Below are 56,610 nucleotides of genomic sequence, written 5' to 3'. Positions count from 1 at the left end.
CACGGTGTTGCACCATGAAATCCGCTTCTTCCGGGCTAAGCGTTTCAATGATCTGGTTGGTCTTGGCTGCCACATCCATGAGCAAGGCTTCTTCACGGGTGCACTGGTAGTTGCTGGGGTCGCTCAGCACGATCATCGAGCCGGCTTTGACGTCACGCAAGTTGGGATTGAGCAGCTTGAATTTGCCCATCACCGCCGGGTCACGCACGATGAACAAGGAGGCTTCAAGCTGTTCGCGGGTGGTGCTTTTAGGCACGATGTAGAAGCCCGGTTCCTGGGCCGCTGCACCGCCCGGGAACACTGGCTTGGGAGTGTTCGATGCAGACGCGAAACCGGCTGATCGTGGCGCTGCCGGATTGCCGGCGAGAGGTGCGGTCGGTTGGGATGCGGCCCTTGTGGTCTGGGGCGCAGCACTGTGGCTCGATTCATACGTGGCGTTGAACACCGAAGGGATCAACCTGGCTCTGCACGGGCAAGTGCTGTAGCTGTCCAGCGAGCCCGCCACGATCCTGCCATGACTGTTGATGTAAGAGACGCCTCCCACGATTTTGTAGGTTTCGTCGTTTTTCCCGCAGGAAACGCGGTCGCCTTCACGAGCATGGGCGATACCAAACATCATGACGCGTGTGTCGGCTTCCAACACCTTGCCGCCGCAAGTGGTCTCGTCACCCAGGCGAATGAAATGTCCTTTGGCCATTGCTGATCTCCCTCTCTGCTGGCGCCCCAGTCATGGAAAGCGCACCACTGTTAACCATCGATAAGCCGACTCGGGATGAGTGGCTTAACGCAAAGTACGTGGACAGAGAGGTAATTCAAGATGGTCTAGAAAATCAGGAAAGATCCCACAAGCCATGCAGAAAAAGCCGACGAAAATGGAGATAGGACAAATACGAATTCATGCTTGGTTCGTAAAAAAATCAAAAAATAAACATCTAAGGCCTGTTGGGTGTGCGTGGCTTGCGAGGGTGGTAGCGATTCAGCATTGATGTTGGCTGGGCTGGTGCTATCGCCAGCAGGCTGGCTCCCACAGGGGGGGCTGGGATTTGAGATTGGCCTCGAGTTTTTCGGGGCTTTTTAGTATTTGGGCCGGGGATGGCTTTCGGGTTACAGCCGCATGATCTCATCAGCCCATTCAATCTCATAGGGCTGGCGTACAGCGTCAGCAATCTCTTCCCGCGCCGCTTCACTGAGGACCGACAGCTCTGCATCGGTTAGCAAGTCGTGCTTGACCATCATTCTCAAAGCCATAGTTGCCTTTGAGCGACTGTAATGATCGAAAGTGCGGACGATGTCTTTATCCCGGTCGCGCATCAGCCGATAAAGCATCCCATACCTGGCTTGAGCCGAAAGCGCACCATGTTCAGTGATGGTCCTGGCATCGGCCAACACACCTTGGCAGAAACGATCGAGCGCAACCTTGCGCAGTTCCTTGAACTTCTTCCAGTCGCTTTCGAGGATGGACATGAGCATCACCCTTACGGGGGATCATTGACGAAGTAAAACTCATTCTTGCCAGAAAATCTGCCGCATTCAGGTCATCACCGTTCGTCAGGGCGACCGGGACAAAGTCGCACGAAAGAAATAAACACCATGGCCCCTCAAGCGATGAAAATCACGAGCGTATCGCCCATTACCACTTCACTCAGTAACATCATAACGGCGAGTAGCGCCAAAACACCGGTTGAGAGGCCAGGCTTTCTAGATGTTATTACCTAAGGCCAAAAATTTTTCCAATGCACCACACCAAGAATAATGCTCCCAAAAGGAATGTTAGGCTCCGCCACAAAATAACCAGCTTGCACTTGATTGGCGCTGGAAGATTCTCTATGTCTTCAGCACTGATGGTACCGTTTTCGATACCTCTACGTGGTGACGAGACGTAATGGGCAATATTGCCGATCATCCTCAACCGCCCCGATGGCCCTGCGTGTCGCCAGAAGGCCAGAACGGTAATTGCCGGGCTGTTTTTCAGGTGCCCAAGGAGTACATCCATCTTGGTATAGGCCATATGAAGTGCTACTACGAGCCAGACGAAGATCAGTAGGAGGATTACGCCACCGAGAGCACCGAATATCATCGATGCTTTACTCATCTAGTTGCTTCATAGATAAGGTCACCAATCCACTCGCCAATCCCACTGCCTATTGCTCCCCCAACCAAGGCCCCTGTTGCTACCGATACCGCGGAGCATATCCCGGTCGCCAAACCACCATTAGTTGTCCCGAGTGCAATACAGAGCCTGCCGGTTGTCTCAACTGACAACCTTGCACCTACGGCGGCACCGCCTATGATTCCGCCAGCAAAGCTACCCGCCTCGGTGAATCTAACACGCTCGCAAGCTTCGGTATTTCCCGCCGTACACACATCCTGCACCTTCATGGCAGATGCTCCTCCCCAATGGCAGTACCCAGCCAACCGCCGTATTTGACGTATTTAGAAGCCTTTGCCACACCTTCAAGATGGGTGGCATGACCCGGCATTTGCCCCGGCGCCCCAACTTTGTCCCAGTGATGCACCAGGCTACGACTGGAAATGCCAAGGGCCGTCTTCAGTTTTGGATGATCGACCAAGGTCTCCCGCCCCTTTTAATTGCACCTGTTTCAAATTGTTTTTTTACGTTTTGCCACAATTTTTTACAGCTAATTAGGACTCCTGACTTTAACAATGTGATTAGCAATTCCAACGATGCGAATGACCCGAAAGTACTCCATTGCAACGCTATGAGTTTCCTTTTGAGTGGGCGAGGGAAATTTTCAAAATCGTCAGCACTAAGGATGCCGTGCTTTATGTAAAAACTGGGCAATGTAAGAACTCCACAAGCGCTGCCCACCAACTGAAGCCTGCCCCAAGAACCTGTATGCATACGTACGATATTAGTAAAGCTTGAAGAGCTATTCTGGAAACACTCCAACAACAACTCACATTTCGTATAGCCAACGTACAGTATCCATACATCACCGATAATTAGACTGGTGAGTGGAATGCCGCACAAGCTGCCAACAACCATTTCTGCAGTAGTCATTACGTAATTTGGTACACGACTTCGCCCCCCAACCCCCCCAACATTCCACAGACAACACCACCTATTGCTGTAGAGACTGGCATATCCCTAAAGCTACTTATATTTTACCAGTAAGCATGCAATCACCAACCAAATTGCACCACCAACCAGTATCACCGCATCAAGCTGCAGAAGTCGTTTGAGATTTGGAGGGAAGTTTTCAATATCGACCGGGTCTAGTTCACCGATGCGGATTGACGTTTTTGGCATCAATACCACTCCAGTAATTTTTGTTACCAAGACAAAGCACCCAAACCAACCATGATTCCGCAGTCCTGCCCCCCAAATATTGATACAGCGACTGTTTTTCAACGCCGCCATCATGGCATCCAGGTGACGCCCCAAGTATAGGCCGTACGCAAAACTTATAAATCCCAGCAGTATTGGCCCGCCAGTGATAATCAGGACCGCCCAGGCAGGCCAACTGCTCATCATGGCTGCATGGTCTCATACAGTACTTCGCCGAATACTTCCCCAATTTCACCACCATCGGTTGTACCCGCCCAAGCCCCAACTCCTACCAATGTGGCGACGCAGACAACCCCTCCAATACCTGTAGTAGCTCCAAGTACCAAGCAGATCGGACCACTGCTAGCTAGGCCTATCCGTGCGCCAAGAATGCCACCACCGGTGGACCCGACAAATTTCCCCCCTTCAGTAAACTTAACCCTCTCGCATGCAGCTCCAGAATCCCCAACACAAACCTCCTGAATAGCCAGTAGCGAAGAAACCCCGCCAATACCAATGCCAATGTAACCACCGGTGCTCATGTACTTGGCAGCCCGACTGATCGCATTCACATGGGTGGCATAACCCGGTATCTGCCCCGGCGCCCCAGCTTTGTCCCAGTGATGCACCAGGCTACGACTGGAAATGCCAAGTGCAGTCTTCAATTTCGGATGATCGCCCAAGGTCGTCTGGCCGCGCAGGCGGGAGGAATTCAGCAGGTGGGCATCCAGCTGGGCGAGCAGGCGCTTACGCTCGGCAACAAACCGCTTCGATCTCAGGTTGCCATGCTGGCGATAGGTTTCCTGATGAAGGCGTTCTATGTCCTGGAGGGTGTCGCGTAGTCGAATCAGGTGCTTCTCCATTACCGCCGCGCTGACGCCGAGAACGATCGAAGTATCGCCGGTAAAACTGGCGATTTCGGCACCGTGGCGAAACATGAACTCCGCTTCTTCGGGCGTCAGGGGGTCGAGCGCTGCCTTGACCTGTTGTGCGGCCTGCATCAGCTGGGCTTCCTGATAGGTGCAGGAACTGTTGTTCGGATCGCTCAGCACGATCATCGAACCGGCTTTGAGATCGCTTCGACCAGGGTTGAGCGCCTGGAACTTGCTCAGGGTGTCGTGTTGGCGCGAGGGGAAAAGCGTGGCCTCCAGTTGTTCGCGGGTCATGCTGTTGGGGACAACGTAGAAGCCGGGGTCCGGCAGATCTGCTCTGTTGAATGCGGTTGGAGCCGGATGACTTGAAGGGGCGATCCGGATTGACGTGGCGCTGCCGGATTGCCGGCGAGAGGTGGGTTCGGTTGCGCCGCAGCCCTTGTGGTCTGGGGCGCAGCACTGCTACGCGACTCATAAGTGGCAGTAAAAACCGACGGGATCAACCTGGCTCTGCACGGGCAGGTGCTGTAGCTGTCCAGCGAGCCCGCCACGATCCTGCCATGACTGTTGATGTAGGAGACGCCTCCCACGATCTTGTAGGTTTCGTCGTTTTTCCCGCAGGAAACACGGTCGCCTTCACGCGCATGGGCGATGCCAAACATCATGACGCGTGTGTCGGCTTCCAACACCTTGCCGCCGCAAGTGGTGTCGTCACCCAGGCGAATGAAATGTCCTTTGGCCATTTTTGATCTCCCTCTCTGCTGGCGCCCCAGTCATGGAAAGCGCACCACTGTTAACCATCGATAAGCCGACTCGGGATGAGTGGCTTAACGCAAAGTACGTGGACAGAGAGGAAACTCAAGATGGTCGAGAAAATCAGGAAAGATCCCACAAGCCGTGCAGAAAAAGCCGACGAAAATGGAGAAAGGACAAACACCAATTCGTGCTTGGTTCGTAAAAAAAATCAATAAAATAGACATTAGTAACTTATCGCCCTTCCATCATCTTCTCGCCACCAACGCATTACTCATCGAAGTCAGATAATTGGATACGGTAAGGGGGCTTACTCGGGATCGGGCTTGTTCGCCGGTGTCCGAGCGGGCGGGGAGCGAGGGCTGAGGCTTAGTGTTTGAGGCCTGTGGGGTGTGGGTGGCTTGCGAGGGTGGTAGCTGATTCAGCATTGATGTTGGCTGGGCTGGCGTTTTCGCGAGCAGGCTCGCTTGTATGTTTAGACTTGAAGGGGTGGGTGGGTTTGGGGGCAGCTTCAGCATTTGCGGTGGTCGGGCTGGCGCTATCGCCAGCAGGCTGGCTCCCACAGGGGTTTTGTGTGGTGGCCGGGATTTGGGACTGGCCTCGAGTTTTTCGGGGCTTTTTAGTATTTGGACCTGGGAATGCCTTCGGTTTACAACGAAAAAAATGGACAGCTCGCTCAATCTGAACGACTCAGCGAAGTCCAAAGCAACTGCGCCGCATACCCCCGATATGGCCGCCACCCTTCAGCCCGCGCCAACAAATCCCGAGCCGTCACCGCCTCACCCTCCAATGCCGCCAGCGCATTGATCAACCCCACATCCCCATTCGGCAATCCATCCATCTCCCGCAACTGCCGCAGGGCAATGTACTGCGCCGTCCAGTCCCCAATGCCATACAACCCCAGCAACCGCTTCACACCACCCTGCCGACCAGGCTCAAACAATAAAGGATCATCAAGCAACGCCTGAGCCACGCCCGACAACGTGCGGCCACGGCTTTTCGGCATTCCCAACGTCGCAAGGTCCGCCGCCGCCAACACCGTCGCCTCGGGAAACACATGGGTCAAGCCACCGTGCGGCGAGGCCAGTGGCGCGCCGTACTGCGCCACCAGTTTGCCGGCCAGTTTGATGGCCGCGCTCACGGTAATCTGTTGCCCCAACACCGCACGAATCGCCAGTTCCAGGCCGTCCCACGTCCCCGGCACGCGCAGCCCCGGATGCTGTGCAATCAGGCCTGCCAGCAGTGGATCGAGCGCCAGGTGCCGTTGCATGGTGATGAGGTCAGCATCCAGATCAAACATCCGCCGCAGCCGGGCGACGATCTCGGGTATGGCACTCGCATCGGGAAAGTCGAGGGTCAGTTCCAGTGAGTCTGCGGTCGCAGGCTTGATCGAGAGTGTGCCGTGAACCCCGTTCAAGCCGATGCTGCGCGAGTAAGTGCCGTCGACCACCTGTTCCATTCCGGCAATCGCCCGCGCCGACAGAAACCCCAGCATGGCCGGCCAGTCATAGGGCGGCTCGAACGCCAGCAGCAACTTCACAGCCGCAGCACCCCGCTGTACAGCCCATATGCCGCCAACCCGGCACCGCAGACGACGCAGGTAAAGATGCCTTTCTCGATGGTGGTGAATAAAGGCTTGCCCTGTTCATGCCTGGCCTTGGCGAACAGGATCACACCCGGCGCATAGAGCAATGCGGAGAGCAGCAAGTACTTCAGGCCACCGGCGTAGAGCAACCACACCGCGTAGCTGAGGGCGACGCCGCCGATCAGCAGGTCTTTGGTCCGTTCGGCGGAGGCGTGTTCGTAGGTTTCGCCGCGCCCGCTCAACAGCACCGCGTAAGCCGCTGACCACAGGTAGGGCACCAGGATCATCGACGAGGCGAGGTAGATCAGGCTGGTGTAGGTGCCGGCGGAGAACAGGGTGATCAGCAAGAACAGCTGGATCATCACGTTGGTCATCCACAGCGCATTGACCGGCACATGGTTGGCGTTTTCCTTGGTCAGGAACGCCGGCATGGTCTTGTCCTTGGCCGTGGCGAAGAGGATTTCGGCACACAGCAGCGCCCAGGATAGCAAGGCGCCCAGCAGCGAAATCCCCAGGCCGATACTGATCAGCAACGCGCCCCAGGGGCCGACGATATGCTCCAGCACCGCGGCCAGCGACGGGTTCTGCAAGGTGGCCAGTTCCGGCTGGCTCAGGATGCCCAGCGACAGCACGTTGACCAGCACCAGCAGCGCCAGCACCCCGAGAAAGCCGATGACCGTGGCCCGGCCCACGTCCGCACGTTTCTCGGCGCGCGCCGAGTAGACGCTGGCGCCCTCGATGCCGATGAACACGAACACCGTGACCAGCATCATGTTGCGTACCTGGTCCATCACGCCGCCGAAACTCGGGTTGCTGCGTCCCCAGATGTCGCGGGTAAAGACGTCCGCTTGAAAAGCTACGGCGGCGATCACGATGAACATGATCAGCGGCACGATCTTCGCCACGGTCGTCAGCAGGTTAATGAAGGCTGCTTCCTTGATCCCGCGCATCACCACGAAGTGCACCGTCCACAGCAGCACCGAGGCACAGGCGATGGCGACCGGGGTGTTGCCTTCGCCGAACACCGGGAAGAAAAAACCCAGGGTGCTGAACAGCAAAACGAAGTAACCGACGTTACCCAGCCAGGCGCTGATCCAGTAGCCCCAGGCCGAAGAAAAGCCCATGTAGTCGCCGAAACCGGCCTTGGCGTAGGCGTACACCCCCGAATCCAGTTCCGGTTTGCGATTGGCCAGGGTCTGGAACACGAAGGCCAGGGTGAGCATGCCGACAGCAGTAATTCCCCAGCCGATCAATATCGCACCGGCGTCGGCCTTGGCCGCCATGTTCTGCGGCAGGGAAAAGATCCCGCCGCCAATCATCGACCCCACCACCAGCGCGATCAGTGCGCTAAGGCGTAGCTTTTGCGTCGATTGCGACATGCCTGTGTCTCCGTTTCCCAGGGGCGGCAGTCGCCGCGAAATCGTCACATATCCTGCGTTTACTGAATGGATGAAGCGTAATGACGTTTATTGGATAACGCCAACGAACATCCCTTCAACTGCGGAATATGACCGAAAAGGGTCCCATATAATTTTTCGCTTTATAAATACTTTTTAGTAAGGAAATTCAGTTCTAACAACCCATGACGAAAATTTGCGGATTGCAAAAAACGAACTAGCTTCATAAGTCGCAGGGAATGCGAAAAAGTTTCAACAAAAAATCAACGAGGCCTCTGGAACAAGCATTACAGGCTGTGGCCTTGTGCGAGCTAATCATTCAGTTATTAACAATGGAATGTAGACCTGTACTGATCTAAGTCAGCCCACCGTTCGGCTGGCGGACTTAGTCTGCTGTCTCACTTCTCCTGCAATGGAGTCACGGAATGTCTGAAGCTCCCGGAAAACTGAAACTCGGCGCACTGGTTGCATTGGTCGTCGGTTCGATGATTGGTGGCGGGATCTTTTCCCTGCCGCAGAACATGGCGGCCAGTGCCGATGTCGGCGCCATTCTGATTGGCTGGGCGATCACCGCTGTCGGCATGCTCACCCTCGCCTTTGTGTTCCAGACCCTGGCCAACCGCAAACCCGACCTGGACGGCGGGGTCTACGCCTACGCCAAGGCCGGTTTCGGCGACTACATGGGTTTCTCTTCGGCCTGGGGTTACTGGATCAGTGCCTGGCTGGGCAACGTCGGTTACTTCGTGCTGCTATTCAGCACCCTCGGTTACTTCTTCCCGGTATTTGGCGAGGGCAATACCGTCGCCGCCGTGATCGGCGCATCCGTGTTGCTGTGGGCCGTGCATTTGCTTGTGTTGCGGGGGATCAAGGAAGCGGCGTTCATCAACCTGGTGACCACGGTCGCCAAGATCGTACCGCTGATACTGTTTGTGTTGATCGCGATTTTCGCCTTCAAGCTGGACATCTTCACCGCCGACATCTGGGGCATGAAGAATCCGGACCTGGGCAGCGTGATGAACCAGGTGCGCAACATGATGCTGGTCACCGTGTGGGTGTTCATCGGCATTGAAGGCGCGAGCATTTTCTCGGCGCGCGCGGAAAAACGCAGCGATGTGGGTAAAGCCACGGTGATTGGCTTTATCACCGTGCTGCTGATCCTGGTGCTGGTGAACGTGCTGTCGCTGGGCATCCTGACCCAGCCGGAACTGGCCAAGCTGCAGAACCCGTCGATGGCCGCCGTGCTGGAACACGTGGTGGGCCAGTGGGGGGCGGTGCTGATCAGCGTCGGCCTGATCATCTCGTTGCTCGGTGCGTTGTTGTCCTGGGTGCTGCTGTGCGCGGAGATCATGTTCGCCGCCGCCAAGGACCACACCATGCCGGCGTTCCTGCGCAAGGAAAACGCCAACCAGGTACCGGTCAACGCCCTGTGGCTGACCAATGCCATGGTGCAGATCTTCCTGGTCATCACGCTGTTTTCCGCCAGTACCTACCTGTCGCTGATCTACCTCGCCACCTCGATGATCCTGGTGCCGTACCTGTGGTCGGCGGCGTACGCCCTGCTGTTGGCCGTGCGCGGCGAAACCTATGAAGGCGCGGCGGGTGAGCGCCAGAAAGACCTGATCATTGGTGCCGTGGCGCTGATCTACGCGGTCTGGCTGCTGTACGCCGGCGGCGTCAAATACCTGCTGCTCTCCGCCCTGCTCTATGCCCCCGGCGTGATCCTGTTCGCCAAGGCCAAGCTGGAACTGAAGAAACCGGTTTTCACCAATGTCGAGAAGCTGATTTTCGCCATGGTGGTCGTCGGCGCCCTGGTGGCGGCCTACGGTCTCTACGACGGCTTCCTGACCCTGTAACACGACTGTCTTGCCATCTGGAGGTTCACTGAAATGACCACGGAAAAAGTTAAGTACGGCGTCCATTCCGAAGCCGGCAAACTGCGCAAAGTCATGGTTTGCTCACCCGGCCTGGCCCATCAGCGGCTGACCCCGAACAACTGCGACGAACTGCTGTTCGATGACGTGCTGTGGGTGGCCCAGGCCAAGCGCGACCATTTCGATTTCGTTACCAAGATGCGCGAACGCGGTGTCGATGTGCTGGAAATGCACAACCTGCTGACCGACATCGTCGCCATCCCCGAAGCCCTGGACTGGATTCTTGAGCGCAAGATCACCGCCGACTCGGTGGGCCTGGGCCTGATCAATGAAACGAGTTCGTGGCTGCGCAGCCTGGAGCCGCGACATATCGCCGAGTTCTTGATTGGCGGTGTCTCTGCCGATGATCTGCCGGACAGTTTCGGCGGCAAGACCATCCAGATGTTCCGTGAATTCCTCGGCCACTCCAGCTTCATCCTGCCGCCACTGCCCAACACTCAATTCACCCGCGACACCACCTGCTGGATCTACGGTGGCGTCACGCTCAACCCGATGTACTGGCCGGCGCGTCGCCAGGAAACCCTGCTGACCACCGCCATCTACAAGTTCCATCCGCAGTTCACCAACGCCGAATTCGAAATCTGGTACGGCGACCCGGACAAGGACCACGGCAGCTCCACCCTGGAAGGCGGCGACGTGATGCCGATCGGCAACGGCGTGGTGTTGATCGGCATGGGCGAACGCTCATCGCGCCAGGCCATCGGCCAACTGGCGGTGGAGTTGTTCAAGAAAAAAGCCGTGGAGAAAGTCATAGTCGCCGGCCTGCCGAAATCCCGCGCGGCGATGCACCTGGACACCGTGTTCAGTTTCTGCGACCGCGATGTGGTGACCATCTTCCCGGAAGTGGTGAACCAGATCGTCGCCTTCACCCTGCGTCCCGATGAAAGCAAACCGGGTGGCATCGACATCCGCCGCGAAGAAACCAACTTCCTCGACACCGTGGCCCAGGCCCTCAACCTAAAGGCCCTGCGCGTCGTCGAAACCGGCGGCAACAGTTTCGCCGCCGAACGCGAGCAATGGGACGACGGCAACAACGTGGTGGCCGTGGAACCCGGCGTGGTCATCGGCTACGACCGCAACACCTACACCAACACCCTGCTGCGCAAGGCCGGGGTGGAGGTCATCACCATCAGCGCCGGCGAACTCGGTCGCGGTCGCGGCGGCGGTCACTGCATGACCTGCCCGATCATCCGCGATCCGATCGACTACTAACCCATCAGCCTTGGCCCGCACTGACCCAGTGCGGGCCAACGGGATACCCGACACCTTAGGAGATCCAAAATGGCGTTCAATATCCATAACCGCAATCTGCTGAGCCTGGAACACCACACCCCTCGCGAATTGCGCTACCTGCTCGACCTGTCCCGCGATCTCAAGCGCGCCAAGTACACCGGCACCGAACAGCAACACCTCAAGGGCAACAACATCGCGCTGATCTTCGAAAAAACCTCGACCCGCACCCGCTGTGCGTTCGAAGTCGCGGCCTATGACCAGGGTGCCAACGTTACCTACATCGACCCGAACTCCTCGCAGATCGGCCACAAGGAAAGCATGAAGGACACCGCCCGCGTGCTCGGGCGCATGTACGACGCCATCGAGTACCGTGGCTTCAAGCAGGAAATCGTCGAGGAGCTGGCCAAGTTTGCCGGCGTCCCGGTGTTCAACGGCCTGACCGACGAATATCACCCGACGCAAATGATCGCCGACGTGCTGACCATGCGTGAACACGCCGACAAGCCGATCCACGAGATCAGCTACGCCTACCTTGGCGATGCGCGTAACAACATGGGCAACTCGCTGCTGCTGATCGGCGCCAAGCTGGGCATGGACGTGCGCATCTGCGCGCCGAAAGCCCTGTGGCCTCTGGACGACCTGGTGGCCCGCTGCAAGAAGTACGGCGAAGAAAGCGGTGCGCGCATCACCCTGACCGAAGACCCGAAAGCGGCGGTCAAGGGCGTGGATTTCATCCACACCGACGTCTGGGTATCGATGGGCGAGCCGGTCGAAGCCTGGGCCGAACGCATCCAGCAACTGCTGCCGTATCAGGTGAATGCCGAACTGATGAAAGCCACCGGCAACCCGCGCACCAAGTTCATGCACTGCCTGCCGGCGTTCCACAACAGCGACACCAAGATCGGCAAGCAGATTGCCGAGCAGTACCCGAACCTGAAGAACGGCATCGAAGTGACCGATGACGTGTTCGAGTCGCCGGCCTGCATCGCCTTCGAGCAAGCGGAGAATCGCATGCATACGATCAAGGCGATTCTGGTGTCGACCCTGGCGGATCTCTAACAGCCCACTCGGCTCCCACTGAAGGAACAGGGTCAATGTGGGAGCTGGCCTGCCGGCGATGGCAGCGCCGCGGTGCATCTGACCGACCGCGGCGATCCCATCGCGAGCAGGCTCGCTCCCACAGGGATCAGGGTTCCATCGACAGACCGAGTCGCCCGCTTACTTCTCTTCTAGAAGGACATGCACCATGCGTATCGTCGTTGCTCTGGGCGGTAACGCCCTGCTCCGCCGGGGTGAACCCATGACCGCGGACAACCAGCGCGCCAATATCCGGATCGCCACCGAGCAGATCGCCAAGATCCATGCCGGCAACCAACTGGTCATCGCCCACGGCAATGGCCCGCAAGTCGGCCTGCTGTCGCTGCAGGCGGCGGCCTACACCTCGGTGTCGCCTTACCCGCTGGACGTGCTCGGCGCCGAAACCGAAGGCATGATCGGCTACATCATTGAACAGGAACTGGGCAACCTGCTGGACTTCGAAGTGCCCTTCGCCACCCTGCTGACCCAGGTCGAAGTCGATGCCAACGACCCGGCCTTCCAGAACCCGACCAAACCCATCGGCCCGGTCTACACCAAGGACGAAGCCGAAAAACTGGCCGCTGAAAAAGGCTGGGCCATTGCCCCCGATGGCGACAAATATCGCCGTGTGGTCGCCAGCCCCAAACCCAAGCGCATCTTCGAAATCCGCCCGATCAAGTGGCTGCTGGAAAAAAACAGCATCGTGATCTGCGCCGGCGGTGGCGGCATCCCCACCATGTACACCGCGCCCGGCAAGCTTGAAGGCGTCGAAGCGGTGATCGACAAGGACCTGTGCTCGGCGCTGCTGGCCGAACAGCTTGGAGCCGATCTGCTGGTGATCGCCACTGACGTCAACGCCGCGTTTGTCGACTTCGGCAAACCGACCCAGAAAAGCATCACCCAGGCGCACCCGGACGAAATGGAAAAACTCGGCTTCGCGGCCGGCTCCATGGGACCGAAAGTGCAGGCAGCCTGCGAATTCGCGCGCCATACTGGAAAGGTCGCGGTGATCGGCTCACTCGCGGATATCGAAGCGATCGTCCAGGGCACCGCCGGCACGCGCATCAGCACGGCAACACCTGGTATTACCTACTCGTAAGGAGAGACGCCCATGGCACAGTTTGAGCCAGGTCACTTGCACATTGAGCGTCATGCGCTGACACCGGACGATGTCAGCTACAACGTGCACCTCGACTATGAAGTCAGCAAGAATGACAAAGGTGAAAAAGGCATCCAGTTCACCATGCATGGCAGCCTTCAGGGCAAGGACATGACAGAGACCTTTTTCCTGCCCAAGGAGGAGGCCTACAACTTCGCGCGGGATGTGACGAGAATTGCCGAGAAGTACGGCATTCCGAAAGCTCACAGCCAGATCGGCTCGGTGCACAAGCATTACGATCTGATGTTTGAAGACATCCGGCAGCAGTTGAACATGAAATCCGGCGACCCGGTGAACCCCGAGCACTTCGAATAACCCACGTACCCTTGTGGGAGCGGGCTTGCTCGCGAAGGCGGTGTGTCAGTCACAATCAATGTCGAATGTCAGACCGCTTTCGCGAGCGAGCCCGCTCCCACAGGGATCATCGCTGACCTGAAGTCCTGCGCCGGATTTCACCTTACCCCCTGCTCCAAGGCATACTTGCCACCCTCCGCACGCCAGAACCCAAAACCGCCCCATGCGTATCCACGTCAGCTTCATCGATCGAGTCGGCATCACCCAGGAAGTCCTGGCCCTGCTCGGTGGACGCAATCTCAACCTGGATGCGGTGGAAATGGTCCCGCCCAACGTCTACATCGATGCACCGACCCTGAGCCCGCAAGTGCTCGAGGAACTGCGCGATGCGCTGCTGAGCGTGCGTGGCGTGCAAGCGATGACCGTGGTCGACATTCTTCCCGGACAGCGTCGGCACTTGCAGCTCGATGCACTGCTTGCGGCGATGACCGACCCGGTGCTGGCGCTGGACAGTGCCGGCAAGGTGTTGCTGGCCAACCCGGCGTTGATTGCCCTGTACGGCCGCGAGCCGGCCGGTGAAAGCGTCGCCGAGCTGTTTGCCGACCCGGCACTGCTCGATGCGTTGCTCGAACAGGGCTTTCGCCTGCCGCTGCGGGAAATCACCCTCAACGGCCAGACGTTGTTGCTGGACGCCACGCCCATCACTGACGCTGGCGCCCTGCTGACCCTGTATCAACCGAACCGCATCGGCGAACGCCTCTCGGCATTGCACCACGATCACGCCGAAGGTTTCGATGCGCTGCTGGGCGAGTCGCCGGTGATTCGCACGCTCAAGGTGCGCGCGCAACGGGTGGCGGCCCTCGATGCGCCCCTGTTGATCCAGGGCGAAACCGGCACCGGCAAGGAGCTGGTGGCCCGGGCTTGCCATGCTATCAGTGCACGGCACAGTTCACCGTTCCTGGCATTGAATTGCGCGGCATTGCCGGAAAACCTCGCCGAAAGCGAGCTGTTCGGCTACGCCCCCGGCGCTTTCACCGGCGCGCAACGGGGCGGCAAGCCGGGGCTGATGGAACTGGCCAACCAGGGCACGGTGTTTCTTGACGAGATCGGCGAGATGTCACCGTACTTGCAGGCCAAGTTGCTGCGTTTCCTCAACGATGGCAGCTTCCGTCGGGTCGGCGGCGATCGGGAGGTCAAGGTCAATGTGCGGATCCTCAGCGCGACCCACCGCGACCTGGAAAAAATGGTCAGCGAAGGTTTGTTCCGCGAAGACCTGTTTTACCGCCTCAACGTGCTCAATGTCGAAGTCCCGCCCCTGCGCGAACGGGGCCAGGACATTTTGCTGCTGGCCCGTTATTTCATGCAGCAGGCCTGTGCACAGATCCAGCGCCCGGTCTGCCGCCTGGCACCGGGCACTTACCCGGCGTTGCTCGGCAACCGCTGGCCGGGCAACGTGCGCCAACTGCAAAACGTGATCTTCCGTGCCGCGGCCATTTGCGAAAGCAGCCTGGTGGACATTGGCGACCTCGATATCGCCGGCACCTCGGTGGCGCGCCAGAGCGACCACGAAGTCGACAGCCTGGAACAGGCCATGGATGAGTTCGAGAAGACCCTGCTGGAAAAGCTTTACGTCAGCTATCCCTCGACGCGGCAGCTGGCCAACCGCCTGCAGACCTCGCATACCGCCATCGCCCACCGACTGCGCAAGTACGGCATTCCCAATAAGCCGTAATCCTCGGACCTGAAATAGCTCTCCCTGCCAATACAAACCTATGTGGGAGCCAGCCTGCTGGCGATAGCGGTCTTACAAACAACAGTGATGTTGAATGTGAGGGCCATATCGCCAGCAGGCTGGCTCCCACAGGTTTTGAGTCCGGCATGGAATCTTCTCTCCAAAAGCGACCTCCACCTGTACTGAAAGCGCTACAGCGGAACGATATCGCTACACCCCTCTGCGACCAGCCCTGCGCAAGGCTTTGATCCCCTTCAGCTTTTTTCTTCTGCCGCAGCTGTAGCGATTTCGCTACAACCCACGCATCTGGCCGCACCACAAAATAATATAACTTATTGATTTATAACAATAAAACAAGATTGGCCGCGTTCTTGCTTAGTAACCCTCCATAAATCAGGGCATTGCCCCAGCCTTCAATCGCGTCCACCAGACGAGTCTGGCCCCCTTAGGAGTTTCCATGAGCGAGTTGCGTTTTACTGAAGATCACGAATGGCTGCGCACCGAAGCTGACGGCAGCGTCACCGTCGGCATCACCGCTTTCGCGCAGAACGCACTGGGCGACGTGGTTTTCGTACAACTGCCGGAGCTGCAGTCCTACGACAAAGGCGCAGAAGCCGCCACCGTGGAATCGGTAAAAGCCGCCAGCGGCGTGTACATGCCACTGGACGGAGAAGTGCTGGAAGTGAACCCGGCGCTGGACGCCAGCCCTGAGCTGGTCAACGAAGACCCGCTGGGCGAAGGCTGGTTCTTCCGCTTCCAGCCTGCTGACGCTGCCGCTGTCGGCCAACTGCTGGATCAGGACGCCTACGACCGCCTGATCAAAGCCCAAGCCGAAGCCTGAGGAACCCGCCATGACTATCAATCTCAGCACTGCCAACGAATTCATCGCCCGCCACATCGGCCCCCGCGCCGGTGACGAGCAGGCCATGCTCAACACCCTCGGTTTCGATTCCCTCGAAGCCCTGAGCGCCAGCGTCATCCCCGACAGCATCAAGGGCACCAGCGTGCTCGGCCTGGAAGACGGCCTGAGCGAAGCCGACGCCCTGGCGATGATCAAAGGCATCGCCGGCCAGAACCAACTGTTCAAGACCTTCATCGGCCAGGGTTACTACGGCACCCACACGCCGTCGCCGATCCTGCGCAACCTCCTGGAAAACCCGGCCTGGTACACCGCCTACACCCCGTACCAGCCGGAAATTTCCCAGGGCCGCCTCGAAGCCCTGCTGAACTTCCAGACCCTGATCAGCGACCTCACCGGCCTGCCGATCGCCAACGCCTCGCTGCTGGATGAAGCCACCGCCGCCGCCGAAGCCATGACCTTCTGCAAGCGCCTGAGCAAGAACAAGGGCAGCCACCAGTTCTTCGCCTCCGTGCATTGCCACCCGCAGACCCTCGACGTGTTGCGCACCCGTGCCGAGCCGCTGGGCATCGACGTAGTCGTTGGCGACGAGCGCGAACTGACGGACGTGACGCCGTTCTTCGGCGCCCTGCTGCAGTACCCGGCGAGCAACGGTGACGTGTTCGACTACCGCGAACTGACCGAGCGCCTGCACGCCGCCAACGCCCTGGTGGCCGTGGCCGCCGACCTGCTGGCCCTGACCCTGCTGACCCCGCCGGGCGAATTCGGCGCCGACGTGGCCATCGGCAGCGCGCAACGCTTCGGCGTGCCGCTGGGCTTCGGTGGCCCGCACGCGGCCTACTTCTCCACCAAGGATGCGTTCAAGCGCGACATGCCGGGCCGCCTGGTCGGCGTCTCCGTCGACCGTTTCGGCAAGCCGGCCCTGCGCCTGGCCATGCAGACCCGCGAGCAGCACATCCGCCGCGAGAAGGCCACGTCGAACATCTGCACCGCGCAGGTGCTGCTGGCCAACATCGCCAGCATGTACGCCGTGTACCACGGTCCGAAAGGCCTGACGCAGATTGCCCAGCGTGTGCATCACCTGACTGCGATTCTGGCCCAAGGCCTGAAAGCGATCGGTCTGAACGTCGAGCAAGAAAACTTCTTCGACACCCTGACGGTGAACACCGGCGCGCAAACTGCCGCCCTGCACGACAAGGCCCATGCCCAGCAGATCAACCTGCGCGTGGTCGATGGCGATCGCCTGGGCCTGTCCCTGGATGAAACCAGCACCCAGGCCGATGTGGAAACCCTGTGGGCGCTATTCGCTGCTGGCAAGACCCTACCGGACTTCGCTGCGCTGGCTACTGCTGTTGAAAGCACCATTCCAGCCGCCCTGGTGCGCCAGTCGCCAATCCTCAGCCACCCGGTGTTCAACCGCTACCACTCGGAAACCGAGCTGATGCGCTACCTGCGCAAGCTCGCCGACAAGGACCTGGCCCTCGATCGCACCATGATCCCGCTGGGTTCGTGCACCATGAAACTCAACGCCGCCAGCGAAATGATCCCGGTGACCTGGGCTGAATTCGGTGCCCTGCACCCGTTCGCCCCGGCCGAACAAAGCGCCGGCTACCAGCAACTGACCGATGAACTGGAGGCGATGCTCTGCGCCGCCACCGGCTACGACTCGATCTCGCTGCAACCGAACGCCGGTTCCCAGGGTGAATACGCCGGCCTGCTGGCCATCCGTGCCTACCACCAGAGCCGTGGCGAAGACCGTCGCGACATCTGCCTGATCCCGTCGTCGGCCCACGGCACCAACCCGGCCACTGCGCAGATGGCTGGCATGCGTGTCGTGGTCACCGCTTGCGACGCCCGCGGCAACGTCGACATCGAAGACCTGCGCGCCAAGGCCATCGAGCACCGCGAACACCTCGCCGCGCTGATGATCACCTACCCGTCGACTCACGGCGTGTTCGAGGAAGGCATCCGCGAAATCTGCGGCATCATCCACGACCACGGCGGCCAGGTGTACATCGACGGCGCCAACATGAACGCCATGGTCGGCCTGTGCGCCCCGGGCAAGTTCGGCGGCGACGTGTCGCACCTGAACCTGCACAAGACCTTCTGCATTCCTCACGGCGGTGGCGGCCCGGGCGTCGGCCCGATCGGCGTCAAGTCGCACCTGACCCCGTTCCTGCCAGGCCATGCGCAAATGGCCCGCAAGGAAGGCGCGGTCTGCGCTGCACCGTTCGGCAGCGCGAGCATTCTGCCGATCACCTGGATGTACATCCGCATGATGGGCGGCGCGGGTCTCAAGCGTGCTTCGCAGCTGGCAATCCTCAACGCCAACTACATTTCCCGTCGCCTGGAAGAGCACTATCCAGTGCTGTACACCGGCAGCAACGGCCTGGTCGCGCATGAATGCATCCTCGACCTGCGCCCATTGAAAGACAGCAGCGGCATCAGCGTCGATGACGTCGCCAAGCGCCTGATCGATTTTGGCTTCCACGCCCCGACCATGTCCTTCCCGGTGGCCGGCACCCTGATGATCGAGCCGACCGAAAGCGAATCCAGGGAAGAACTGGACCGCTTCTGCGACGCCATGATCCGCATCCGCGAAGAAATCCGCGCAGTGGAAAACGGCACGCTGGACAAGGACGACAACCCGCTGAAGAACGCTCCGCACACCGCGGCGGAAATCGTCGGCGAGTGGTCGCACCCGTACAGCCGTGAGCAAGCGGTTTACCCGGTAGCGTCGCTGATCGAAGGCAAATACTGGCCGCCGGTCGGTCGTGTGGACAACGTCTTCGGTGATCGCAACCTGGTCTGCGCCTGCCCATCGATCGAAAGCTACGCTTAAACGAATAGGGGGCGGGTTTACCCGCCCCCACTTCCACGAACACCGCTCCCCCCTGTAGGAGCTGGCTTGCCAGCGAAGACGGAATATCAGCCGACACAACTGTTGCCTGACACACCGCCTTCGCTGCGATGCGGCGACCCGACAAGCCAGCTCCTACAGGATCTACACAAGATTTGCGCCAATTCCTATAACAAGAAACCGGAGAACAACCATGTCGTTAAGCGTGTTCGACCTGTTCAAGATTGGCATCGGCCCCTCCAGCTCCCACACCGTCGGCCCGATGCGCGCAGCTGCGCGTTTCGCCGAAGGTCTGCGCCGTGAAGGGCTGCTGCAAGCCACCGCCTGCGTCAAGGTCGAGCTGTACGGCTCGCTCGGCGCCACCGGCAAGGGCCACGGCAGTGACAAGGCTGTGCTGCTCGGCCTGGAAGGCGAACACCCGGACACCGTGGATACCGAAACCGTCGCCGCCCGCCTGCAAGCGATTCGCGGCAATGGTCGCTTGAACCTGCTCAGCGAACACAGCATTGCGTTCAACGAGAAAGAACACCTGGCGATGATCCGCAAGCCCTTGGCCTATCACCCCAACGGCATGATCTTTCGCGCGTTCGATGTCGCCGGCCTGCAAATCCGCAGCCGCGAGTACTATTCGGTCGGCGGTGGCTTTGTCGTCGATGAAGACGCCGCCGGCGCCGATCGCATCGTCGAAGACGCCACCCCCCTGACCTTCCCGTTCAAAAGCGCCAAGGACCTGCTCAGCCACTGCACCACCTACGGCCTGTCCATCAGCCAGGTGATGCTGACCAATGAAAGTGCCTGGCGCCCGGAAGCGGAAACCCGCGCCGGCCTGCTGAAAATCTGGCAAGTGATGCAGGACTGCGTCGCCGCCGGTTGCCGCAACGAAGGCATCCTGCCCGGCGGTCTCAAGGTCAAGCGCCGGGCGGCCGCGCTGCATCGGCAACTCTGTAAAAACCCCGAATCGTCACTGCGCGATCCCCTGTCGGTACTGGACTGGGTCAACCTGTACGCCCTGGCGGTCAACGAAGAAAACGCCAACGGCGGGCGCGTGGTGACAGCCCCGACCAACGGCGCGGCCGGGATCATCCCGGCAGTCCTGCATTACTACATGCGTTTCATCCCCGGCGCGAACGACGACGGGGTGGCGCGCTTCCTGCTGACCGCTGCGGCCATCGGCATCCTGTACAAGGAAAACGCCTCGATCTCCGGCGCCGAAGTCGGCTGCCAGGGCGAAGTCGGCGTGGCCTGCTCCATGGCGGCGGGCGCCCTGTGCGAAGTGCTGGGCGGCACCGTGCAGCAAGTGGAAAACGCTGCGGAAATCGGTATGGAACACAACCTCGGGCTGACCTGCGACCCGATCGGCGGGCTGGTGCAAGTCCCTTGCATCGAGCGCAACGCCATGGGATCGGTCAAGGCCATCAATGCCGTGCGCATGGCCCTGCGCGGCGACGGGCAGCACTTCGTGTCCCTCGACAAGGTCATCCGCACCATGCGCCAGACCGGCGCCGACATGAAAAGCAAATACAAGGAAACCGCCCGTGGCGGTTTGGCGGTCAACATTATCGAGTGCTGATGCGCGCTCATCTGCACACTTCTCCAGGAGTTGAATATGTCCACCGAACAACTGTTGAAAACACCGTTGCACGCCCTGCACATCGAACTGGGCGCGCGCATGGTGCCGTTTGCCGGCTATGACATGCCGGTGCAATACCCGCTGGGTGTGATGAAAGAACACCAGCACACCCGCGAGCAGGCCGGCCTGTTCGATGTCTCGCACATGGGCCAGATCCGCCTGACCGGCGCCAATGCCGCCAAGGCCCTGGAAACCCTGGTGCCCGTGGACATCATCGACCTGCCAGTGGGCATGCAGCGCTACGCGATGTTCACCAACGAGAGCGGTGGCATCCTCGACGACCTGATGGTCGCCAACCTGGGCAACGACGAACTGTTCCTGGTGGTCAATGCCGCGTGCAAGGACCAGGACCTGGCCCACCTGCGCAAGCACATCGGCGACCAGTGCACTATCGAGCCGCTGTTCGAAGAACGCGCCCTGCTCGCCCTGCAAGGTCCGGCCGCCGTGACCGTGCTGGCACGTCTGGCGCCAGAAGTGGCAAAGATGACCTTCATGCAGTTCGCCCGCGTGAACCTGCTGGGCGTGGACTGCTTTGTCAGCCGCTCGGGTTACACCGGTGAAGACGGTTTTGAAATCTCGGTACCGGCCGCCAGCGCCGAAGCTCTGGCCCGAGCCCTGTTGGCCGAACCTGAAGTGGCGGCCATCGGCCTCGGCGCGCGCGACTCGCTGCGCCTGGAAGCCGGCCTGTGCCTGTACGGCCACGACATGAATACCGAGACCACCCCGATCGAAGCCAGCCTGTTGTGGGCCATCTCCAAGCCACGTCGTGCCGACGGTGCGCGCGCCGGTGGCTTCCCTGGCGCTGAAATTGTATTCGCCCAGCAACAAGGCGGTGTTACCCGCAAGCGCGTTGGCCTGCTACCGCAGGAACGCACCCCGGTGCGCGAAGGCGCGGAAATCGTCAACGAAGCCGGCGAGATCATCGGCAGCGTGTGCAGCGGCGGCTTCGGACCGTCCCTGGGCGGCCCGTTGGCCATGGGTTACGTCGACAGCGCCTACATCGCCCTCGACACGCCGGTATGGGCAATCGTCCGTGGGAAAAAGGTGGCTTTGCTTGTAAGCAAAATGCCATTTGTTCCACAACGCTACTATCGCGGCTGATTGACTGTTCCTATAAGTAACGCGGTTGCGCTTACACTGCACTAATGGGTAACGCAACCGCCATAAAATAGTGCATCGTTTGGCTCTAAGCTTCGATTATGAACTTTGCTTATAACGATCGAAAACATTTGAACGCCGCCAGTGCATAAGCCCGGGCTAGTTGTCAGGGGTGGCAGGAACCTGAGCAAATCCGGGGCTTCCAGAGGGCTTGTTTTTTCTCCCGTAGTTGGCGTAGAGTTTGTTCACTGTGTTTGCATGGGTCGCTTGGAATCGTGACCTGGGCAGTAGCCTACAAGTTAGCTACATCCCGTTCGACGTCTTCTTACTCTCCTGCAACCAGCCCCAGTACTCTTTCATGAGAAAGAGACTGTCATTAATTTTTTGCGTCAAAGGAAATAAGAAATGTCCCAACGTCAGAGCGGTACCGTCAAGTGGTTTAACGACGAGAAAGGTTTTGGTTTTATCACTCCTGAAAGCGGTCCGGATCTGTTCGTGCATTTCCGCGCCATCCAGGGCAACGGCTTCAAGAGCCTGAAAGAAGGCCAGAAAGTGACTTTCGTCGCCGTGCAGGGCCAGAAAGGCATGCAGGCTGACGAAGTACAAGCAGAAGCCTAATCTTCTGTAACGAAAAAGCCCCTGATGGTGACATCAGGGGCTTTTTTGTGCGCGTAAATCCGTAAAATGGCTTCTTTTTGTGCCCAGAGGCTGCCATGTCGAAACACCTGCTCAAACCCCAGGGCAACTTCCCCGCCGTCGGTCTGGGTCGTCGCCTGGCAGCGATGTTCTATGACTTCCTGCTGTGCACCGCCCTGCTGATCGTCACCAGCGGTGTCTACAAGATGATCCAGATGGCGATCATCGGCGAAGAGAAAATGCGCACCCTCACCGAAGCGGGCGCGCTGGATGGCGATCCTCTGCTGTCGACGGTGCTGTTGTTCGTGCTGTTCGGCTTCTTCGCCAAGTTCTGGACTTACTCAGGCCAGACCCTGGGCATGCAGGTGTGGGGCGTGCGCGTACAGAATGCCGATGGCTCGTCCATCAGCCTGTGGCAGGCGCTGTTGCGCTTTGTGGTGTCGATCGCATCGTTGCTGTGCGTGGGCCTGGGGTTCTTCTGGTCGCTGTTCGACAAGCAGAAACGCAGCTGGCATGACATGTATTCCAATACCCAGCTGGTGCGGATCCCGAAGAAGACCAAATAATTTCCGGTAAGCACAAACCAGTGTGGGAGCGGGCTTGCTCGCGAAGAGCGCGTGTCAGGCAACATCTATGTCGACTGATACGCCCTCTTCGCGAGCAAGCCCGCTCCCACAGTTTTTATGCGACCTGCCTGATAGATCTCAGGCGTTCCCGGCCAGCTTCATCCGCGCCGCCTGGGTGAAGTCGAGCATCCGCTTCAACGGCCGAATCGCCTGCGGAATCAACGCCGGATCAACAAAGATCTCGTTCGTCCCCTCCTTCAAGCTCTTGAGCGTGCGCTTAAGGGTGTTCATCGCCATCCAGGGGCAATGCGCGCAACTGCGGCATGCCGCGCCGTTACCGGCCGTTGGCGCCTCGATAAACACCTTGTCCGGGCACAACTGCTGCATCTTGTAGAAGATACCGCGGTCGGTGGCGACAATCAGGGTCTTGTTCGGCAGGCTCTGTGCCGCTGCAATCAACTGACTGGTGGAGCCGACGGCATCCGCCAGCTCGATCACCGAGGTCGGCGACTCCGGGTGCACCAGGATCGCCGCATCTGGATACAGCGCCTTCATGTCTTCGAGCTGCTTGGACTTGAACTCTTCGTGAACGATGCAGGCACCGTCCCACAGCAGCATGTCGGCACCGGTCTGACGCTGAATGTAGGTGCCCAGGTGCTTGTCCGGCCCCCAGATGATGGTTTCGCCGTTATCCATCAGGCTTTCGACGATTTCCAGCGCACAGCTCGACGTCACCACCCAGTCCGCGCGGGCTTTGACCGCCGCCGAGGTATTGGCATAAACCACCACCGTACGCTCCGGATGCTGGTCGCAGAACGCGGAAAACTCATCGACCGGGCACCCGAGGTCCAGCGAGCACGTCGCTTCCAGGGTCGGCATCAGGATGCGTTTTTCGGGATTGAGGATCTTGGCCGTCTCACCCATGAACTTCACCCCGGCGACCACCACAGTCTTGGCCGGGTGGGCGTTGCCGAAGCGGGCCATCTCAAGCGAGTCGGAGACACAGCCACCGGTTTCTTCGGCCAGGGCCTGAATAACCGGATCGCAATAGAAGTGAGCCACCAGCACCGCGTCCTGAGCCTTGAGCTCGGCGGCGATGGCAGCACGGTAATAGGCCTCCTCTTCGGCGGTCAGCGGCTTGGGCTGCTTGGCGTCGAGGTGGGCCTGGACCAGAAGGCGTTCGGAAATCTGCGTCATGTTCGCAAGACCTGCAGGCGCTTAAGCGCGAAAGTCGAGTATACACCCCAGCTCTGGACCCTTGAGGGTACCGCCGGGAGAGTGAGTAATCATCAGAGCTTTGAAGAGGCGCAAGGCTACAGAATATCCGCGGGATGCAAAAGATGATTCTGACCTGAGCCACGTAGTGCTGGCCGGGATCGGCGAACGCACAAATTGCAGGCAAAAAAAAACCCGGAAATCCTCACTTGCGTGGGCCTTCCGGATTTTCTAAACCGCCAAAAATGGTGGGTCGTGTGGGATTCGAACCTACGACCAATTGGTTAAAAGCCAACTGCTCTACCAACTGAGCTAACGACCCGCTGTGTGGTGGCGCGTATAATACTGATTTTTAAGGACTATTCAACACCTATTTTAAAAAAAATCAAAAATAACGTGTTGGGTCGCTGATTCCGGCCGCCGCGAAGCCTTCCGCTCGCTGGCGGCAGCTGCTGCACTTGCCGCAGGCACGGCCGTCATCGTCGGCCTGATAGCAGGAAACGGTCAGGCCATAATTCACCCCAAGCCTGGTACCCGCCTGAACGATCTGTGCCTTGCTGAGATGTTGCAGCGGCGCCTGAATGCGAAAACCCATCCCTTCTACACCGGCCTTGGTCGCCAGATTGGCCATGCGCTCGAAAGCCTCGATGAACTCGGGACGGCAGTCCGGATAACCGGAGTAATCCACCGCGTTGACACCGCTGAAGATGTCCCGTGCACCAAGCACTTCCGCCCAGCCCAGCGCCAGGGACAAGAACACCGTGTTACGCGCAGGCACGTAAGTCACCGGAATACCTTCAGCCGCGACTTCCGGGACGTCAATGCTGGTATCGGTCAGTGCCGAGCCGCCCATGCCGTTCAGGTTCAGCCCGATCACCTTGTGTTCGACAACACCCAGGTCTTTGGCCACACGTTCGGCGGCGTGTAACTCAGCGTGAGACCGTTGGCCGTAGTCGAAGCTCATGGTGTAGCAGCTGTAGCCTTCGGCACGCGCCATGGCCACTACGGTTGCCGAGTCCAGGCCACCGGACAAGAGGATCACCGCGCGTTTTTCAGCAGTATTGAGTGGTTCAGTCATTTCAGCGCCCCGGCTCGTCATTCCAAAGATATTTATGCAGCTGCAATTGCAAACGTACTGGCAGGTTGTCCGCCACCACCCAGTCGGCCAGGTCTCGCGCATTGAGATCATGGTGGCTTGGCGAGAACAGGACTTCACCGGCGCGCTTGTCCAGACCGTACTGGATCAGCTTGGACACGGACCAGTCATAGTCTTCCCGCGAGCAGATGACAAACTTCACCTGATCGTTGGGCGTCAGCAGCTCGATGTTTTCGTAGCGGTTGCGATGCGCTTCCTTCGACCCCGGGGTCTTCAGGTCGACGACGCGACTGACCCGGGAATCTACCGCCGAGATATCGATCGAGCCACTGGTTTCCAGTGACACTTCGTAACCGGCATCGCACAGGCGCTTGAGCAATGGAATGGCATTGGGCTGGGCCAGGGGCTCACCGCCCGTGACACAGACGTAGCGCGGGCGAAAGCCGGCGACCTGCTCGAGGATATCGTCGAGGGTGCGAATGGTTCCGCCGGTGAAGGCGTAGGCGCTGTCGCAGTATTGGCAACGCAGCGGGCAACCGGTCAGGCGCACAAAAACAGTGGGCAGGCCAGCAGTCCGCGTTTCACCCTGCAACGAGTAGAAAACTTCGGTAATTCTCAATGTGTCTTGCATAGTCGCCACGGGCGTAACAGCTAAACAGGCTGTCCGCCTCCGTCAGGCACTTCAAGGAACCCCGGCAATGCGCAGGCCCCAAAAAGCGTGTTTCATAAAAAAGGGCGTGAATTCTAACGAAAAAACCCGCGACAAGCGCGGGTTTCTTCGAAAGGGGTCAAGCAGCCCTTACATTTTTTGCAGATCACGCTGGGCCAGCTGAGCGGCAGACGTGCCCGGATACTGGGACACAACCTGTTGCAGAATGCCTTTTACCTTGTCGGGATGACCCAGGCGGCGCTCTACGTCAGCGAGCTTGTACAGCGAGTCAGGCACTTTGGCGTGCTTGGGGTACAGCTGCGAAACCTTGGCAAAGGCCTGACCTGCACCTTGCAGATCGCCTTTGGCCAGGTTCACTTCGCCCAACCAGTACTGGGCATTGCCTGAGTACTGGCTGTTCGGGTACTTGCGCAGGAATGCGGCAAAAGCCTGGCTGGCCTTGTCGAAATCCTTGGCCTTGATCAGGTCGAAGGCAGCATCGTAATAGAGCTTTTCCTTCGCCGGATCCGCCGGCTCGCTACCCGCGGCGGGTGCTTGAGCGGCTGCCGCTCCTGCACCCGCAGCTGCGCCAGCCGCTGCTGCACCGGGGGCGTTCAAGTCGCCACCGGCAGGAGAATTCTCAGGAGTCGCGGCAGGTGCAACGCCGCTTCCTATGCGCCGATCAAGATCCTGGTATCGCTCCAGGCTTTCCTGCTTCATGCGCGCTACATCATTTTGCAGTTCTTCGATCACACCCTGTTGGCGCGAGATCTGATCCTGCATTTGTTGCAGTTGGTTGAACAACTGACCCTGTGCCGAGACAGGGGTCGAAACCCCTCCCCCGGCATAGGCGCCGTTCGTACCGTAACCTGCAGGCGGATTACTGCTCCCGCTATTGTTATAGCCGGAGTCGTTGTCGACCACAGGAACCGCAGCCCACGCCGCAAGCGGCGCGAGACTGAGAGCCAGGACAGTTACAGCACGACGGCACGTTCGCATGACGAATTACTTACGCAGTTCGACGCGACGGTTTTGAGCCCAGGACTGCTCGTCGTTGCCGGTAGCAACTGGACGCTCTTCGCCGTAGGAAACCAGTTCCAGCTGAGCTGGGGAAACACCCTGCAGTACCAGGTAGCGCTGAACGGCTTTCGCACGACGCTCGCCCAGTGCCATGTTGTACTCACGAGTACCACGTTCGTCGGTGTTGCCTTCCAGAACAACGCGAGCGCCGTTTGCTTTCAGGTCTTTGGCGTGAACGTCCAGAGCGCGCATGGCTTCTGGCTTCAGGTCCGAACTGTCGTATTCGAAGTAGAAAGTGGTGATAGCGCGCAGTGCAGCTTCTTCGCTCAGGGAGCCGTCAACTGCACCAGTGTTTGCGCCGTAACCAGCGTTTGGATCTACCGCGCCTTCACCGGCATTGTCGCCGCCTTTGGACGAGCAACCTACAGCTACAGCCATGGCCAGTGCCAGCGCAGCAAATTTACCAAACTTCAGCATTTCCATCGTGAAACTCCTAATGAACCCCAGTGTGTTAAGTACAACGTATAGCGCCGCGTCAGTTCAGGTAAGGGGACCAGGAAGGTTCTCTGACTTCGCCTTGAGCGGTAGGAAGCGGGAGCCTTACGCGTCCATTGATAGACACGAGCATCAAGACTCCCCGGCCCTGCTGGCGGGTGGCGTAGATTACCATGGTGCCGTTGGGCGCGACAGTAGGCGACTCGTCCAGAGTGCTATCAGTGAGGATTTTTACACTACCGCGCTGCAAATCCTGGGCCGCCACCTTGAAATTGGTGAAGCCATCCTGACGGTGAATCATGACAAGCGTCTTTTCATCGGCCGACAGTTTAGGGTTGGCGTTGTAGTTACCGACGAAAGTCACGCGCTCGGCACCGCCCCCACCCACACTGGTCTTGTAGATCTGCGGCTTGCCGCCACGATCGGACGTGAAGTAGATGGTCGAGCCATCCTTGCCCCAGAACGGTTCGGTGTTGATGCCAGGACCGTTGGTGACGCGGGTGATCTGACGCGAGCCCAGGTTCATCACATAGATGTCCGGGTTGCCGTCCTTGGACAGTACGAACGCCAGGCGATTGCCATCCGGCGACCAGGCTGGCGCGCCGTTCAGGCCTTCGAAGTTGGTGATCTGCTCACGGCGACCGGTGTCGATGTTCTGCATGAAAATGCGCGGACGCTTCTGCTCGAACGAGACGTAGGCGATACGCTTGCCATCGGGCGCGAAACGCGGCGACAGGATTGGCTCACGCGATTGCAGCAGGGTCACGGCACGGGCACCGTCATAGTCCGAACGCTGCAGCGTGTAACGGGTGTTCTTTTCGGAGAAGCGCTCGGCCGTCACGTACAGCAGGCGAGTCGAGAACGCACCCTTGATGCCGGTGAGTTTTTCGAACGACTGGTCGGCGATGTAGTGCGACATGTCGCGCAACTGATCGACGCTGCCCGACACGCTGCCGGTCAGCACTTGCTGCTCGGTGGCGACGTTGAACAGGGCGTATTGCACCTGCAGGCGACCGCCCGCCGGGGCAATGCTGCCGACCATCACGTACTGGGCGCCCAGCGCCTTGAAGTCACGGAAGATGATTTCGCTGGCCTGGCTAGGCTGGCTGATCATGTTCTGCTTTGGAATCGGCGAGTAGTAACCCGAGTTGCGCAGGTCGTTACCGATGATTTCCGCCATGTCGTCCGGCAGCACGCTGCCGCCCTGGTTGCCGAACGGCACGACCGCGATCGGGGTGGCCCGATCGCTGCCGCTGGTGACCAGAATGTTTTTCTCATCTGCCATCGCCATTCCTGCCATGCAGCAGATAGCGACAAGCATTCCTCGTAGAAGGTTTCTCACGGGGCTAAATCCTCAGGCGTGAATGTCATCTTGAATGAACGATACGGAGCAAAATCGCTCGGCTTCATTCCCTGCATTTCTGTCAAACGTCCAATATTCTTGACCGCCGCTACAGCAGACGCATCAAACGGACCGTCACCACTGGACTTGGCCACGCTGGCCGAAGTCACCGTACCGTCCGGCAACATGCCGATTTGCAGCACGACCGTCATGCCTTTGCGGGCCGAAGGTGGACGAGCCCAGCCTTCCGCTGCACGAAGACGAATCAAATCATCAAAACTGCCGGCGACTTCGTCACCGCGCTCATCGGCCAAGGCCTGCTGACGCTGCGGCGTATCGGAAAGCAAATCTGCCAGGGCCTGGGCCTTTTTGTCTTCGGCGGATTTACGCGCCGCGTCCTGCGATTTTTTCTTCGCAGCATCGGCAGCAGCTTTCTTCTTCGCTTCCTCGGCGACTTTCTTCTTCGCCTCTTCAGCTTCAGCTTTCTTCTTGGCGTCTTCGGCGGCTTTCTTCTTCGCGTCTTCGACGATCTTTTTCTTCGCTTCTTCAGCAGCCGCTTTCTTGGCCTCTTCTTCAGCAGCCTTCTTGGCTTCTTCTTCCGCTTTCTTCTTGGCTATATCAGCCAATTGTTTCTCTTCTGCCTTCTTGGCTTCGGCGGTCTTCTTCGCTTCGTCGGCTTTCTTGGCTTCATCGGCCTTCTTGGCCTCATCAGCCTTTTTCGCCTCTTCCGCTTTCTTCGACTCGTCGGCCTTCTTGGCTTCCTCGGCCTTTTGAGCCGCGTCTTCTTTCTTTTGTTCCGCAGCCTTTATCGCTTCCTGCTCGACCTTCTTCTGTTCCAACTGCTCGACTTCGGTCTGGCGTGCGGCGGATTTCTTCGCCTCACCCGCAATCTTCTGATTGGTCTGGGTGGTTGCCTGACTTTTCGATTTCAGCTGGTACAGGGTCGCCTGGACAATCGGCTTGGCCGGCGGCAACTCCGGAGTAAAGGCAAAACTGACAAACAGCATGCCGAACACCAGCACGTGCAAGCCAATCGCCCAGACACTAGGCCAGAAGTAGCTTTCCGAGGCGGACGGCTCTCGCTGTTGCTGCATCAGGGCGCCTCGGTAATCAAGCCAACATTACCGACGCCGGCTTTCTGCAACCCGCCCATGGCGCCCATGACGGAGCCGTAGTCGACAGTCTTGTCGCCGCGAATGAAGACCTGGGTGCGCTTGCCGTTATCGTTACCGGCGGCAATGATCTTGGTTACTGCACTGGTCATTTGCGGCAGGGTCATGGCCCTGTCCTGTTGCTTCTCGGTGTCGACTTCGCTGCCAAGGTTCCAGTAATAGGTCTTGTCAGCCTTGATCGAAATGGTCAGGACCTGGGTGTTGTTGTCCTGCGGCAAGGCTTCGCTGGAAACCTTGGGCAGATCAACTTTCACGCCCTGATTGAGCATCGGCGCGGTCACCATGAAGATGACCAGCAGTACCAGCATCACGTCGATGTAAGGCACTACGTTCATCTCGGCAACCGGCTTGCGCTTTTTGCGAGCTCGAGCGATTAAAGCCATCTGGAAATTACCTGCTTATTCTTCGCTGGTGTGCACTTTGCGGTGCAGGATCGCCTGGAATTCATCGGCGAAGGTGTAGTAACGGCCCAGCAAGGTTTCACTGCGAGCAGCAAAACGGTTGTAAGCGATAACGGCTGGAATGGCCGCGAACAGGCCGATCGCGGTGGCGATCAGGGCTTCGGCGATACCCGGGGCAACGGTGGCCAGGGTCGCTTGCTGGGCAGTCGCCAGGCCACGGAAGGAGTTCATGATGCCCCAGACCGTACCGAACAGACCGATATACGGGCTCACGGAACCGACAGTGGCGAGGAACGGCAGGCTCTGCTCGAGCTTTTCTTCTTCACGGGAAATGGCCACGCGCATGGCACGGGCCACGCCTTCCATGACCGCCTCGGGATCGACCCCAGGCTGCTGGCGCAGACGGGAGAATTCCTTGAAGCCGGCGCGGAAGATCTGCTCGACACCGGAATCCGGGTCCGGGTTGCTACCCGCCTGACGGTAGAGTTTGGACAGGTCGATACCCGACCAGAAGCGCTCTTCGAAGCTCTCCAGGGCGCGTCGACCGGCGCGCAGCAGATTGCTGCGCTGAAAGATCATGATCCATGAGGTCACCGATGCGGCTACCAGGGTCAGCATTACCAGTTGCACCACGATACTGGCATTGCTGACCAGGCTCCACATGGAGGAATGGTCGACGACGTTAGCTTCCACGCTTTATCTCCTGCTTTGAGTGTGTACCCGCGCCGCTCACGGCGGCAAAGGCCGCTCGTAGAGCTTCGGGAATGGCCCGGGGTTTCAAACTTTCAGTGCGCACACAGGCCACCAGAAACTGCCCTTCGCAGAGCAGTGCATCATCCGTGGCCCGCCTGACCTGCTGCTTGAAGCGCAGGCTGGCACGGTTCAATTCGATTACTTCAGCGCTTACCAGCAGCTCGTCGTCCAGTCGCGCCGGCGCGTGGTAGCGCGCTTCGCTGGAATGCACGACGAACAACAGGTCCTCACCGGCAAGCTTGGATTGGGCAAAGCCCAGCTCTCGTAGCCGCTCGGTTCGAGCCCGTTCCATAAACTTGAGGTAATTGACGTAATACACGATGCCGCCCGCATCGGTGTCCTCGTAATAAACGCGACAACGATGTGCGAAAGGCTCAAGCCCGTTTTGCGCGCGCATACTCTAGTGCTTACTCCTCGGGTTGCCAATCCGGCCAGGCAACTGTTTTTCAATGTTCTGCGGCTTTCGCGCAAAAGTACGGTCCTGGGACCACACATTGCCCGAAAAAATCAGCCCGCAAAGTTAATTAATCGTCCACGGCATCAAGGAACTCGTCTACCACGGGCATTTCGCCCAATCGTGACGGAATGTTTAATCCGAAATGCAGGTACGCATGCCGGGTCACTACCCGCCCCCGCGGCGTGCGCATGATGTAGCCCTGCTGGATCAGGTACGGCTCCAGCACGTCTTCAATGGTGTGACGTTCTTCGCTGATCGCCGCGGCCAGACTATCCACCCCCACCGGCCCACCATCGAACTTCTCGATCATGGTCAGCAGCAGACGCCGGTCCTGGTGATCGAAACCACGCTCGTCGACATCCAGCAGGTTCAGGGCCAGGTCGGCAATCGGCTTGGTGATGTGGCCTTTGGCGCGTACTTCGGCGAAATCCCGCACCCGACGCAACAAACGGTTGGCAATCCGCGGCGTGCCACGGGCACGGCGAGCGATTTCAAAGGCGCCCTCCGGGTCCAGCGGCAGGCCGAGGATGTTCGCCGAACGACTGACAATCGTCGACAGGTCGGCGGTGCTGTAGAACTCCAGGCGCTGGACGATGCCGAAACGGTCACGCAACGGGTTGGTCAACATGCCCGCCCGGGTGGTCGCACCGACCAGGGTGAACGGTGGCAGATCGAGCTTGATCGACCGCGCGGCCGGCCCTTCGCCGATCATGATGTCGAGTTGGAAATCCTCCATGGCCGGGTACAGCACTTCCTCGACAATCGGCGACAGGCGATGGATTTCATCGATGAACAGCACGTCGTGGGGCTCAAGATTGGTCAGCAGCGCCGCCAGGTCACCTGGACGCTCGAGGACCGGGCCTGAGGTGCTCTTGATCGACACGCCCATTTCCTGGGCGATGATATTGGCCAGGGTGGTCTTGCCCAGGCCCGGCGGGCCGAAGATCAACGTGTGGTCCAGGGACTCGTTACGCCCGCGGGCAGCCTGGATGAACAACTCCATTTGCTCGCGAACGGTCGGCTGGCCAATGTACTCGGCCAGGCTGACGGGGCGTATCGCCCGGTCCTGGACTTCCTCGCGATCACGGGGGGCACCCGTGGCGGCGATCAGACGGTCAGCTTCAATCACTTAGATCATTCCCTTCAGGGCACGACGAATCAGGTCTTCGCTGCTCAAGCCTTTCTCCTTGATCGCGGAAATCGCCTTGCTGGCTTCCTGTGGCTTGTAGCCCAGGGAGATCAGCGCGCTGACCGCGTCGTTTTCGGCGCTGTTGACCGGCGCTGGCCCGTCCGGCTGGTTCGGCACCAGGGCAAACATGGCCGGCACGGTTTCCCAGGCCTTGAAGCGATCCTTGAGCTCAACCAGCAGGCGCTCAGCGGTTTTCTTGCCCACGCCCGGCACCTTGGTCAGCGCCGAGGTATCCTGGGACTGCACGCAACGCACCAGCTCGTCGACTTCCAGGCTCGACATCAGGGCCAGGGCCAGTTTCGGCCCTACACCATTGAGACGGATCAGTTCGCGAAAAAAGTCTCGCTCGCGCTTGCCGACGAAGCCATAGAGTAACTGCGCGTCTTCGCGTACGACCAGATGGGTGTGCAGCGTCAGTGGTTCACCGACCGACGGCAGGCGATAAAGCGTGGTCATGGGCACTTCAAGCTCATACCCCAGGCCATTTACATCCAGAATCAGGTGCGGCGGCTGTTTCTCAGCCAGTGTGCCGCGTAAGCGTCCAATCACGTTACAGATCCTTGAGCGTTGGCCAGCCCTGGGCCAGCGACTGAGAGAACAAGGGTTTTGCGCCGACAACCCAGGCGCATCACCCTCATTCCAGAAAAATGATTGCTGATGCTATCAGAGACGCAGGCGCCCGCCACGACTGCGTGCGGCGCCCAGGCCATGGGGCAACAGGCTGGAGCGGGTGTGCGCATGGCAAATGGCAATGGCCAGGGCGTCGGAGGCATCGATTTGCGGTTTGCTGGTCAGCTTGAGCATGTGCATGACCATCATTTGTACCTGCTCTTTGTTGGCCGCGCCGGTGCCGACGACCGCCTGCTTGACCTGGGTGGCCGTGTATTCGGCGATCTCCAGGCTTTCTTCCGCGCCAGCCACGATGGCCGCGCCACGGGCCTGCCCCAGCTTCAGGGCGGAGTCGGCATTGCGCGCCATGAACACCTTCTCGATGCCCATGGTGACAGGATGGTAGGTCTGAATGATCTCACGCACGCCGCGGTAGACAATCTGCAGGCGCTCATGCAGCTCGCCGGCACCGGTACGGATGCAGCCGGAGGCCACGTACTCGCAGCCACGTCCGGTATCGCGTACCACGCCATAACCGGTAATGCGCGAACCGGGGTCGATACCAAGAATTAAAGTCATAACGCCTATAACGCTGATGCGAGTATCCGAGGAAATTGTAGGAGCTGGCTTGCCAGCGAAGGCGGCCTCAAGACTTGCAAAAGTTCAAGGGCCTCTTCGCTGGCAAGCCAGCTCCTACAATGAGGGCGTAGCATTCAGCTTAGTTGTGCGGCGACCGACTCTGGAATGTCCGCATTGGAGTAGACGTTCTGCACATCATCCAGGTCTTCGAGCATGTCGATCAGCTTGAGAACTTTCTCGGCGCCTTCCAGGTCCAGCTCGGCGCTGGTGGTCGGCAGCATGACGATTTCCGCGTCATCGCCCTTGAACCCAGCCGCTTCCAGCGCGTTGCGCACCGCGTAGAATCCGGTGAACGAGGTGAACACGTCGATAGAGCCGTCTTCGTTGGCGACCACGTCATCGGCGTCGGCTTCCAGGGCCGCTTCGGTCAAGGCATCTTCATCGACGCCTGGCGCAAAGCTGATTTGCCCCTTGCGTTCGAAAAGATAGGCCACCGAACCGTCGGTGCCGAGGTTGCCGCCGCACTTGCTGAACGCATGGCGAACTGCCGCCGCGGTACGGTTGCGGTTGTCGGTCATGCACTCGACCATCACCGCCACGCCGCCGGGGCCGTAACCTTCGTAGGTCAGCTCTTCGACGTTGTCGGCCTCGGTCGCACCGGCACCACGGGCAATGGCGCGATCGATGATGTCGCGGCTCATGTTCGCCCCAAGGGCCTTGTCCAGCGCCAGGCGCAGACGCGGATTCGAGCCCGGCTCGCCACCACCCTGACGGGCCGCGACGGTCAGCTCACGAATCCACTTGGTGAAGATCTTGCCTCTCTTGGCATCCTGACGTTCTTTGCGGTGCTTGATGTTCGCCCACTTGGAATGACCTGCCATAACTCGCTCCGAATTCTCTTTGAAACATTGCCCGCCACGCTGCATCGCGCCGGCCGGCAAACAAAAAATCTTGAACTGCTGTAGGTATAAAGAAAGGGCGCATCCGCAGATGCGCCCTCCTGAGCCTTACTCAGCCTTGGGCGTTTCGCGCAGACGAATGTGCAGCTCGCGCAGTGCCTTGGCATCGACCTGGCCCGGCGCCTGAGTCATGACGTCCGCCGCGCTCTGGGTTTTCGGGAAGGCGATCACTTCACGGATCGACTGGGCGCCGGTCATCAGCATCACCAGACGGTCCAGGCCGAAGGCCAGGCCACCGTGCGGCGGCGCACCGTATTTCAGGGCGTCGAGCAGGAAGCCGAATTTCTCTTCCTGTTCCGCTTCGTTGATACCCAACAGACGGAACACCGACTGCTGCATCTCTTTACGGTGGATACGGATCGAACCGCCACCCAGCTCGGTACCGTTCAAGACCATGTCGTAGGCGCGGGACAGAGCGCCAGCCGGGTTGGCTTCCAGCTCTGCCGGGGTGCACTTCGGCGCGGTGAACGGGTGGTGCAAGGCGGTGAAGCTGCCGTCGTCGTTTTCTTCGAACATCGGGAAGTCGACGACCCACATTGGCGCCCACTTGCAGGTCAGCAGCTCCAGGTCGTGGCCCAGCTTGATCCGCAGCGCGCCCAGGGCTTCGCTGACGATCTTGGCTTTGTCGGCACCGAAGAACACGATATCGCCGTCGACCGCACCGACGCGATCGAGGATCACGTTGAGGTTGGCTTCAGGAATGTTCTTCACGATTGGCGACTGCAGGCCCTCGACGCCTTTGGCGCGCTCGTTGACCTTGATGTACGCCAGGCCCTTGGCACCGTAGATGCCGACGAACTTGGTGTAATCGTCGATCTGCTTGCGCGGCATGCTCGCCCCGCCTGGAACGCGCAGGGCGGCAATGCGGCATTTAGGGTCGTTGGCCGGGCCGCTGAACACCTTGAAGTCGACTTCCTTGAGCTGGTCGGCAACGTCGACCAGTTCCAGCGGGTTACGCAGGTCCGGCTTGTCGGAACCGTAGCGGCGCATGGCCTCTTCGAAGGTCATGTGCGGGAACTCGCCGAATTCCAGGCCCAGCACTTCCTTGAACAGGTTGCGGATCATTTGCTCGGTCAGGCCCATGATCTCTTTTTCATCGAGGAAGCTGGTCTCGATGTCGATCTGGGTGAATTCCGGCTGGCGATCGGCACGCAGGTCTTCGTCGCGGAAGCACTTGGCGATCTGGTAGTAACGGTCGAAACCGGCGACCATCAGCAGTTGCTTGAACAGCTGCGGCGATTGCGGCAAGGCGAAGAACGAGCCGGCGTGGGTACGGCTAGGGACCAGGTAGTCGCGAGCACCTTCAGGGGTGGCACGGGTCAGGATCGGCGTTTCGACGTCGAGGAAGCCGTTCTCGTCGAGGAAGCGACGGATGCTGGTGGTCATGCGCGAACGCAGGCGCAGCTTTTCGGCCATTTCCGGACGACGCAGGTCGAGGAAGCGATAGCGCAGGCGGGTTTCTTCGCCGACGTCGGAGAACTCGTTCAGCGGGAACGGCGGGGTTTCCGACTCGTTCAGCACTTCCAGTTCATAGCCCAGGACTTCGATCATGCCAGACGCCATGTTGGCGTTGGTGGCACCGGCCGGACGCAGGCGAACCTTGCCGGTGATCTTCACGACGTACTCGCTGCGCACGCGATCGGCGGCGGCAAAGGATTCAGCGCGGTCCGGATCGAACACCACTTGGGCCAGACCGTCACGATCACGGATATCGAGGAAAATCACCCCACCGTGGTCACGACGACGGTGGACCCATCCGCAAAGGGTAATTTCCTGGCCTTCCAGGCTTTCGTTCAGTTGGCCGCAATAATGGCTGCGCATCATGGTAGTGGTTTCACTTCTCGTAATTCGACATTCGGTTGGAGAGCTCGCGTCGATCCGCTGACGGATGACGCAAGAACTCGCGCGTGTGGTTCAACTCAGGTCCGCAACCCTAGTCAGCTTTGTCGCCGCCGGCCAGGTTCTTCTTGGAACCGGTCTTGAAATCGGTCTCGTACCAGCCGGTGCCGCTGAGGCGGAAACCTGGCATGGACAGCATCTTCTTAAGCTCTGGCGCCTGGCACGCAGGGCAGTCGACCAACGGTGCATCGCTGATCTTTTGAATGGCTTCCAACTGATGACCACAGGAAGCACATTGGTAATCGTACATCGGCATGGGGGTTGTCTCGGCGATCAGATTGCTACCGCGCACGCTGGGTTTTGCGGCAAAGAGCGGGATTATATCCATTAAATGCAGCCTGTGCAGCCGTAAGACTGCACAGATCGACACGTTGCTCCTTCATTCATCCGGTTCAAGCCATGACCGGGTAACGCCCTTCCTTGCGGCTGTGGACAACACAGACCACCCGCACCAGCCCGCTGAAATTTCTCACCCCACCATGACGCAAATGCACTTCGCGATCGACATGGGACAGCAGCGCGCTGACCGAACAGCAATTGACCCTGGCCATGTCGCCCAAGATATCCCAATACACCTGTTCAAGCCGCAAACAGGTGGCAAAGCCATTCAATCGCACCGATCGCGATTGCGGCCGGGCCAGTCCCATATCGAACTCACTGACAAATGGGTCGATTCTTATATCCCTGGCCGAACCGATCCGCCCCTCGTCTCTTGCGCCTTCATATTGCATATCGCTGACACTCCTTTGCCATGTGCGGTTTCCATAAAAGCAATTGCATGCCTATAAAAACGTGAGGGCAAAGTTATAGCCAGATGACTTTAGGACCGTCCGCGTAGGATAAGCCAACAACTGAAGGCGGATAAGGGAGAGGGTCCTAGTCGAGCGCTTTTCCCACAGCTACAAGCGAAAAATCGCTCAATCGACAGGGCGTCTATCCGAAGAAAGGCAGCGCGCGAACAACAGTGCCATCCACGCGCTGGCGTATCACTGATCCAGCAGTGCGCGGAGCATCCACGCGGTTTTCTCGTGGACCTGCATGCGCTGGGTCAGCAGGTCAGCCGTAGGTTCGTCGCTGACCTTATCCAGCAGCGGGAAGATCCCCCGGGCGGTACGCGTGACAGCCTCCTGGCCCGCCACCAGTTGCCTGATCATGTCTTCGGCAGCAGGCACACCCTCTTCTTCCTTGATTGAGGACAGGCGCGCATAAACGGAATAGGCACCCGGCGCCGGAAATCCGAGCGCGCGAATGCGCTCGGCAATCGAGTCGACCGCCAAAGCCAACTCGTTATATTGCTCCTCGAACATCAAATGCAGGGTGCGGAACATGGGACCCGTCACGTTCCAATGGAAGTTATGGGTCTTCAGGTAAAGCACATAGGTGTCCGACAGCAGCCGCGAAAGTCCGTCGACGATGGACTTGCGGTCCTCTTCACTGATACCGATATCGATTGCCATGTTTTTCCCCTAAAGGTGATGAAGTTCATCCAACAGGTGCAGGACCACTCTAGCAAGCCTGTCGCCAGGCTGCAGCCCGGAGGTCCTGCCATACGCCGGCAAGAGGCCCCGATGCACCGCTGGACTCCTTGATTTGAGTAGGCTGCAGCTTTGCTGTTAAATAGGCAGCGTGTCGTCAGTGCCTATTTTTTCGGGCGCGGCGCATAGGCTGATACCGGGTACGTGTCCACCGCCTCTTATTTATTCCGAAGCGAACCGTGCGCCATCAGCTCTTCCTTGTGAGCTGTCTTAACGTGAGTTAATCAAAATGTTGAAAATCGTCCACCTGCTGATAGGCGCAGCGGCTTTGCTGCTGTCCTTCATCCCTAGCCTGCGATCCGAAGCCTTACCGTACCTGCAACAACCCGAAGCGCTTTACCTGGCCTTTTTCGGCCTGCTCAACCTGACGCTTGCCCCGGTTATCCCTTACTGGAACAAAGGCCCGCGCCATCAACTGCAAAACCTGGTCAGCGCCCTGCTAGTGCTGGCTGTCGCACTGCAAACCGTGACACTGATCGCGGAGATGCCGGTCATTGCCGGTCAGCCTGCCGTGCTGTTCAGCCTGGTCGCAGCCTTTATCGCTGTTGCCCTGCACCTGGCCATCAGCTTCTACAAATCGTCACCGGCCGCCGCTTCGCCAAGCTATGACATGAGCAACCGCGATACCGGGACCGTCAAGTGGTTCAACACCTCCAAAGGCTTCGGCTTTATTTCCCGCGACTCCGGCGATGATATTTTCGTGCACTTCCGGGCCATTCGCGGTGAAGGCCATCGCGTTCTGGTCGAAGGTCAGCGCGTCGAGTTCTCCGTCATGAATCGTGACAAAGGCCTGCAAGCCGAAGACGTCATCGCCGCCCTGCCGCGTCGCTGATAGAAAGGCAATAAAAAAACCGCGAACATGTTCGCGGTTTTTTATTGCCTGCACTTTCAGTTAAAGGGCTGCGGCGCTCAATAATGCGGTGGCGGCGCTTCTTCTTCAAAAGACTCGAACTGGCCGACCATTTCCTCTTGCCGCTTGAGCAGCGCGGCCATCTGCAGCTGCAGGCGTTCGACCACCCGCTGCTGCGCCACCAGGACATCATTCAATGCCTGGATGGTGTCATCCTGAAACGCCAGTCGGCTTTCAAGGTCGGTTACGCGCTCTTCGAGGCTCATGGCTCAACCCTCCGAAAACTTGAAATCATCGGTCAACACCAGGCGCAGCCGTTCGCGAATCGCCGCGACCTGCTCTGCACTGTAGGGCCTGGCCGGATGCTTGCCCCAGACCGGCGCCGGCCAGGCCGCGTCTTCACGCCTGCGCACGATCACATGCATGTGCAACTGGCTGACCACGTTGCCCAGGGCAGCGACGTTCAGCTTGTCCGCATCGAACGAGTCCTTGAGCAACTCTGACAACGCGGTCGTTTCCTGCCACAGCTGCTGCTGATCGGCGACACTCAACTGAAATATCTCACTGATATCGTCCCTGCGTGGCACCAGGATGAACCAGGGGTAGTTCGAGTCATTGGACAACAGCAACCGACAAAGCGGGAAATCACCGATCGGTAGTGTGTCTTGTTGAAGTCGTGGATCTAAAGCGAACACTGCGCGTACTCCCGCCAGGTCATCATTTTTCAGCTTAGCGCCCATCCAGAGAGATCGTACGCCAGGCCACCGGACGGCAGCATACCCTGCCGGCTTCAAGGCGAACCACTGCCTGGACCACTCGAGGACCTACAAAGGGCTCAAGCCCGCCCCGAGATGAGACATTTTCTGCGAAAACGCACCAATACCGAACCAGGCAGCTGATAAAAAACGCCGAAATGACCAGAAAACCAAGGCTTGTTCACGCCACGCAAGATGCCCGACTGTGTGAATTCAGCACAGTCATAAAAATTTTTTGCACCAAAACCGCACAGCGCGTCTACGCTGAGTGCTTCGCATATCCGCCAATTACTCACTGGCGGGGTGAACCGGTAACGCTTTTGCATGTCAGGCGACTCAACAGGAGGCTGAAACACGATGCCAACCATGGCGTCAAGCCCGAAGAAAAGAAGCATGAACCCCCCGGTTTCATGAGGTTTTTACCGCATCAGGCAGCCTGTCAGAAAAAAACATCGGTGGAGTTCTGATTTGTGCACGCTTGTTGCATTGTTACCCACATCGTCTATAAGGCACCGCGGGAAGCGGGCAGCCTCAAGACCAAAAAAACAGTGGCAGGGTAGCCCGATGGAGATTCAAACGTTTCACCAGGGACTCTTTTTATCGATGCGCCAGCCCAGAAAAACAGCATTAAAAGTTGTCAGTCCGGTTGCATCGGGGCTGTAAATTTGCGACATCTAGCTAGCCGTTTACGACAGGGTCGTAAAGAAGCTGAAAGGTTAGATGCGCAAGTATCGCCAACATTGTCGGCGTGATATAAGTTTGCGCCGACACAAAAAGAAAGAGCCGCCCAGATAATAAAACAGGTGGAGCGGCAGTACTCTTCTAAAAACCAAAGGAGCAAATCACGATGCGCGTGATGAAGTGGAGCATGATCGCACTGGCTGTTGCAGCAGGCACCTCGCAGTTCGCAATGGCGTCCTCCCAGGACGAATCCAAGGGTTTCCTGGAAGATTCGAGCCTGAAACTCAAAACCCGTTTTGAGTACATGAACCGCGACTACAAGAATGGTGCAAGCAACCCTAGTTCCGGTACTGCCGGCTACCGTCAGGATTCCGGTCTGAGCCAATTGCTCACCTACGAATCGGGCTTCACTCAAGGTATTGTTGGTTTCGGCCTCGACGCCATGGCCATGGGTTCGGTCAAAACGGACGGCGGCTCGGGCAAGCGCGGTAACGGCCTGTTCGCCAACGACAGCGAAGGCAACCCGGAAAAATCCCAGGGCAAGGTAGGCGGTGCAGTGAAACTGCGTCTGTCCGACACCACCCTGAAATATGGCCAGCAATTCGTTGCAAGCCCTGTATTCGCTACCGACGACAGCCGTCTGCTGCCAGAAGTCGCTACCGGTACCCTGTTGACTTCCAAGGAAATCAAAGGCCTGGAAGTGAGCGCTGGTCGCTTCACCGCGCTGAGCAAGCAAACCGGTATGGCCCGTGACAGCATCGGCGGCCTGCCAGATGAAGACGGTTTCCACTCCAAAGGCCTGAGCGACGGCATCAACATCTTCGGTGCCAGCTACGCCTTCACCGACAACTTCACCGCTGCGGTGGCTGCGTCGGATGCTGAAGAGTACTTCAAGAAGTACTACGTCAACATGAACCTGACCGTGCCGATCAACGACGACCAGTCGCTGAACTTCGACCTCAACGGTTACAAAACCAAGGGCGACAAGCGCGGCGACCTGGTTGACGCCATTGGCGACGGCACCCTGGGCGTGGACAACAACCTGTGGTCCCTGGCAGCTGCCTACAGCCTGGGCGCTCACAAGTTCACCCTGGCCTACCAGCAGTCCAGCGGCGACAACGCTTACTACTACGGCGTTGACGGCAACAGCACCATCTTCGTATCCAACTCCATTCAGATCTCCGACTTCGTGGGCCGCGAGGAGAAATCCTACCAAGCTCGCTACGACCTGAACATGGCGACCTACGGCGTTCCTGGCCTGAGCTTCATGACCCGTTACGTAATGGGTGACAACATCAAGACCAACGGTCTGGGTGAAGGTAAGGAAAACGAGTGGAACCTGGAGTCCAAGTACGTCGTACAGGAAGGTCCAGCAAAAGACCTGTCGTTCCGTGCGCGTTTCGCCAACTACCGTTCGAACGGTGCGTACAGTGGCTACTCGTCTGACGTCTACGACACCCGTCTGATCATCGAGTACCCGCTGAGCATCCTGTAATCAGGGTGTAACACCGGAACTCTGTAGATCAAAAACCGCTCACCTCTTCCGGTGGGCGGTTTTTTTATGCCTGCCACATAACAAACACTGCAGCAAGCAACTTGCGCGCATAACGTTAATACTTTTTTCAATGAACCGATCAATAGTCACAAAAAAACCCAAGAGACTATAAGCCTCTTGGGTTTACGCAGTAACAAATAGACTTACTGTACCGACGCTTCCTGAACCACGCGAACTACACGCTGGGGAAATGGAATGTCAATACCCGCCGTTTTCAATCGGTCACGGGACTGTTCGTTAAACATGAACATCACGTCCCAGTAATCCGCAGTTTTCACCCAGACCCGCAGGGAAACAGTGATCGAACTGTCACCCAAGGTCGAAATCACTGCCTGAGGCTCCGGATCGGCCAACACCCGCGGATCCTTGGCCAGCTCGAGCAAGACTTCACGGGCCTTTTGCAAATCCGCTTCGTAATCGACACCCACATCAAACACCACCTTGCGGGTCGGTTGACGGTTGGTGTTGGTGATGATGCCGTTAGACAGGTTGCCGTTAGGCACGATGATGGTCTTGTTGTCGCCGGTGCGCAGCACGGTATGGAAGATCTGGATGCTGTCGACGGTGCCGGCAACCCCCTGGGCTTCGATCCAGTCACCGATACGGAACGGACGGAACAGCAAGATCAGCACACCGCCGGCGAAGTTCGCCAGGCTACCCTGCAACGCCAGGCCGATGGCCAGGCCCGCCGCACCGATCGCCGCCACGAACGAGGTGGTTTCCACACCGATCATCGACGCCACGCTGACAACCAGCAGGATCTTGAGAATGATGTTCGCCAGGCTGCTGATAAACCCTTGCAGGGCAAGGTCAGCATTACGCAGGGCGATCAGGCCGCCGAGCTTTTGCGTGACCTTGTTGATCAGCCACCAGCCGATAGCCAGGGTGATCACCGCCAAGAGCACACGGCTGCCGTATTCCATGATCATCGGGATCCAGGACTGCGACACCCTGACCAGGTTGTCTACTTCAGCATTCAAATCCATCTTGGTTCTCCTGATGTGCGGCTACGCGGCACACGAAAAATAAAGCGGCAGAAAGACCGAACCCTATCCGGATCAATCGTTTCTGCCGTTGCTTGGGCCTCGGACGCCGAAAACGCCAAGAGGTTCCCGCCCAAAGTCAGTCGCGGAAGTTGTTGAACTGCAGCGGCATGCCGAATTCCTTGGCGCGCAACACAGCGATGGCTTCCTGCAGGTCGTCACGCTTCTTGCCGGTGATGCGCACTTGCTCGCCCTGGATGGCCGCCTGGACCTTGAGCTTGGCGTCCTTGACGTGAGCGACGATTTTCTTCGCCAGCTCCTTGTCGATGCCTTCCTTGAGCACAGCGTCCTGCTTCATCAGCTTGCCCGATGCGAACGCATCCTTGACCTCAAGGCACTGCACATCGATCTTGCGCTTGACCAGGGCCAGCTTGAGGATCTCAATCATCGCTTCGAGCTGGAAATCCGCTTCGGCGGTCAGGTTGACGGTCAGGTCCTTTTCCTTGAACTCGAAGCTGCCTTTGCCTTTCAGGTCATAACGACGATCGAGTTCCTTGACGGCGTTCTCGACCGCGTTGGTGACTTCGTGTTTGTCCAGTTCGGATACCACGTCGAACGACGGCATGTAATCTCTCCAATAAATAGGGCACGCTCAATCAAGAGGGAGCACGCCTGGCTTGCGGTTAAAATCCGCGCTGATTATAACGGGTCTTTCCCATCATTCACTGCGAGCCTCCCATGCGCGCCTCAAACAGAGCAAAAAGCTGATGTCCACCACCTGGCATGTTCTAGGCGCCGGTAGCCTCGGTACGTTGTGGGCCACCCGTCTGGCGCGGGCCGCAGTACCGGTGCGACTGATCCTGCGTGACGCGGCGCGGTTGCAGGCGTACGAGGCGGCAGGCGGCTTGACCCTGGTCGAACAGGGCCAGGCACAGCTCTACCCGGTGAGCGCCGAAACGGCGGACAGTACCACCCCGATCCATCGCCTGCTGGTCGCCTGCAAGGCCTATGACGCGGACCAGGCCGTGGCACAACTGGCGCCCCGCCTGGCGCCCGGCGCCGAGCTGATCCTGTTGCAGAACGGCCTCGGCAGCCAGGACGCCGTGGCGGCGCAAGTGCCGCAGGCGCGCTGCATTTACGCCTCAAGCACGGAAGGCGCCTTTCGCGACGGTGACTGGCGCGTGGTCTTCGCCGGGCACGGGTTCACCTGGCTGGGCGATGCCGGGCATCCCGTCGCACCGATCTGGCTGGACGACCTCGACGCCGCGGGCATTCCCCATGAGTGGAGCACCGAAATCCTCACCCGGTTGTGGCGCAAACTGGCCCTCAACTGCGCGATCAATCCGTTGACGGTCCTGCACGATTGCCGCAATGGCGGGTTGCAGGAGCACCACTGTGAGGTCGCCACCCTGTGTGGCGAACTGATCGAGTTGCTTGAGCGTTGCGGCCAGCCGGCAGCCGCGGAAAACCTGCAACAGGAGGTTGAACGGGTGATTCACGCGACTGCCGCCAACTACTCCTCGATGTACCAGGACGTCAGCAACCGGCGCCGCACCGAAATCAGTTACCTGCTGGGGCATGCGTGTAAAGTCGCCGCCCGGCATCAACTGAACCTGCCGCACCTCAATCAGCTTGAGTCGAGGTTGATCGCACGCCTGCACAGGCTTGGATTGCCCAGCGACTGAGCAGCGGCTACGCTGGCCACTTGTTCCTTTGCAGCGATAAACCTGATGCCATTGCGCCAGCGTCTTGAAAACCTCCCTGTCGGCCAGAAACTGCTGGCCGCCCTGTTGGTGCTGTTGACCACCGTCCTGCTGGTTGCCAACCTGACCTTTATCAGCGCCGCGTACTACATCTCCCAGGAAAGCATGGCGCCCCAGGCTCTGCAGACCATCGGCCGGCTGGTCTCCAACCCGAGCCTGGTGTCCGAAGCGCTGCAGTCACCAGAAAGCGCCCAGCGCCTGCTCGATGAGCTCGACAGCTATTCACCGCTGCGGGCCGCGGCCCTGTATGACGGCAAGGGCGAGCGCCTGGCGCAGTTGCAACACGGCGATCACCTGAGCCTGCCCAAGCGTTACCGGCACATCGAATCCTGGCAGGTCACCGAGTTTCGCAGCAACCAGGTCATCACCCTGCCCCGCCCCGGCAGCGCACCCGGCCACCTTTTGCTGGTGGCCAGCAGCGAACTGCCCATGGCGTTCTATACCGGCACCCTGACCGCCAGCCTGGGCATCCTGATTTTCAGCGTGCTGCTGTGGCTGATCATCGCGCGGCAGATCAAACGCCTGATTACCCAGCCGATTCATCAGCTGGAGGAACTGTCCCGGCAAGTGACCCGGGAAGAGAACTACGCCCTGCGTGCCTCCCGGGGCAACCACGATGAAATCGGCAGCCTGGCCGAAGCGTTCAACACCATGCTCTCGCGGATCGAGGCCCGGGAGCAGCAACTCAAGCGCGCCCGTGACGACTCCCAGGCCGCCTATGACCAGGCCCAGGGCCTGGCGGAAGAAACCCGTCACACCAATCGCAAGCTGGAACTCGAAGTCCAGGTACGCAGCAAGATCGAGAAAAAACTCACGGGGTTCCAGAATTACCTCAACAGCATCATCGACTCCATGCCTTCGGCGCTGATCGCCCTCGACGAACAGCTCTACGTGACGCAGTGGAACCAGGAAGCCAGCGCCCTTTCCGGCACGCGACTGGACGAAGCCTTGAACCAGCCTATCTTCCTCGCCTTCGAACCGCTCAAGCCTTTCCTGCCGCAGCTCAAGCAAACCGTCGAGCAGCACACGGTGGCCAAGATCGAGCGCGTGACCTGGGTCAAGGACGATGAACCGCGCCACTACGCCCTGACCTTTTATCCGCTGATGGGGGGTGCCGGGCGAGGCGTGGTGATCCGCATCGACGACATCACCCAGCGCCTGTCCCTTGAGGAAATGATGGTGCAGTCGGAGAAAATGCTTTCCGTCGGTGGCCTCGCCGCCGGCATGGCTCACGAAATCAACAACCCGCTCGGCGCGATTCTGCACAACGTACAGAATATCCGTCGCCGCCTGTCCCCCGAACTGCCGAAGAACCTGGAACAGGCCGAGCAAGTCGGCATCGAGCTGTCGACCGTCAACCAATACCTGCAAGCGCGGGAAGTACCGCAGTTGCTCGACGGCATCCAGCAGGCCGGTGCACGGGCGGCGAAAATCGTCACGCACATGCTCAGTTTCAGTCGCCGCAGCACCCGACAAATGGCCCCGTGCGATCTGCCGGCGCTGATTGATCAGGCAGTGGAAATCGCCGGAAACGACTTCGACCTGGCCATCGGTTTCGACTTCAAGGGCCAGGCGATCATTCGCCAGTTCGACCCGGCGCTGGGGCCTGTACCCGGTACCGCCAACGAATTGGAACAGGTGCTGCTCAACCTGCTGAAAAACGCCGCGCAAGCCATCCACTTGCGTGAAGATGACCGTGAACCGGGGCGAATCATCCTGCGCACCCGGCTCAATCCACCCTGGGCGGAAATCCAGGTCGAGGACAACGGCATCGGCATGAGCGAAAGCGTGCGCAAGCGCACCTTCGAACCGTTTTTCACCACCAAGGAAATCGGCCAGGGCACCGGCCTTGGCTTGTCGGTCTCGTACTTCATCATCACCAACAACCACAAGGGCCAGATGGAAGTGCAATCGACCCTGGGCCAAGGCACCTGCTTTACCCTGCGCCTGCCATTGGCGAGCACCCCGCTCGTCTCTCATGAACTCAACCAGCTATCGAGGTAACCATGGGCTTTCGCCTGTCGAAGATTTACACCCGCACCGGCGACAAAGGCGAAACCGGCCTGGGCGACGGTCGCCGCGTGCCCAAGGACCACCCACGGATCGAGGCCATTGGCGAGGTGGATACGCTGAACAGCCAGGTCGGCGTATTACTGGCCGGACTGGCGGCAGAAAGTGCCCGGTATCCGGGGTTGCAGGAAGTAATCGAGGTATTGGCGCCTTGTCAGCACCGGTTGTTTGACCTCGGCGGTGAGCTGGCGATGCCGGAGTATCAGGCGTTGAACGCCGGTGAAATCGAGCGCCTGGAGGCGGCGATTGATGTGTGGAATGAAGAGCTGGGGCCGCTGGAGAATTTCATCTTGCCGGGTGGTTCGGCGTTGATTGCCCAGGCCCATGTCTGCCGGAGCCTGGCGCGCGGTGCCGAGCGCCGCTGTCAGCATTTGAATGCGCTTGAGCCGTTGGCCGGGGTGGGTTTGGCGTACATCAATCGGTTGTCGGATTTGTTGTTTGTGGTGGCGCGGGTGATTGCCCGGCGGCAGGGGGTTGCGGAGATTTTGTGGCAGCCGGCGGCGAAACCTGAGGTTTAGTCGGCGTCTGTCAGACCCTCATCGCCAGCAGGCTGGCTCCCACAGTGGATTTGTGGCGCACACAAAACCTGTGGGAGCTAGCCTGCTGGCGATGAGGCCCTCTGCATCATAGGAAAATCAGGCTTCAGGCCAAAACGCCCGAATCCCCGCCACACCCTGGGCACCGGCAGCCCATGCCTTCTGAACTTCCGCCGGACCAACGCCGCCCAGCAGAAACACCGGCTTGCTGAAGCCAGCGATCAAGCTCGAAGCCTGCTCCCAACCCAGCGGCTGCGCGCCAGGATGAGTCAGGGTCGGTTGCACCGGCGACAAGGTCACGAAGTCGACGCCCATCTCCTCGGCCAACGCCAATTCCTCGGCGTTATGACAGGACGCGGCCAACCAGCGCGATGCGGGCAGCGGTCGACCGGCGGCCGCGTACTTGCGCAACTGCGCCGAGGTGATGTGCCATCCAGCGGAAGGAAAATCCCCCAACCACTCGAACGGCCCCTTGATCATCAACTGCGCCTTGCCAGCACACAGCCCTGCCGCATCCACGGCCAGGTCGCGGTACTTGGGGTCATAACCATTCGGCGCGCGCAACTGGATCAGCTTGATGCCGCCCGCGATGGCTTTCTGGATACCCCGCAGCAAGGCCGGAGTTTCCAGGTCTTCCGGGGTAATCAGGTATTGCTCGGGCAAGCGGGCAGCCGCCACGATTGGCCGGTTGGCTTCAGGGAATTCGTAACCCGACAGGTCACGCGCCGACACCCAGGCCAATGGCTGGCCTTCGGCGCCGTGCGGCTCGCCGGTGAACGCCGAGACTTCCCAGACATCCAGCAACACCTGTTTGTCCGGGTAATCATGGCGGACCTTGATCAGCGGGCGCGCCGCGCCGACCACAATACCCAGTTCTTCCTGCAGCTCACGGGCCAAGGCGCTTTCAACCGACTCGTCGGCCTCGACCTTGCCACCGGGAAACTCCCACAGGCCGCCTTGGTGCTGAGTGTCGGCACGCCGGGCGATAAGGATCTTGCCGCTGTCATCACGGATGACGGCGGCCGCTACGTGTACTCGTTTCACCGCTCGATTTCCTCCAGTCCGGCCTTCTGCCAGGCCTTGAAGGCTGGCCATTGGTAGATGGTTTGAACATAGGCTTCGTCAGCCTCGGGCAGCTTCACCTGATAGGTGCGCAGGCGCACGGCAATCGGTGCGAAGAATGCATCGGCCAGGGTTACGCGGCCAAACAGGTACGGACCACTTTCGGTCGCGGCGGCGCGGCACTCGGCCCACAGGGCGGACATGCGCTCGATGTCGGCCTGGACATCCGCCGGTGTCGGTGTCAGCGGTGCATCATGGCTCAAATCAAACGGCATGTTGCCGCGCATCGCGAAGAAACCGCTGTGCATCTGCGCACACGCCGAACGCGCCTGGGCGCGAGCGCCAACGTCCTTGGGCCAGAGGCCAGCGTCGGGAAACTGTTCCGCCAGGTATTCGGCAATCGCCAGGGAATCGGCGATGGTGCCATGCTCGGTCTTCAACAGCGGGACCTTGCCGGTCGGCGAGTGTTTGAGCAGGCGTTCGCGGGTGTCCGGCTGGTTCAGCTTGATCAGTTCTTCGGTGTAGGGGGCGCCGGCCAGATCAAGGGCCAGGGCGCCGCGCAGGGACCAGGAGGAAAGCAGTTTGTCGCCGATGATCAGGTGCAGGCTCATGTTCAAGCGTCCTTAAGCTAAAGGGATGCCTGTAGGAGCTGGCTTGCCAGCGATAACGGTAGCGGCCTCAACACATCTATCGGGGCAGAGGACGCCTTCGCCGGCAAGCCGGCTCCTACAGTTTCTGCAACGTTACGTACGGTACTCGGCGTTGATCTTCACGTATTCGTGGGACAGGTCGGTGGTCCAGATGGTTTCGCTGCAATCACCGCGACCCAGCTCGATACGGATGGTGATTTCTTCCTGTTGCATCACCGCCGCGCCCTGGGCTTCGGTGTAGGTCGCAGCGCGGGCGCCATGGCTGGCGATGCACACTTCACCGAGGAACACATCGATCTTGCTCACGTCCAGGTTCGGCACGCCGGCACGACCGACAGCCGCGAGGATGCGACCCCAGTTCGGGTCGGACGCGAACAGTGCGGTCTTGATCAATGGCGAGTGGGCCACGGTGTAGCCAACGTCCAGGCATTCCTGGTGATTGCCGCCGCCGTTGACTTCAACGGTGACGAATTTGGTCGCGCCTTCGCCGTCGCGAACGATCGCCTGGGCCACTTCCATGCACACCTCGAACACCGCTTGCTTGAGCTTGGCGAACAACTCGCCTTCGGCACGGGTGATTTCCGGCAGTGCCGCCTGACCGGTGGCGATCAGCATGCAGCAGTCGTTGGTCGAGGTGTCGCCGTCGATGGTGATGCGGTTGAACGACTTGTTGGCGCCGTCCAGCATCAGGTTCTGCAGTACATCGCGGGCGACCTTGGCGTCGGTAGCGATGTAACCGAGCATGGTCGCCATGTTGGGACGAATCATGCCCGCGCCCTTGCTGATGCCGGTGACGGTGATGGTCACGCCGTCATGCTGGAACTGGCGGCTGGCACCCTTTGGCAGGGTGTCTGTGGTCATGATGCCGGTGGCGGCAGCTTCCCAGTTGTTTTCCGACAGATCGTCGAGGGCGGCTTGCAGTGCACCTTCGATTTTCTCGACCGGCAGTGGTTCGCCGATTACCCCGGTGGAGTACGGCAGCACCAGGCTGGCATCGACACCGGTCAGCTCGGCCAGTTTGGCGCAAGTACGCTCGGCCGCGGCCAGGCCCGGCTCACCGGTACCGGCGTTGGCATTGCCGGTATTGGTCAACAGGTAACGCACCGGGCCTTGCACGCGCTGCTTCGCCAGGATCACCGGGGCTGCGCAGAAGGCGTTCAGGGTGAATACGCCCGCCACCGTGGAGCCTTCGGCACAACGCATGACCACAACATCCTTGCGCCCCGGGCGCTTGATACCGGCCGAGGCGATACCGAGTTCAAAACCGGCAACCGGGTGCAACGTTGGCAAAGGACCAAGACCAACAGCCATGAATGCGTTCCTCTATAGATGATGTCTGCACCGCTTCAGCAAAAGCGGGGGGTTGAAATGGCAAAACGCCGCGACGGCATGAGCCGGTCGCGGCGCGGGTATTTCAGCGTATGAAACGGGGGTTACTGGATCTGCCCGTGGCAATGCTTGAATTTCTTGCCCGAACCACAGTAGCACAGCTCGTTACGGCCCAGCTTCTGCTCGTTGCGAACCGGGGCGGTGGCCAGAGCCACATCGACCTCTTCACCCACCTGCTCCGGCTGCTCCAGGCCAGGGGCCTCTTCATGCAGGAACTGCATGCGAGCGGCCAGTGCTTCGGCTTCCTGGCGCAGGCGCTGCTCTTCTTCGATCGGATCTTCGCGACGAACCTGAACGTGCGACAGCACACGGATCGAGTCGCGCTTGATCGAATCCAGCAGCTCGGAGAACAGCGTGAACGACTCGCGCTTGTACTCCTGCTTCGGGTTCTTCTGAGCATAACCACGCAGGTGGATGCCGTGGCGCAGGTGATCCATGGTCGACAGGTGGTCTTTCCACAGGTCGTCCAGCACGCGCAGAACGATTTGCTTCTCGAAGGTGCGCAGCGCTTCGGCGCCTGCCTGGTCTTCTTTCTCGTTGTACGCGGCGATCAGCTCCTGCATCAGTTTCTCGCGCAGGGTTTCCTCGTACAGGTGATCGTCCTCGTCGAGCCACTGCTGGATCGGCAGTTTCACGCCGAAATCGCTTTCCAGGGCCGCTTCCAGACCCGCCACGTCCCACTGCTCTGGCAGCGATTGCGGTGGAATGTGTGCGCTGACGGTAGCGTTGAGCACGTCCTGACGGAAGTCGGCAATGGTTTCACCGATGTTGTCAGCGGCCAGCAACGTGTTACGCATGTGATAGATCACTTTACGCTGTTCGTTGTTGACGTCGTCGAACTCGAGCAGTTGCTTGCGAATGTCGAAGTTGCGGCCTTCGACCTTGCGCTGGGCCTTTTCGATGGCGTTCGTCACCATGCGGTGCTCGATCGCTTCGCCAGGCTGCATGCCCAGGGCCTTCATGAAGTTCTTCACCCGGTCAGAGGCGAAGATGCGCATCAGGCTGTCTTCCAGCGACAGGTAGAAACGGCTGGAACCGGCGTCGCCCTGACGACCGGCACGACCACGCAACTGGTTGTCGATACGGCGCGATTCGTGACGCTCGGACGCGATCACCTGCAAACCACCCGATTCGAGCACCTGCTGGTGACGTTTCTGCCAGTCGGCCTTGATCTGGGCAATCTGCTCAGGGGTCGGGTTTTCCAGGGTCGCGACTTCCACTTCCCAGTTGCCGCCCAACAGGATGTCGGTACCGCGACCGGCCATGTTGGTGGCGATGGTCAGCGCACCCGGGCGACCGGCCTGGGCAATGATCTCGGCTTCCTTTTCGTGGAACTTGGCGTTCAGGACCTTGTGTTCGATGCCTTCCTTGTTGAGCAGGTCGGACATGCGCTCCGAGGTTTCGATGGTCGCGGTACCCACCAGCACCGGACGGCCCGCGGCCATGCTTTCCTTGATGTCAGTGACGATGGCCGCGTATTTCTCGTCGGCGGTCAGGAACACCAGGTCGTTGTAGTCTTTACGGGCCAGCGGCTTGTTCGTCGGAATGACGATGACCTGCAGGCCATAGATCTGATGGAACTCGAACGCTTCGGTGTCGGCCGTACCGGTCATGCCGGACAGTTTGTTGTACAGACGGAAGTAGTTCTGGAACGTGGTCGATGCCAGGGTCTGGCTTTCGGCCTGGATGTTCAGGTTTTCCTTGGCTTCGATGGCCTGGTGCAGGCCTTCGGACAAACGACGGCCCGGCATGGTACGACCGGTGTGTTCGTCGACCAGTACGACCTGGCCGTCCTGCACGATGTATTCGACGTTGCGATGGAACAGCTTGTGCGCGCGCAGGCCGGCATACACGTGAGTCAGCAGGCTCAGGTTGTGCGCCGAGTACAGGCTCTCGCCTTCGGCCAGCAGGCCAAGGCGGGTCAGCGAATCTTCGACGAACTGGTGACCGGCTTCGTTGAGTTCGACCTGACGGGTCTTCTCGTCCACGGTGTAGTGGCCAGCCTTGGTGACTTCGCCCTCGACTTCTTCGACGTGCAACTCCAGCTGCGGGATCAGTTTGTTGATCTCGATGTACAGCTTGGAGCTGTCCTCGGCCTGACCGGAAATGATCAGCGGGGTACGGGCTTCGTCGATGAGGATGGAGTCAACTTCGTCGATCACGGCAAAATTGAGTTCGCGCTGGAATTTTTCTTCCATGCTGAACGCCATGTTGTCGCGCAGGTAGTCGAAACCGAATTCGTTGTTGGTGCCGTAGGTGATATCGGCGGCATAGGCCACGCGCTTCTCTTCCGGCGGCTGGAACGGCGTGACCACGCCGACCGTCAGGCCGAGGAATTCGTAGAGCGGACGCATCCAGTTGGCGTCACGACGGGCCAGGTAGTCGTTCACCGTCACAACGTGCACGCCCTTGCCGGACAGTGCGTTGAGGTAAACGCCCAGCGTTGCCACCAGGGTCTTGCCTTCACCGGTACGCATCTCGGCGATCTTGCCTTCATGCAAGGTCATGCCGCCGATCAGCTGGACATCGAAGTGGCGCATGCCCATGACGCGCTTGCCGGCTTCACGGGCGACCGCGAAGGCTTCCGGCAGCAGCTTGTCGAGGGTTTCCCCTTTGGCGAAGCGGGCCTTGAACTCATCTGTCTTGGCACGCAATTGATCGTCCGAAAGGGCCACCATTTGCTCTTCGAAGGCATTGACGAATTGCACCGTCTTGAGCATGCGCTTGACTTCACGCTCGTTCTTGCTTCCAAAAAGTTTCTTTAACAAAGGCGCAAACATATCGGCAGGATCTTCCACACTAAAGGGATGGAGGGCGGCCCCGTGAGTCGCCCGAGCAGCCCTCATGGCCGCATGCGAACGAGCATTCTACCCGGAAACGGTGGTGAGGAAAGTGGCGTTGTTCCACGATGCTGGCACAGCGTTGTAACGGGGCTCACTTAAAATAAGGGCAAATCGCTGAACTTCAAGTCATTCACGGCAGAAGTTACTTGTTGATTTAATGGGTAAAGCGCGCGCAAAGCAATGGGTCGGGCGCATCCGCTGCTTTCTGCTACCATGGCGGCTCTGTTACTTCAGGTGTCTGATCATGGCATTTCGCCCTCTTACGGCCAGAGCACCCGCCGTCCTGCTTCGCGAAGCCAAGCCTCTGAAGGCCATTCTCGGCCACGCTCAACGCCTGGGTCATTTGCAACGTTTGCTCGAAAGCCAGCTGCAACCCGCCGCGCGCGCCCATTGCCACGTGGCGTCCTGGCGTGAAGGCAGTTTGTTGCTGATTGTCACCGACGGTCATTGGGCCACTCGTCTGCGCTACCAGCAAAAGCGCCTGCAACGGCAACTGCAGATGTTCGACGAGTTCGCCAATCTCACGCGAATCCTGTTCAAGGTCCAGCCGCCCACCGTTCAGCAAGGTGCAGCGGGGCATACCATGGATTTGTCCTTTGATGCGGCCGCGACCATCCAGGCCACGGCTGACGGGATCAGCGATCCGAACCTGCGGGCGGCGCTGGAGCGCCTGGCGGCGCACGCCAAGTCCAAGGAATGACATAGAACATATGTGGGAGCGGGCTTGCTCGCGAATGCGGTGTGTCATTCGACGAAAATGTTGACTGGTGCACCGTATTCGCGAGCAAGCCCGCTCCCACATTGATCGTGCCCACTCAAGATGGATTTATCGGCTTTTTTTGCCGCCTAATAATGAACCCATCAGTCCGCGCACCAATTGCCGGCCCAACTGGTTGGCCGCCTGGCGCATCGCCGATTTCAGTGCCTGCCCCGCCGCCGTGCCGAGGAACTCTCCGGCCTGTTCGGTGAAACTCGGTTCTTCTGCCGCCGGTTTACCCGGCGCCACCTCAGGTTCCGGCGCCAGGCCCTTGCGCCCCATCAACACTTCATAAGCCGATTCGCGATCGATCGGTTTGTCATACCGCCCTTTGAACGGCGAACCGCCGATCAGCACGGTGCGTTCGGTGTCACCCAATGGCCCGATCCGCGATTGCGGTGGCGCCACCAGCACGCGCTGGACCATCTCCGGTGTGCCCTTGTCCTGCAAGGTGCCCACCAGTGCCTCGCCGATGCCCAGCTCGGTGAGCACCGACAGGGCGTCGAACGCCGGATTGGGTCGGAAGCCGTCGGCCACCGCCCGCAGGGATTTCTGCTCCTTGGCAGTGAACGCGCGCAGGCCGTGCTGGATGCGCAGGCCCAGCTGTGCCAGCACGTCGTCCGGCAAGTCACCGGGTGACTGGGTGACGAAATACACCCCCACGCCTTTGGAGCGAATCAGCCGCACCACTTGCTCCAGACGCTCCTGCAACGCCTTGGGCGTGCCGGCGAACAACAGGTGCGCCTCGTCGAAAAACAGCGCCAGCAGCGGTTTTTCGGCATCGCCGCGCTCCGGCAGTTGCTCGAACAGTTCGGCCAACAGCCACAGCAGGAAGGTCGCGTAGACCTTCGGTGCTTCATGCACCAGGCGACTGGCATCGAGCAAGTGAATGCGTCCGCGGCCATCGGCAGTCGGTTGCAGGATGTCCTCGAGTTGCAGGGCCGGCTCACCGAACAGCGCTTCAGCGCCCTGCTGCTCCAGGGTTGCCAGGCGCCGTAACAGGGCCTGGCTGGAGCCGGTGGTCATCAGCGCCGCGTCATCACCGAGCAGTTCGGGGTTGTCCTTGAGGTGATTGAGCAGCGCCTTGAGGTCCTTCAGGTCCAGCAGCAACAGGCCTTCACGGTCGGCAACCTTGAACGCGGCATACAGCGCCGACTGCTGGCTGTCGGTCAGTTCCAGCAGGCTGCCCAACAGCAGCGGCCCCATTTCGCTCAATGTCGTGCGCAATGGATGACCGGACTGACCATGAATGTCCCACAGGGTCACCGGATACGCCGCAGGCTTGTAGTTCAGCCATGGCATGCCGGTTATCCGCTCGGCGATCTTGCCCTGGGGGTTGCCGGCCGCGCCCAGGCCGCACAGGTCACCCTTGATGTCGGCGGCAAACACCGCCACGCCGGCATCACTGAAGGCTTCGGCCATACGTTGCAAGGTGACGGTCTTGCCGGTCCCGGTCGCGCCTGCGATCAAACCGTGGCGGTTCGCCAGGCGCATGGCCTGCGCGATCGGCTGCCCCGCGAGGTCGGCGCCGATAACAAGTTGCAATGAATCAGGCATTTGGTCACCCATGGTTAATCTTTGGTCCTACACGGCCGATAGAAATAACGACAAAGCAGACAGACACAAATTTGTCGGACATTTCCCTTAAGGAGCGACGGAAATATCTCTTGCTTTCAACATTGCCCATCGTGCGTCCCTTTATAAAAGCACGCGCAGGACATTAAGACCTTAGCGGAACCCCAAGCCATGAACAAAAATCTACGCTTCAGCCATAAAATCCTGCTTGCCGCCGCCCTCATCGTCATTGCCACTTTCGCCTCATTCACCCTGTATAACGACTATTTACAGCGCAATGCCATCCGCGAAGACCTGGACAACTATCTCAACGAGATGGGCGACGTCACCGCCAGCAACATCCAGACCTGGCTGACCGGTCGTATCCTGCTGATCGAGAACCTCGCGCAAAACATTGCCATCAATCCGGAACCCGCCAACGTTGCCACCCTGCTGGAACAGAAAGCACTGACATCGACGTTCATGGCGTCCTACCTGGGTGACGCCACCGGACACTTCACCATCCGCCCGGACGCGAAGATGCCGGACGGCTTCGACCCACGGGTTCGCCCTTGGTACAAGGGGGCGCAAAACAGCAGCACGCCGACCCTGACCGAACCCTATGTCGACGCGGCGACCGGTCAGACCATCATTTCCCTGGCCATGCCCTCGACCAAAGCCGGGCAAGGCGTCGGCGTGGTGGGCGGCGACCTGAGCCTGCAAACCTTGATCGACACCCTCAGCGCCCGGGATTTCGACGGCATGGGCTACGCCTTCCTGGTCAGTGCCGACGGCAAGATCCTGGTCCACCCGGACAAGGC

At 59.4% G+C, this 56,610-nt stretch carries 54 protein-coding genes, 1 tRNA gene and 2 pseudogenes (2 of these 57 running past the window's edge); 19 read left to right on the top strand and 38 right to left on the bottom strand.

The window, feature by feature from the left end:
- The 9 genes and pseudogenes from ACM6I6_RS27485 to arcD (ACM6I6_RS27445) form a co-directional block, all read right to left on the bottom strand.
- A protein-coding gene (locus ACM6I6_RS27485) for a PAAR domain-containing protein (RefSeq protein ID WP_414920975.1) crosses the window boundary here: on the bottom strand, positions 1-697 show its 5' portion. 716 nt of this gene lie to the left of the window's left edge; only the first 697 of its 1,413 coding nucleotides appear in the window; its start codon is at positions 695-697; its stop codon lies off the left edge, out of view.
- 407 nt (positions 698-1,104) lie between these two features.
- A complete protein-coding gene (locus tag ACM6I6_RS27480; protein WP_414920974.1) occupies positions 1,105-1,464 on the bottom strand; it encodes a hypothetical protein in 360 nt (119 codons plus the stop codon).
- A gap of 244 nt (positions 1,465-1,708) precedes the next feature.
- Entirely contained in the window at positions 1,709-2,092 is a 384-nt protein-coding gene (locus ACM6I6_RS27475; protein ID WP_274078144.1) for a hypothetical protein, read from the bottom strand.
- Positions 2,089-2,564: pseudogene (locus ACM6I6_RS27470) on the bottom strand (PAAR domain-containing protein); the annotation flags it as partial. The pseudogene ACM6I6_RS27470 and the gene ACM6I6_RS27475, both read right to left, overlap by 4 nt.
- A gap of 551 nt (positions 2,565-3,115) precedes the next feature.
- Positions 3,116-3,496 carry a hypothetical protein gene (locus tag ACM6I6_RS27465; RefSeq protein WP_414920973.1) on the bottom strand — a complete coding sequence of 127 codons (381 nt, stop codon included), beginning with the start codon at positions 3,494-3,496 and terminating at the stop codon, positions 3,116-3,118.
- On the bottom strand, positions 3,493-4,455 hold the full coding sequence (locus ACM6I6_RS27460; RefSeq protein WP_274078142.1) for a hypothetical protein: 963 nt from the start codon (positions 4,453-4,455) through the stop codon (positions 3,493-3,495). Before ACM6I6_RS27460 ends, ACM6I6_RS27465 begins: the two co-directional genes overlap by 4 nt.
- Positions 4,452-4,823: a PAAR domain-containing protein gene (locus ACM6I6_RS27455; protein ID WP_414920981.1), complete on the bottom strand. Its 372-nt coding sequence runs from the start codon at positions 4,821-4,823 to the stop codon at positions 4,452-4,454. Before ACM6I6_RS27455 ends, ACM6I6_RS27460 begins: the two co-directional genes overlap by 4 nt.
- A 767-nt stretch (positions 4,824-5,590) precedes the next feature.
- Entirely contained in the window at positions 5,591-6,454 is an 864-nt protein-coding gene (locus ACM6I6_RS27450; protein WP_414920972.1) for a DNA-3-methyladenine glycosylase family protein, read from the bottom strand.
- The gene (gene arcD / locus ACM6I6_RS27445; protein WP_406592792.1) at positions 6,451-7,878 is read right to left on the bottom strand and encodes an arginine-ornithine antiporter; all 1,428 of its coding nucleotides are present in this window, start codon (positions 7,876-7,878) and stop codon (positions 6,451-6,453) included. The genes ACM6I6_RS27450 and arcD (ACM6I6_RS27445) overlap by 4 nt, the downstream gene beginning before the upstream one ends.
- Before the next feature lie 443 nt (positions 7,879-8,321).
- Between arcD (ACM6I6_RS27445) and arcD (ACM6I6_RS27440) the strand changes: the two genes are divergently transcribed.
- From arcD (ACM6I6_RS27440) to ACM6I6_RS27385, 12 genes are all read left to right on the top strand, one after another.
- Positions 8,322-9,749 carry an arginine-ornithine antiporter gene (arcD, locus tag ACM6I6_RS27440; protein ID WP_323629243.1) on the top strand — a complete coding sequence of 476 codons (1,428 nt, stop codon included), beginning with the start codon at positions 8,322-8,324 and terminating at the stop codon, positions 9,747-9,749.
- A 33-nt stretch (positions 9,750-9,782) separates the two neighbouring features.
- A complete protein-coding gene (gene arcA, locus ACM6I6_RS27435) occupies positions 9,783-11,039 on the top strand; it encodes an arginine deiminase (RefSeq protein ID WP_323607799.1) in 1,257 nt (418 codons plus the stop codon).
- Between the two features lie 69 nt (positions 11,040-11,108).
- A complete protein-coding gene (locus ACM6I6_RS27430) occupies positions 11,109-12,119 on the top strand; it encodes an ornithine carbamoyltransferase (protein WP_323629246.1) in 1,011 nt (336 codons plus the stop codon).
- Between the two features lie 187 nt (positions 12,120-12,306).
- Positions 12,307-13,236, top strand: coding sequence for a carbamate kinase (arcC, locus tag ACM6I6_RS27425; RefSeq protein ID WP_414920971.1), 930 nt, complete (start codon positions 12,307-12,309; stop codon positions 13,234-13,236).
- A gap of 12 nt (positions 13,237-13,248) precedes the next feature.
- Complete coding sequence (locus ACM6I6_RS27420; protein WP_414920970.1) at positions 13,249-13,611, top strand: DUF5064 family protein; 363 nt, start codon at positions 13,249-13,251, stop codon at positions 13,609-13,611.
- A 202-nt stretch (positions 13,612-13,813) separates the two neighbouring features.
- Positions 13,814-15,322, top strand: a complete 1,509-nt coding sequence (locus ACM6I6_RS27415) for a sigma-54-dependent transcriptional regulator (protein ID WP_408598589.1) — start codon at positions 13,814-13,816, stop codon at positions 15,320-15,322.
- A 457-nt stretch (positions 15,323-15,779) separates the two neighbouring features.
- Complete coding sequence (gcvH, locus tag ACM6I6_RS27410) at positions 15,780-16,163, top strand: glycine cleavage system protein GcvH (RefSeq protein WP_180204325.1); 384 nt, start codon at positions 15,780-15,782, stop codon at positions 16,161-16,163.
- Between the two features lie 10 nt (positions 16,164-16,173).
- The gene (gene gcvP / locus ACM6I6_RS27405) at positions 16,174-19,023 is read left to right on the top strand and encodes an aminomethyl-transferring glycine dehydrogenase (protein WP_414920969.1); all 2,850 of its coding nucleotides are present in this window, start codon (positions 16,174-16,176) and stop codon (positions 19,021-19,023) included.
- Positions 19,024-19,234: 211 nt separating this feature from the next.
- On the top strand, positions 19,235-20,611 hold the full coding sequence (locus ACM6I6_RS27400; protein WP_414920968.1) for an L-serine ammonia-lyase: 1,377 nt from the start codon (positions 19,235-19,237) through the stop codon (positions 20,609-20,611).
- A gap of 36 nt (positions 20,612-20,647) precedes the next feature.
- Positions 20,648-21,772 carry a glycine cleavage system aminomethyltransferase GcvT gene (gene gcvT / locus ACM6I6_RS27395; protein WP_414920967.1) on the top strand — a complete coding sequence of 375 codons (1,125 nt, stop codon included), beginning with the start codon at positions 20,648-20,650 and terminating at the stop codon, positions 21,770-21,772.
- Positions 21,773-22,174: 402 nt separating this feature from the next.
- Positions 22,175-22,387 (top strand): cold-shock protein, encoded by a 213-nt coding sequence (locus tag ACM6I6_RS27390; RefSeq protein WP_003175786.1) that lies wholly within the window; start codon positions 22,175-22,177, stop codon positions 22,385-22,387.
- Between the two features lie 95 nt (positions 22,388-22,482).
- A complete protein-coding gene (locus ACM6I6_RS27385) occupies positions 22,483-22,971 on the top strand; it encodes an RDD family protein (RefSeq protein WP_323607804.1) in 489 nt (162 codons plus the stop codon).
- 138 nt (positions 22,972-23,109) lie between these two features.
- Here the strand turns inward: ACM6I6_RS27385 and nadA are convergent, their stop codons facing one another.
- From nadA to ACM6I6_RS27290, 19 genes are all read right to left on the bottom strand, one after another.
- Entirely contained in the window at positions 23,110-24,168 is a 1,059-nt protein-coding gene (gene nadA, locus ACM6I6_RS27380) for a quinolinate synthase NadA (protein WP_414920966.1), read from the bottom strand.
- 264 nt (positions 24,169-24,432) lie between these two features.
- Positions 24,433-24,508, bottom strand: a tRNA-Lys gene (locus tag ACM6I6_RS27375).
- Positions 24,509-24,571: 63 nt separating this feature from the next.
- On the bottom strand, positions 24,572-25,264 hold the full coding sequence (queC, locus tag ACM6I6_RS27370; RefSeq protein ID WP_274074370.1) for a 7-cyano-7-deazaguanine synthase QueC: 693 nt from the start codon (positions 25,262-25,264) through the stop codon (positions 24,572-24,574).
- Position 25,265: 1 nt separating this feature from the next.
- On the bottom strand, positions 25,266-25,913 hold the full coding sequence (queE, locus tag ACM6I6_RS27365) for a 7-carboxy-7-deazaguanine synthase QueE (protein WP_056726033.1): 648 nt from the start codon (positions 25,911-25,913) through the stop codon (positions 25,266-25,268).
- A 168-nt stretch (positions 25,914-26,081) separates the two neighbouring features.
- Positions 26,082-26,930 carry a tol-pal system protein YbgF gene (gene ybgF / locus ACM6I6_RS27360; RefSeq protein WP_274074368.1) on the bottom strand — a complete coding sequence of 283 codons (849 nt, stop codon included), beginning with the start codon at positions 26,928-26,930 and terminating at the stop codon, positions 26,082-26,084.
- Between the two features lie 6 nt (positions 26,931-26,936).
- Complete coding sequence (gene pal / locus ACM6I6_RS27355; RefSeq protein ID WP_003178634.1) at positions 26,937-27,434, bottom strand: peptidoglycan-associated lipoprotein Pal; 498 nt, start codon at positions 27,432-27,434, stop codon at positions 26,937-26,939.
- A gap of 52 nt (positions 27,435-27,486) precedes the next feature.
- Entirely contained in the window at positions 27,487-28,767 is a 1,281-nt protein-coding gene (gene tolB, locus ACM6I6_RS27350) for a Tol-Pal system beta propeller repeat protein TolB (protein ID WP_406592123.1), read from the bottom strand.
- A 17-nt stretch (positions 28,768-28,784) separates the two neighbouring features.
- Positions 28,785-29,882: a cell envelope integrity protein TolA gene (gene tolA / locus ACM6I6_RS27345; protein ID WP_274074366.1), complete on the bottom strand. Its 1,098-nt coding sequence runs from the start codon at positions 29,880-29,882 to the stop codon at positions 28,785-28,787.
- Positions 29,882-30,334, bottom strand: a complete 453-nt coding sequence (tolR, locus tag ACM6I6_RS27340) for a protein TolR (RefSeq protein ID WP_162279067.1) — start codon at positions 30,332-30,334, stop codon at positions 29,882-29,884. The genes tolA and tolR overlap by 1 nt, the downstream gene beginning before the upstream one ends.
- Positions 30,335-30,358: 24 nt before the next feature.
- Positions 30,359-31,054 carry a protein TolQ gene (gene tolQ / locus ACM6I6_RS27335; RefSeq protein WP_007995636.1) on the bottom strand — a complete coding sequence of 232 codons (696 nt, stop codon included), beginning with the start codon at positions 31,052-31,054 and terminating at the stop codon, positions 30,359-30,361.
- The gene (gene ybgC, locus ACM6I6_RS27330) at positions 31,044-31,511 is read right to left on the bottom strand and encodes a tol-pal system-associated acyl-CoA thioesterase (protein ID WP_274074365.1); all 468 of its coding nucleotides are present in this window, start codon (positions 31,509-31,511) and stop codon (positions 31,044-31,046) included. The genes tolQ and ybgC overlap by 11 nt, the downstream gene beginning before the upstream one ends.
- Before the next feature lie 127 nt (positions 31,512-31,638).
- The gene (gene ruvB / locus ACM6I6_RS27325; RefSeq protein ID WP_046818807.1) at positions 31,639-32,700 is read right to left on the bottom strand and encodes a Holliday junction branch migration DNA helicase RuvB; all 1,062 of its coding nucleotides are present in this window, start codon (positions 32,698-32,700) and stop codon (positions 31,639-31,641) included.
- The gene (ruvA, locus tag ACM6I6_RS27320) at positions 32,701-33,309 is read right to left on the bottom strand and encodes a Holliday junction branch migration protein RuvA (protein WP_046818808.1); all 609 of its coding nucleotides are present in this window, start codon (positions 33,307-33,309) and stop codon (positions 32,701-32,703) included.
- A 114-nt stretch (positions 33,310-33,423) separates the two neighbouring features.
- The gene (gene ruvC, locus ACM6I6_RS27315) at positions 33,424-33,948 is read right to left on the bottom strand and encodes a crossover junction endodeoxyribonuclease RuvC (RefSeq protein ID WP_008015799.1); all 525 of its coding nucleotides are present in this window, start codon (positions 33,946-33,948) and stop codon (positions 33,424-33,426) included.
- A 134-nt stretch (positions 33,949-34,082) separates the two neighbouring features.
- Positions 34,083-34,829: a YebC/PmpR family DNA-binding transcriptional regulator gene (locus ACM6I6_RS27310; protein WP_274074364.1), complete on the bottom strand. Its 747-nt coding sequence runs from the start codon at positions 34,827-34,829 to the stop codon at positions 34,083-34,085.
- Between the two features lie 126 nt (positions 34,830-34,955).
- Positions 34,956-36,731, bottom strand: a complete 1,776-nt coding sequence (gene aspS / locus ACM6I6_RS27305; RefSeq protein WP_274074363.1) for an aspartate--tRNA ligase — start codon at positions 36,729-36,731, stop codon at positions 34,956-34,958.
- 109 nt (positions 36,732-36,840) lie between these two features.
- Positions 36,841-37,062: an FmdB family zinc ribbon protein gene (locus tag ACM6I6_RS27300; protein WP_007977333.1), complete on the bottom strand. Its 222-nt coding sequence runs from the start codon at positions 37,060-37,062 to the stop codon at positions 36,841-36,843.
- A gap of 136 nt (positions 37,063-37,198) precedes the next feature.
- Complete coding sequence (locus ACM6I6_RS27295; protein ID WP_274074362.1) at positions 37,199-37,537, bottom strand: ribbon-helix-helix domain-containing protein; 339 nt, start codon at positions 37,535-37,537, stop codon at positions 37,199-37,201.
- 255 nt (positions 37,538-37,792) lie between these two features.
- Positions 37,793-38,263, bottom strand: a complete 471-nt coding sequence (locus ACM6I6_RS27290) for a Dps family protein (protein ID WP_180205182.1) — start codon at positions 38,261-38,263, stop codon at positions 37,793-37,795.
- 307 nt (positions 38,264-38,570) lie between these two features.
- Between ACM6I6_RS27290 and ACM6I6_RS27285 the strand changes: the two genes are divergently transcribed.
- A complete protein-coding gene (locus tag ACM6I6_RS27285) occupies positions 38,571-39,173 on the top strand; it encodes a cold-shock protein (RefSeq protein WP_274074361.1) in 603 nt (200 codons plus the stop codon).
- A gap of 77 nt (positions 39,174-39,250) precedes the next feature.
- Here the strand turns inward: ACM6I6_RS27285 and ACM6I6_RS27280 are convergent, their stop codons facing one another.
- The 3 genes from ACM6I6_RS27280 to ACM6I6_RS27270 all read right to left on the bottom strand — a co-directional run bounded on the left by ACM6I6_RS27280 (position 39,251) and on the right by ACM6I6_RS27270 (position 40,341).
- Positions 39,251-39,457, bottom strand: a complete 207-nt coding sequence (locus ACM6I6_RS27280) for a SlyX family protein (RefSeq protein WP_007977339.1) — start codon at positions 39,455-39,457, stop codon at positions 39,251-39,253.
- Between the two features lie 3 nt (positions 39,458-39,460).
- A complete protein-coding gene (locus ACM6I6_RS27275) occupies positions 39,461-39,886 on the bottom strand; it encodes an HIT domain-containing protein (protein ID WP_414920965.1) in 426 nt (141 codons plus the stop codon).
- A gap of 140 nt (positions 39,887-40,026) precedes the next feature.
- A complete protein-coding gene (locus tag ACM6I6_RS27270) occupies positions 40,027-40,341 on the bottom strand; it encodes a hypothetical protein (protein WP_414920964.1) in 315 nt (104 codons plus the stop codon).
- A 452-nt stretch (positions 40,342-40,793) separates the two neighbouring features.
- Here ACM6I6_RS27270 and ACM6I6_RS27265 point away from each other — a divergent pair, with 452 nt between their 5' ends.
- Positions 40,794-42,122, top strand: coding sequence for an OprD family porin (locus ACM6I6_RS27265; RefSeq protein WP_323607810.1), 1,329 nt, complete (start codon positions 40,794-40,796; stop codon positions 42,120-42,122).
- Positions 42,123-42,325: 203 nt separating this feature from the next.
- On the opposite strand, the gene ACM6I6_RS27260 is transcribed toward ACM6I6_RS27265, so the two are convergent.
- Both ACM6I6_RS27260 and ACM6I6_RS27255 read right to left on the bottom strand, forming a co-directional pair.
- Entirely contained in the window at positions 42,326-43,168 is an 843-nt protein-coding gene (locus tag ACM6I6_RS27260; RefSeq protein WP_274074357.1) for a mechanosensitive ion channel family protein, read from the bottom strand.
- Between the two features lie 136 nt (positions 43,169-43,304).
- Positions 43,305-43,790: a YajQ family cyclic di-GMP-binding protein gene (locus ACM6I6_RS27255; protein WP_007990750.1), complete on the bottom strand. Its 486-nt coding sequence runs from the start codon at positions 43,788-43,790 to the stop codon at positions 43,305-43,307.
- 142 nt (positions 43,791-43,932) lie between these two features.
- Between ACM6I6_RS27255 and ACM6I6_RS27250 the strand changes: the two genes are divergently transcribed.
- The 3 genes from ACM6I6_RS27250 to ACM6I6_RS27240 are packed head-to-tail and all read left to right on the top strand — an operon-like array spanning position 43,933 to position 47,516.
- Positions 43,933-44,850, top strand: a complete 918-nt coding sequence (locus ACM6I6_RS27250; protein WP_414920963.1) for a putative 2-dehydropantoate 2-reductase — start codon at positions 43,933-43,935, stop codon at positions 44,848-44,850.
- A gap of 45 nt (positions 44,851-44,895) precedes the next feature.
- Positions 44,896-46,932, top strand: coding sequence for an ATP-binding protein (locus tag ACM6I6_RS27245; protein WP_274074355.1), 2,037 nt, complete (start codon positions 44,896-44,898; stop codon positions 46,930-46,932).
- Between the two features lie 2 nt (positions 46,933-46,934).
- Positions 46,935-47,516, top strand: coding sequence for a cob(I)yrinic acid a,c-diamide adenosyltransferase (locus ACM6I6_RS27240; protein ID WP_274074354.1), 582 nt, complete (start codon positions 46,935-46,937; stop codon positions 47,514-47,516).
- A 117-nt stretch (positions 47,517-47,633) separates the two neighbouring features.
- Here the strand turns inward: ACM6I6_RS27240 and ACM6I6_RS27235 are convergent, their stop codons facing one another.
- The 4 genes from ACM6I6_RS27235 to secA all read right to left on the bottom strand — a co-directional run bounded on the left by ACM6I6_RS27235 (position 47,634) and on the right by secA (position 53,415).
- Positions 47,634-48,578 carry a Nudix family hydrolase gene (locus ACM6I6_RS27235; protein WP_274074353.1) on the bottom strand — a complete coding sequence of 315 codons (945 nt, stop codon included), beginning with the start codon at positions 48,576-48,578 and terminating at the stop codon, positions 47,634-47,636.
- A complete protein-coding gene (locus tag ACM6I6_RS27230) occupies positions 48,575-49,207 on the bottom strand; it encodes a glutathione S-transferase family protein (RefSeq protein ID WP_323607814.1) in 633 nt (210 codons plus the stop codon). Before ACM6I6_RS27230 ends, ACM6I6_RS27235 begins: the two co-directional genes overlap by 4 nt.
- 132 nt (positions 49,208-49,339) lie before the next feature.
- On the bottom strand, positions 49,340-50,557 hold the full coding sequence (argJ, locus tag ACM6I6_RS27225; protein ID WP_323626962.1) for a bifunctional glutamate N-acetyltransferase/amino-acid acetyltransferase ArgJ: 1,218 nt from the start codon (positions 50,555-50,557) through the stop codon (positions 49,340-49,342).
- 122 nt (positions 50,558-50,679) lie between these two features.
- On the bottom strand, positions 50,680-53,415 hold the full coding sequence (gene secA, locus ACM6I6_RS27220) for a preprotein translocase subunit SecA (protein ID WP_274074350.1): 2,736 nt from the start codon (positions 53,413-53,415) through the stop codon (positions 50,680-50,682).
- Between the two features lie 307 nt (positions 53,416-53,722).
- Between secA and ACM6I6_RS27215 the strand changes: the two genes are divergently transcribed.
- Positions 53,723-54,178: a DUF721 domain-containing protein gene (locus tag ACM6I6_RS27215; RefSeq protein WP_274074349.1), complete on the top strand. Its 456-nt coding sequence runs from the start codon at positions 53,723-53,725 to the stop codon at positions 54,176-54,178.
- Positions 54,179-54,304: 126 nt separating this feature from the next.
- On the opposite strand, the gene ACM6I6_RS27210 is transcribed toward ACM6I6_RS27215, so the two are convergent.
- The gene (locus tag ACM6I6_RS27210; RefSeq protein ID WP_323607816.1) at positions 54,305-55,792 is read right to left on the bottom strand and encodes a helicase HerA-like domain-containing protein; all 1,488 of its coding nucleotides are present in this window, start codon (positions 55,790-55,792) and stop codon (positions 54,305-54,307) included.
- A gap of 189 nt (positions 55,793-55,981) precedes the next feature.
- Between ACM6I6_RS27210 and ACM6I6_RS27205 the strand changes: the two are divergent.
- A pseudogene (locus ACM6I6_RS27205) lies at positions 55,982-56,610 on the top strand (cache domain-containing protein) (its annotated part continues 403 nt past the right edge of the window); the annotation flags it as partial.

The organism is Pseudomonas sp. IT-P218 (assembly GCF_949767605.1).
Lineage (GTDB): Bacteria > Pseudomonadota > Gammaproteobacteria > Pseudomonadales > Pseudomonadaceae > Aquipseudomonas > Aquipseudomonas putida_AE.
The sequence above is the reverse complement of the archived record's forward strand: the minus strand, read 5'-3'. Positions and strand labels throughout refer to the sequence as shown.

Excerpts from the sequence above, each read along its gene's own strand:
- ACM6I6_RS27480 (WP_414920974.1), bottom strand. The coding sequence starts at position 1,464 with ATGTCCATCCTCGAAAGCGACTGGAAGAAGTTCAAGGAACTGCGCAAG.
- ACM6I6_RS27475 (WP_274078144.1), bottom strand. The coding sequence starts at position 2,092 with ATGAGTAAAGCATCGATGATATTCGGTGCTCTCGGTGGCGTAATCCTC.
- ACM6I6_RS27465 (WP_414920973.1), bottom strand. The coding sequence starts at position 3,496 with ATGATGAGCAGTTGGCCTGCCTGGGCGGTCCTGATTATCACTGGCGGG.
- ACM6I6_RS27460 (WP_274078142.1), bottom strand. The coding sequence starts at position 4,455 with ATGACCCGCGAACAACTGGAGGCCACGCTTTTCCCCTCGCGCCAACAC.
- ACM6I6_RS27455 (WP_414920981.1), bottom strand. The coding sequence starts at position 4,823 with ATGTTTGGCATCGCCCATGCGCGTGAAGGCGACCGTGTTTCCTGCGGG.
- arcD (WP_406592792.1), bottom strand. The coding sequence starts at position 7,878 with ATGTCGCAATCGACGCAAAAGCTACGCCTTAGCGCACTGATCGCGCTG.
- arcD (WP_323629243.1), top strand. The coding sequence starts at position 8,322 with ATGTCTGAAGCTCCCGGAAAACTGAAACTCGGCGCACTGGTTGCATTG.
- arcA (WP_323607799.1), top strand. The coding sequence starts at position 9,783 with ATGACCACGGAAAAAGTTAAGTACGGCGTCCATTCCGAAGCCGGCAAA.
- ACM6I6_RS27430 (WP_323629246.1), top strand. The coding sequence starts at position 11,109 with ATGGCGTTCAATATCCATAACCGCAATCTGCTGAGCCTGGAACACCAC.
- arcC (WP_414920971.1), top strand. The coding sequence starts at position 12,307 with ATGCGTATCGTCGTTGCTCTGGGCGGTAACGCCCTGCTCCGCCGGGGT.
- ACM6I6_RS27420 (WP_414920970.1), top strand. The coding sequence starts at position 13,249 with ATGGCACAGTTTGAGCCAGGTCACTTGCACATTGAGCGTCATGCGCTG.
- ACM6I6_RS27415 (WP_408598589.1), top strand. The coding sequence starts at position 13,814 with ATGCGTATCCACGTCAGCTTCATCGATCGAGTCGGCATCACCCAGGAA.
- gcvH (WP_180204325.1), top strand. The coding sequence starts at position 15,780 with ATGAGCGAGTTGCGTTTTACTGAAGATCACGAATGGCTGCGCACCGAA.
- gcvP (WP_414920969.1), top strand. The coding sequence starts at position 16,174 with ATGACTATCAATCTCAGCACTGCCAACGAATTCATCGCCCGCCACATC.
- ACM6I6_RS27400 (WP_414920968.1), top strand. The coding sequence starts at position 19,235 with ATGTCGTTAAGCGTGTTCGACCTGTTCAAGATTGGCATCGGCCCCTCC.
- gcvT (WP_414920967.1), top strand. The coding sequence starts at position 20,648 with ATGTCCACCGAACAACTGTTGAAAACACCGTTGCACGCCCTGCACATC.
- ACM6I6_RS27390 (WP_003175786.1), top strand. The coding sequence starts at position 22,175 with ATGTCCCAACGTCAGAGCGGTACCGTCAAGTGGTTTAACGACGAGAAA.
- ACM6I6_RS27385 (WP_323607804.1), top strand. The coding sequence starts at position 22,483 with ATGTCGAAACACCTGCTCAAACCCCAGGGCAACTTCCCCGCCGTCGGT.
- nadA (WP_414920966.1), bottom strand. The coding sequence starts at position 24,168 with ATGACGCAGATTTCCGAACGCCTTCTGGTCCAGGCCCACCTCGACGCC.
- queC (WP_274074370.1), bottom strand. The coding sequence starts at position 25,264 with ATGACTGAACCACTCAATACTGCTGAAAAACGCGCGGTGATCCTCTTG.
- queE (WP_056726033.1), bottom strand. The coding sequence starts at position 25,913 with ATGCAAGACACATTGAGAATTACCGAAGTTTTCTACTCGTTGCAGGGT.
- ybgF (WP_274074368.1), bottom strand. The coding sequence starts at position 26,930 with ATGCGAACGTGCCGTCGTGCTGTAACTGTCCTGGCTCTCAGTCTCGCG.
- pal (WP_003178634.1), bottom strand. The coding sequence starts at position 27,434 with ATGGAAATGCTGAAGTTTGGTAAATTTGCTGCGCTGGCACTGGCCATG.
- tolB (WP_406592123.1), bottom strand. The coding sequence starts at position 28,767 with ATGCTTGTCGCTATCTGCTGCATGGCAGGAATGGCGATGGCAGATGAG.
- tolA (WP_274074366.1), bottom strand. The coding sequence starts at position 29,882 with ATGCAGCAACAGCGAGAGCCGTCCGCCTCGGAAAGCTACTTCTGGCCT.
- ybgC (WP_274074365.1), bottom strand. The coding sequence starts at position 31,511 with ATGCGCGCGCAAAACGGGCTTGAGCCTTTCGCACATCGTTGTCGCGTT.
- ruvC (WP_008015799.1), bottom strand. The coding sequence starts at position 33,948 with ATGACTTTAATTCTTGGTATCGACCCCGGTTCGCGCATTACCGGTTAT.
- ACM6I6_RS27310 (WP_274074364.1), bottom strand. The coding sequence starts at position 34,829 with ATGGCAGGTCATTCCAAGTGGGCGAACATCAAGCACCGCAAAGAACGT.
- aspS (WP_274074363.1), bottom strand. The coding sequence starts at position 36,731 with ATGATGCGCAGCCATTATTGCGGCCAACTGAACGAAAGCCTGGAAGGC.
- ACM6I6_RS27300 (WP_007977333.1), bottom strand. The coding sequence starts at position 37,062 with ATGCCGATGTACGATTACCAATGTGCTTCCTGTGGTCATCAGTTGGAA.
- ACM6I6_RS27295 (WP_274074362.1), bottom strand. The coding sequence starts at position 37,537 with ATGCAATATGAAGGCGCAAGAGACGAGGGGCGGATCGGTTCGGCCAGG.
- ACM6I6_RS27290 (WP_180205182.1), bottom strand. The coding sequence starts at position 38,263 with ATGGCAATCGATATCGGTATCAGTGAAGAGGACCGCAAGTCCATCGTC.
- ACM6I6_RS27285 (WP_274074361.1), top strand. The coding sequence starts at position 38,571 with ATGTTGAAAATCGTCCACCTGCTGATAGGCGCAGCGGCTTTGCTGCTG.
- ACM6I6_RS27280 (WP_007977339.1), bottom strand. The coding sequence starts at position 39,457 with ATGAGCCTCGAAGAGCGCGTAACCGACCTTGAAAGCCGACTGGCGTTT.
- ACM6I6_RS27270 (WP_414920964.1), bottom strand. The coding sequence starts at position 40,341 with ATGCTTCTTTTCTTCGGGCTTGACGCCATGGTTGGCATCGTGTTTCAG.
- ACM6I6_RS27265 (WP_323607810.1), top strand. The coding sequence starts at position 40,794 with ATGCGCGTGATGAAGTGGAGCATGATCGCACTGGCTGTTGCAGCAGGC.
- ACM6I6_RS27260 (WP_274074357.1), bottom strand. The coding sequence starts at position 43,168 with ATGGATTTGAATGCTGAAGTAGACAACCTGGTCAGGGTGTCGCAGTCC.
- ACM6I6_RS27255 (WP_007990750.1), bottom strand. The coding sequence starts at position 43,790 with ATGCCGTCGTTCGACGTGGTATCCGAACTGGACAAACACGAAGTCACC.
- ACM6I6_RS27250 (WP_414920963.1), top strand. The coding sequence starts at position 43,933 with ATGTCCACCACCTGGCATGTTCTAGGCGCCGGTAGCCTCGGTACGTTG.
- ACM6I6_RS27245 (WP_274074355.1), top strand. The coding sequence starts at position 44,896 with ATGCCATTGCGCCAGCGTCTTGAAAACCTCCCTGTCGGCCAGAAACTG.
- ACM6I6_RS27240 (WP_274074354.1), top strand. The coding sequence starts at position 46,935 with ATGGGCTTTCGCCTGTCGAAGATTTACACCCGCACCGGCGACAAAGGC.
- ACM6I6_RS27230 (WP_323607814.1), bottom strand. The coding sequence starts at position 49,207 with ATGAGCCTGCACCTGATCATCGGCGACAAACTGCTTTCCTCCTGGTCC.
- argJ (WP_323626962.1), bottom strand. The coding sequence starts at position 50,557 with ATGGCTGTTGGTCTTGGTCCTTTGCCAACGTTGCACCCGGTTGCCGGT.
- secA (WP_274074350.1), bottom strand. The coding sequence starts at position 53,415 with ATGTTTGCGCCTTTGTTAAAGAAACTTTTTGGAAGCAAGAACGAGCGT.
- ACM6I6_RS27215 (WP_274074349.1), top strand. The coding sequence starts at position 53,723 with ATGGCATTTCGCCCTCTTACGGCCAGAGCACCCGCCGTCCTGCTTCGC.
- ACM6I6_RS27210 (WP_323607816.1), bottom strand. The coding sequence starts at position 55,792 with ATGCCTGATTCATTGCAACTTGTTATCGGCGCCGACCTCGCGGGGCAG.